Raw genomic sequence first — 57,671 nt, forward strand, 5'->3', positions numbered from 1 at the left:
CCACCTGATTTCCCACCAACGCAAGGATTTCCACCTCATTTGCACTTGCTGTTTTTCTTTCCAAAAACTCGCTTTCCTGTTCAGCATCCATAGAGGACTCATCCGGATAAGATAGAAGGAAATCTGTTTCTTCATGCGTAAGGTTAAAAACTTCCAGCGCTGCCTGCCCATCAGAAGCCACTCCACTTCTTAAAATTGCCGCCTGTCCATTTTTCATGATCAAATTTTTTCTGTATTGCATACCTGTTCCTTTCGTGTCATGTACTTTTTATCCATCATAACACAAAGAATAAAAGCATTGGTGAGTTCTCTATTTTATCAAGATCATCAATGCTTTTTCCTCGTTTTTTCTCCGTGAAATCTTACGATTTTCCTACAAATATTTTAGGTCTGTGGTAAGTCAGCCAATGATTTTGCCAGTTCTTCATCGGTCGGGATGTAATCGCCCATCTCGCCGTCATTGTATTTCTGGTATGCCACCATATCAAAGTAACCGGTTCCCGTCAAGCCAAAGACAATATTCTTTTCTTCTCCGGTCTCCTTGCAGCGCAGGGCTTCATCAATAGCAACCTTGATGGCGTGGCTGCTTTCCGGTGCCGGTAAAATACCCTCCACTCTGGCAAACTGCTCTGCTGCTTTAAAGACTTCAGTCTGCTCTACGGAACGGGCCTCCAACAATCCCTGATCGTATAATTCGGATACGATGGAACTCATGCCATGATAACGCAGGCCACCGGCATGGTTGGCAGACGGAATAAATTCACTTCCCAAGGTGTACATCTTTGCCAGCGGGGTAACCTTTCCGGTATCGCAGAAGTCATATGCATATTTACCTCTTGTCAGGCTCGGACAACTTGCCGGCTCCACTGCGATGATCTGGTAATCATTCTCGCCCCTTAACATTTCGCCCACAAATGGGGAGATCAGACCGCCCAGATTGGAACCGCCTCCGGCGCATCCGATGATAACATCTGCTTTGACGCCATATTTATCCAGAGCTGTTTTGGTCTCTAAACCAATGACAGACTGATGTAACAAAACCTGTGCCAAAACGGAGCCTAACACATATCGGTAACCTTCCTGCTTGGTCTCAGCCTCGACTGCTTCGGAAATAGCACATCCCAGACTTCCGGTCGTTCCCGGAAATTCTGCATTGATCTTTCTTCCGATCTCCGTTATCATGGAAGGGGAAGGTGTTACCGTCGCACCATAGGTTCTCATTACCTCCCGGCGGAATGGCTTTTGCTCATAAGAACATTTCACCATATAGACCTGACAATCCAGATCAAAATAAGAGCATGCCATGGAAAGTGCTGTTCCCCATTGTCCGGCTCCGGTCTCTGTCGTCACGCCCTTCAGACCCTGCTTCTTAGCATAATATGCCTGGGCTATGGCGGAGTTCAACTTGTGACTGCCGGATGTATTGTTGCCCTCAAACTTATAGTAAATATGTGCCGGTGTGCCAAGTTTTTCCTCCAGGCAATAGGCTCTTACTAAAGGCGATGGGCGGTACATTTTATAAAAATTCCGGATCTCTTCCGGGATATCAAAATACGCTGTCGTATCATCCAGTTCCTGCTTTGCCAGTTCCGTGCAGAATACCGCTTCCAGATCCTCAACGGTCATAGGCTGCAAGGTTGCAGGGTTTAAGAGTGGTGCAGGTTTCTTCTTCATATCTGCTCTAACGTTATACCATTGCTTTGGCATCTCCTGTTCATCCAGATAAATCTTGTAGGGAATTGTTGTCTTGTTCATGTTTCTTCCTTTCCTTGCTTTGCGAAATTTATTTACATGGAATGAGAGTGTGCGCTTACCTGATCTGATTAGCGGTCGTCAAATACACCATATAAATGCGTGTATTTTCCTCGTTGCCATAACAAAAAAACTCCCGTCCTAAATACATAGGACAGAAGTTATACTCCTGCGGTGCCACCTAATTTCATCCTGCTTCGGACAGAATACCCTCATTTATGTACCAACATACATAATCTGCTGTAACGTGCATCCCACGTCTCCCCTACTCGCCTGTGCTTTCAGTTCGCCCTCTGCAGTCCATTCTAGCACCCTTTCACCACTGTTATCCCACCACCAACAGTTCTCTGTGCACTTCCAAATGCTATACTCGTCTGCATCATCGGTTTTAATATAGTGACAGGATAATACATTAGTGCGGTAAAGTCAAGAGGTTTCTAAAAAAATATCTCCCCACCATACGGTAGGGAGATAAATTACATATGAATCCGCAATTACTTATTAGCAATAGCTGCCTGTGCAGATAGGTAAAAATATGGGGGTTTTTAATGAAATGAGCATTGTCCTCATTCTCTCCCCTATGTACCGAGGAAATCTTTTCGATTTCCTCCAATTTGATAATGCAGTTTTTCTTTCTGCCTTCCGCTGTAAAGGTCGCTTTCACATCTGCTGTCCCATTCAGATTAACATACCAATCAAATGTAGTATCCGATGTTGGTGTTATCAAATATACAAACTGATTGACAACATCGTGGCTGATAGTGCTACCACTAAAATCAACAAGGCTGTTCAGAGCAGAACGGATACCCTCTATATCCAATCCTTTCGGATTGCTTTTTTCCTGTGGAATTTCATCAAGTGCTTTTTGAAGTTTCTTGATTTCTTCATCGACAGGACTTCTCATTGCTTGATACTCGTCTTTGGAAATCTCTCCATCAGCTCTCATAGCAATCAAGTTAGTCATTCTGCTATTTGCCTTATCCAATTTCGCCTGTATCGTTACCGTATCGGATTGAGTTTCGTTAGATTTTTCTTCCTTATAATAACACTTAATAAGGTCTAACGCAATCAGTACAGACTCTTTTCTCTCTGTCCAGAGATGCTCTAACAGAGCTTTTGCCATAAAATCAAGTTTCCAATCGGTTATCATTCTGCTGTCACAATATCCCTCAGTGTCTAAACCGATTTCAGCTCTTTTCCGTTTAATTCCGTTGTTAAGCTGATTGTAGCATTGATAACCGTAAGAGGTTTTTCCGTCCAATTTCGTATGCCATTTGTTTTTACGATATGATGAGCCGCAGGAGCAACGCAGCTTGTTGACCCATATATCTCGTGAATCACGCTTACTATGTGTGTTTTTTCCTGCCGATACACATACAGGTTTTACTCTGCTTTCCCTTATTGCCTGTGCTTTATCCCATATCTCTTGAGAAATAATAGCAGGGAAATCTCCCTCAACATATTCATAAGTGGACATATCAAGATTGTTAATTCGCTTCTGCTCTAAAAAATTATTGCTTCTGGATTTGTTGTAACACTTTGTTCCTGTGTAGGTGGCATTTTTAATCGCTCTCATAATATTTGAAACGCTCCACTTTATAAGTCCAGAAGCTGTTTTCCTTTTTCGCTCCGTCAAAATCTTTGCGATTTTCATCGAGCCATAACCTTGCAGATACAAATCATATATCATTCTGACTGTTTCTGCCTGTTCCTCATTGATAACATAGGTATCTCCAACACGGTCATATCCTAAAATATTACCGTTTCCATAGAGAACACCATTATCACGGCTGATTTTCTGACCTGCTTTTACACGCTCGGAAGTCTTGCGACTTTCTTCCTGTGCCAATGTTGCCATAAGAGATAGCCGCAGTTCTCCATCTCCGTCCATTGTCCAAATATTATCGTCGATAAAAAACACCTCAACGCCTATGCCTTTCAACTCTCTTGTAACAACAAGGGTATCCACAACATTTCGTGCAAAACGGCATACCTCTCTGGTAACAATTAAATCAAATTTACCTTGCTTAGCATCTTCAATCATTTTCAAAAAGGCAGGACGTTTTTTTGCCTGTGTTCCCGTGATACCCTCATCAATATATCGTTCACAAACCGTCCAGTTCGGATGATATTTTACTTGGTCATCATACCATTGTAACTGATTTTCCAATGCAGATAACTGTGCTTCGTGTTCTGTTGATACACGACCATAAATAGCAACATTTCTGGCTCTATTTCTATCAAACTGAGCATAATCTGTGAGCTTAAATCGGTAATTATATTCATTTACTGCTGTATTCATAAAGCATACCTCCATTTCTGTGCTGATTACATTCTACCTATTATCAAGCCGCTTGTGAAATGTGCGAATTGTTGTGCTTCACGATATTTGTATATGTGGCTTGATTTATTTTCCCTTTTTCAAGAAGTATCTCAATGAGTTTCAGAGCTGCGGTATATTTATCTACTTTAATATTATCCATTTTGACCTCCTTTCAGAGAAACACTAATGGCAAGAGCCTTGTCAACTCTTGCTTTTCATGTTGGCGGCAATCCGCTTGTAGCCTGCAAGGTTTCCCGCATATATCGGGCTTCTTAAAATGCCCCTTACGCTGTTCTCGCTCCAAATATAACGGTTCTCCTCATTCTCCTCAAAATACCTCTCATAGCCTGTTGCCCCCTGCTCCGCCGCATAAGCGGCGGGGCGTAAGATATGCTGTTTGTTGATGTGCTTGCGGATTTTGGCGATTCCGTTGCCCGCTAACGCAAGGTCAAATATTTCCCTTACCACATGGGCAACTTTGTCATCTATCAGCAGATGGTTGTGGTCGGCGGGGTCTTTGACGTAACCGTATGGTGCTGTCGTCCCCATGAATTTCCCCTGCTGAAACCTCGCTCGGTACGCCGATTTTATCTTGACCGACACATCGGCGGAATACATTTCGTTTAGGATGTTGCGGAAAGGCGTGATGTCCATAGCGGATTTATTGAGCGTGTCCACGCCGTCATTGACCGCTATATACCTCACATTATGCTCTGGGAAAAACACTTCCAGATACAGTCCGCAATCAAGATAGTTCCTCCCCAGACGAGATAAATCTTTCGTGATAACGCAGTTTATCAGACCGCTTTCAATGTCCTTAATCATGTTCTGGAAACTTGGTCTTTGGAAATTTGTACCAGAGTAACCGTCGTCCACATACGTTTTTGCTAAGTGCCATCCCTGCTTTTTCACATAATCCGTGAGGATGGATTTCTGTGTCGCAATGCTCGCACTCTCGTTATCCGTGCCATCGTCTTTTGACAAGCGGCAGTACATGCCGACTTCATAAATCTTGTTCTCCATTCTTATTCCTGCCATACTGTAAAACCTCCATATCTGTCCTATCTGTTTTCATGTTCCATTGCGTACATTCTAAGCGGACAGCCCCTCATTGTCGAAGGTGTCGCCCTCGGCAATCTTCTTCCGAATATCCTCGGAAATAATCGGGATAAACGCTTCTGTGACTGTCTGCGTGCCGACATATTCACGGCTGATTATCATCTGAACTGGTGCTTTCGGCACGATACGCTTTCTCTTTTTATCTGCTTTCTTATCCTCGCCCATACTTAAATCTTCCTTTCCAGACAGGGCAGGAGAACGTCTGGAAACGCCCCGCCCTGTCAATCAGATACCATCAATCCCCGCTGTTTACTTCTTTCTGTAATGCTTCAAGGAGTGCTGCTGCTTCATCAGCGTTCAACGTGATACCCTTTCCGCACTTCTCACGGTTCGGGGAAAAGCTGCGGATGTCATATTTCGGCTCTCTTCCGTTCCATGAGATAAGATTGATTTCTTTTGTGTAGCCGCTGTCGCCCTTAGACAATACGGCGATTTCCTTTACAATCTCATACTGGATTTCTTTCATTCTTCATACCTCAATTTTCTGCATTTACCTCCCGAAAAGAGAAGATTAGCGGCTGTCCCTGCCCCGTTTCCTCTGCAATTCACGCTCCAAAAGTTTAATGATGGTTTCCTCCATCTGCTTCGGCGTTGTGTTCTTCGGAAAATACTTTTTCAGCTTGCTTGTGTTGATTTTCAAGGTTTCTTTCTGGTTTCCCTTTTCCTCCGTCATAATTGCAAATATCGTATCCATGTCAAGCCGCCCGCTCTGGCTTAGGCTTTTCATCCGCTGTGCCTGTGAGAGTGAGGGCGTTGCTTCTTCGCTCTCCATCGTGGCAAAGAGGTTTTCCTGCTCGTCTTTCTTCAAAAAGGACAGTTCCACCGCAGGCGTGAGGGCGATTTTCCCCTCGTCCACCATCCGCAAAATCGGCGGTATCAGTTCCGTCAAACGGATAAATCTTTGTACGGTCATCCTGCCTACGCCGAAGCCCTGTGCCACCTTGTCGTCCGTCCGCAACTTCGTCACAACTTGTGACGAGGTTAAGTCTGTGCGGAAACCCTGCCGCTTCATGGCTTCGGATTTCATCTTGTAGGCAAACGCCCGCTCTGATGGCAGGATATTCTCACGCTGTAAATTACTGTCTACAAGGGTGATGATGGCTCGGTCACGGTCTAAGGGCAGGACAAACGCAGGCACGGTATTTATCCCTGCAAGTTCAGACGCACGGACACGCCGCTGCCCTGCAATCACTTCATAGCCGTTCCCGTCCTCTTTCGGGCGTGTGATTATCGGCGTGACAATGCCAAATTCCTTGATGCTTTCCGCTAATTCTGACAGCGTTTCATCCTCTGCCACATGAAACGGATTGTCGGGAAACGGGTACAAGTCTTTGGTCTTTAACACCTTAAAATCCTGTTTCTACATTCACATATCTACCTTTCTTTCGCTCTGCTTTTATGGTTTTTCTGCAATTCTTCCAACACTTCGGGCGGTATCTTTGAGAGCAGCCGCCCCATCTGCTCGTTGGTTCTCTGCAACTCAAATATCTTCTGGTTCGCTTTCTGCACCTTTAGTTCCTGCTCATACTTTTCATCACGCATACGCCCCGCATAGTCTGATTCCTGCCCGATTTGCTCCTTTAGGCTATTGATATAGGCACTCTGCTTACTGATTTCCTTTGAGAATTTCTCCACGTCTGGGAGCCATGCCGCAATCAGTTCCAGAGCCTTGTCACGCTTCTTCCCTGCATTAAAGGCGTTGATGTCGGACAGTGCAGACACAATTTCCTCATACTGTTTATCAAGCCTGCCGCCCAACTTATAGAGCCATGTGGGGACATGTTTCCGCTTCGTTTCCATTGAGGACTGACCTCTTTCAAGCTGATTCCACCGTGAGGACATCCGCTCATGGTAGGCGGTCTGCCATTCGGACAGGCTCTTTTGATTGCCTAAAATTGTTTTGGCAGACAGCTTATTGTCTGGTGTAATCGGCACAAAACAGAGGTGCATATGCGGCGTTCTCTCGTCCATGTGGACGACTGCGGAGAGGATATTTTTCTCCCCGACACGCTCTGAAATGAAATCCAGAGCCATCGTAAAATACGCTTTCTGTTCTTTGGGCGGCAGGCTGTTCATAAATTCTGGCGAAGCCGTGATAAGCGTTTCCACCATCATCACGCTATCTTTCCTCGTCCTGCACCCTGCTTCGGCTACCATGCGGTTAATCTCTTTCTTGTAGGTGTACCTCGGCGGATTCACAAGATGGTAGTTATCTTTCGAGCGTTCCATATCTATATCTGGATTGCTTTTATAGGCTTCTTTTTTACGCTCGTTGTGGCGTTCGCAAGCCGCAACGCCGCCCGCTTTGCGTTTCTGGAAACGCAGGATTGCATAGGGCATAATTCATCATCTTCCTTTCTTCGGCGGGTAAACTGCCCTTTGGGTGACAGCGGTGACGGCGGTGACAGCAGTTTTGGGATACCCCCTACCGACTGCCTCAACTGTCACCCTTATTCCCTGCATGACGGTCATGTCGATGATGACGGTGTTTTTGGAATACCCCCTCGCAAGAGCCGTCACCGTCATGCTGCCATTCTTTTATCCGAAGCGTGGAGCGTAGGATAAGCAGGGCGTAAGACCTGCCATAAGGGAGTCCAGAGGGAACGTCTGGCACACGACTTTGCAGGGCAAAGTGTAGTGTGTTACACCCTGTAAACGCAGTCGGAAAAATCGGAAGGATTTTTCTGACCGCAGGGGTGGTTTTACACGCCGAAAAGGGCGGGTAAATCCTACGCCTGCACTTTGCGTTTACGGGGTGTTCTCCCGCAGGGATGACAGCGGCAGGGTATCCTAAAATCACTGTCACCGCCGTCACCGCTGTCACCCGCAGCAGAGTCGCCAGCTTTACACGGCTTTAAGCGTCAATGACAGTAACAGGGGGTATCCCAATATCGCTGTCACCACCGTCACCGCTGTCACCCGCCCGCTTTGCAAGCGAAATCTGCCTGCCGTGTTTTTTGCGGCTGTACTGATAAACGATATGGTTCTCATTTAAAAATGTGGTGCGGTATTCATTGAGCCATTTCGTAATCACCGTGGGTATGGTTTCCGTTTCCCTCATAGCGGCTAACAGCTCCGTTGCCGTGCCTGCCCATTCTTCCTTATCCCTCATAAAATCCACCAACCGAAAAAGGACGTCTGGTATCGTTTCTTTCGCAAGCTGCTCCTGCGTTTTTCTCTCCACAAGTTCCCAACTGCAATCACGGAAACGCAGCGTGTATTCCTGATAGGGCGTGTCCCTGCCCGTCACATACAGCTTGGCGGTGTCGGATGCCCGTTTCTCCTTTTCCAGAACAAAGGTAGCGTCCGCACTCCCCGTTAAGCCTGTCGTCCCAGACACCTTGTTGAACACATCGCTGTCATTCTGCTTTCGGATGTGGTGTACGACAATGACCGCCAATGAATGCCTGTCGGCAAAGTCTTTGATTAGTGAGATGTCCCCATAGTCGCTTGCGTAGGCATTGTCTTTTGAAGCTGTACGGACTTTCTGCAAAGTGTCAATGACAATAAGCCTGCTGTTTGGGTAATCTTTCAGATAATCTTCAAGCTGCACGATAAGACCGTCTGACAGCTTGCAGCTTGCCACGGCAAAGTGAAGCCGCCTGCTCGCTTCGTTCGTCAATCGGAACAGCCTGTCCTGTATACGGCAGAACGTGTCCTCAAGGCAGAGGTAAAGCACGTCGCCTCCATTGTCGGCATATCCCACAAGGGAAGTCCCTGCGACACGCATAAACATAGCTTCAGCATGAGCCAGCTCTTTCCTATCTTCTGTGAGCCGCAGAACAGCGACAAGCCTGTGGGGATAAGGCTGTCCACCACAAAGGACGGCTTCTCAAGCGGTTCATAAAGGAGCGTTTCGGCGTTGACTGTCTGTAACTTCTGCATGGCTTTCCTCCTTTCGGGCGGTGTTTTTGTTTTCGTTGCACATAGGCGTTGACCTCCTTAAAAATAGATTTACTCCCACGAAGAAAAAGTGAGAGTATGTAATGCCGCCAATCCCACACAAATAAAAAACAGATTTCTTTTTCGGGCGGTGTCGGTCACGGTTGGAGATACTTCCTCATTTCCGCCTTTACTTTCTCCTTTGCAATCGCAACAGATTTCTGTATTGCCGAAGCGGTGCAATGCTCCATAGCGGCGATTTGGTAAAAATTGAACTCATACTCGTAGTAGAGCAGGAAACGCCGCCTTTGTATCTCTGGCAGTCCGTCAACCGCCTTACAGAGCAGTTCTGCCCGTTCTGCCTCAATCATTTGTTCCTCTATGCTCTTAGGCAGCTTCAACGCCCGCCTGTTCAGCGTTTCGTCCCATACTTCCGAAAACTCCCTGTGCCGCTCGTCCCATTGGAGGAGATTCCTGTTCCTGCGTTCCATCTGCCGAAACTCCATAAAGAACTGTTCCGACACTTCCAACTCGTGGGATTTGCCCTGCCCGTCCTTAAAGCTGATAAAATACCTTGTGCCGCTTTCCGTGGATTCCTCCCGAAGCGTGTACGCCTTAACTCTGTATGCCATCCCGCTTGCCTCCTGCAAAAAATAAGTGAGGGGATTTCCATCCCTCACCCAGTAGCCCGCAGGACGGCAGGCTGTTTTAGACGCTATAAAATTTTCGTAGCTTCTTCCGCAGATGGTCTAACCTCGCATAGATGGCACCAGTCGTCAAATGCACGAGCGGGGCAATCTCCTTTGTGGAATACCCCTGCATTTTCAGCAGGACGATTTTCAAGGTACGCCCGTCCACCGCGACTAATACTTGATAGAGATTTTCGCTCTCAATCTCGTCCAGTAACTCCGCAACCGTACCCACTTCCGTCTGCCGCTCCCTGTCTGCCATGTCCTCAAGGTATTCCGCAATGTCATTCGTCCATCGGTAAAACCGCCTGTTGGAATTGAAGTCTGCCCTGTCCGCAATGCGTATCTGCTCAATGGTCGCTTCATCAACGCCGCACTCACGCAGCAGCTTTTCCTCCGCTTCTTTCCAGATACGCCATTTCCTGTCCTCCCGTCCGTGGTTATATGCCATGCTTCTTTTCCTCCAATCAGAATTGATTGAGAGGGCAGAGAAAAACCCCCTCATTTTCCCAAAGGAAAAAACAAGGGGGCTGAACGCCTTAAATTTTAATTTTCTATTATCTTTCTTAGTTTTCTTAGGATTCTGGCTTTGCGTTTGTTCACAACGCTCTGGGTTATGCCGAACCTCGCCCCGACTTCACGCTCAGAAAGTCCGTCAAAAAAGATTGCCTGTATCAATTCCTGTTCACTATCCGACAGCAAAGGCAGGGCGGCTTTCAGCCTGTCCACCATAACCGCATTGACAACGGTTTCCGCAATGTCTGCCGCTTCATCAGCGATAAAGTCTAAAGGCTTCCCCTCGCTGTCCGTAAATCCATCCAGAGAAAGCAGGCTGTTCTTCGTATCTAATTTTTTCAGATAACGCCACCGTTCCTTATCTCGGTAGAAGTCCGTGTATTGCTCCCTCACGACTTCAAGCAGACAGCCTTGAATGGGGATAAACAGCTTGTCCATATAGGTCTGGTCGGATTCCCTGCGGCGGCAGAAATCCGTATAGGACAGTTCCACATATCTGCCGCTTTCCTTGATATATACCTTTCTCGGTGCGTATTTCACTGTAAGTACCTCCCATCTGAATTTTTGAAATGTTCAAAATCCAGATGGAGAGGTGGCGAACGACACCTAACACCACTAATAGCCCTATGGCACTTTCCAACAAAAATCGACAAAAGAAAAACCGCAAAGGCTCTGTGACCTTTACGGTTATAGGAAATAGTAATTCTATTGTATGGAGATTGTACTTCTACTTTCAAGGTGAGAAGTACCGTTGCACTGGCAGAAATTTTTTTAACTGGTTTCCTGCCGTTCTCTGATATGCTATGTATTGATAAATTTTGCTTCGTATGAGCAGATAGATAACTGCCCGAAAAAAGGACATAAAAAAATCCCTCCAAATTTAAAAACAAATTCAGAGGGTAATTTAGGGTATAACAAAATAACCCACCCGAATATCGTTTTTTTTATTTGGTGAGTTTGTTCTTTCAAATACGAAACAAATGCTCATGTACGGTAAAGTATCACAAGAAAATTATGTCGAATTGACAGCCGCCTCCGCTATACCGAATAAGGAAATAAAGAGTCCTCAAATTTTGCGCTACTAAATGAAGACGAGCGGAAGTAATCTCCCGCTCGTCAGTAAACTTAACTATGCCATATCAATCCCGCTTCTTTCCCGCCACCGGCACTAAGAACAGCGCGGGCAACAGCAGGAAAGCGGTACAGACCAGCCCCCAGGGTATGGACACCTGCTGGGCTACCAGCCCCACAATAGGCCCGCCGATGATCTGCCCGAAAGAGTCCAGCTGTCCGCTGGTGGAAAAGACTGTGGCGCGCATTTTCTCATCCACTTGGTCGTTCATCCAGGCGGCCAGCACAGGCTCCTTGATGGTGCGCATAAGCCCCGCCAGCAGGAACACCAACAACATGAACCAAAAGCTCCGCCCCACCGCGAAGAGAACCAGGAACAGGATATACCCGGCGCTGGTGGACATGACCACACTGGTTCGGCTGACAGTCCCTTTTTTCTCCATGCGGGCGATGAGCAACTGAGAAGCCAGAATACCTAAGCCGTTGCCGATAAGACTGATAACACCGAACCAAGTGACGCTGTTCAGCGGCCCGATAACGGGTATTACCGTGTCATCCAGAAAATGAGCGGTGGAGAGCCGGTCAAAGCCTTCACTGGCAAGTCCCCCGCATAGTGTGATTGCTAAGAGCGCCAGCAACACAGGTGCGCCTTTCACAAAGCCCAGGTTGAGCTTGAACAGGCAGACAAAGTCTTTAAGCAAGCCCTGCCGTTCCTCAATAGCAGGGGAGAAGTTGGTTTCTGGCATGATGCGAACCATCACCAGCCCCAACAACAAGCACAAACTGCCCCCCAAGATGAGAGGCATTTGCAGGTTTATGTTTCCCAGCAGTGTGCCCAGCACCACGCCCAGAACGCCGCCGATTTGCCCCATTTGACTGCCCCGCAGGAACACCTTGTCTATGGGTTTGTCCTCTTCCTCCGAGGCAATCCACGCCTCCAGAGCGCCGGTGATGAAGGTATCACCGCAACCCCAGACAACCTGGGCCAGCAGAACCGGCGCGAACCACGGTAGCGCACCCTCCATCAGAAAGCCCAGGCCGTAGAGGAACATTCCAATCAGCACCGAGCGCCGACGGCTATACAAATCCGCCACCACACCGGTGGGCATCTCGAACAGAAAGCAGGAGGTCTCCTGAACCGTCCCTACCAGGACAAGCTGGAAAGCATCCAGCTGCACCACCTCCAGGTGGTACACGATGGAAAGCACTGTGGACATAGAAACCGCCAGGGAACAGACAAATCGGAACAGCAGGTAGACAGAATATGCCTTTGAATTTTTAGCAAACATGAAGTTACATTCTCCTTTCAAATCTCATTTTATATGACTTTTGCAAGCTGTTAAGCTAACTTGTGGAACATATGCCGAACCTTATCTATACGGCTATTCGGGCGGCGGGGTTGGCAAATAAATTTACCAATAGCTGGCTGGTATCCTTTTAACTCTGTCAAGCAGACTCCCTGCCCATTTGTGAAATAAGTTAAATCGTTCCTGTATTCTTGAATACATCTAGCAGGGATTTCTCCTTTCAGAATGACCTCGTCATTCTTTATCTGAGTACTTACAATATCTGCACAATACCTTGGAGCATCATGATACGCCCGTGAGAGATATTCCTGCGGTGCATAAATTTCAAAGTGGAGATATGGCTCTAATAGTTCTGTCCCTGCTTTTTTTAAAGCCTGCTCCAATACGATAGGGGAAAGCAGCCGAAAGTCTGCGGGGGTACTTACAGGACTATAATACAATCCATATTCAAAACAGATTTTACAGTCTGTCACTTTCCATCCATACAGCCCCTGCTCGCAGCCATAAAGAACCCCCTCCATAACCGCATTTTGGAACGATTGATTTAAATATCCAAGTGAAACTCTGCTTTCATACTGCACTCCGCTTCCAATAGGGAGCGGCTCTATGGACAACCCGACAGAAGCCCAGAAAGGATTTGGCGGGACTTCTATGTGGATGGTATATTCTGCTTTTCTAAGCGGTCTTTCCATATATATAACAGTAGGCTCTTTTATTTCTGCCTCCACATGATATTTTTCCTCAAGGATGGCACAAATGACTTCCATCTGCACATTCCCCAAAAAAGATAACATAATCTCATGGGTAACAGTATCAATGTCAAAATGCAAAAGAGGGTCTGTATCAGCAATCTCTGCGAGGGCATTTAACAGGGCTTCCCTTTGCTCCGGCTTTTGCGGCTCTACCGTTGTCCGAAGTAATGGCATGGGATTATCAATCCGTGTTTTGTGAGGCAGGAGTTTTTCATTTCCCAGGATATCGTTCAGTTTCAAAGTATCATCAGCTAAAATAACAATTTCTCCCGGACAGGCATGGTCAGCCGGGACGATTTCACCGTTTGTCGGAACACACATCTCTGTGATTTTTATTTTCTCTTTTTCAGATATTCTAATAACATCCCTCAAATGCAATGTTCCGCTATATATACGCACATAAACAAAACGCCGCCTTTTCTCTGAATATTCAATCTTAAAAACCTGCCCGCATAGTTCAGATTGACCTTCAGGCGTTGATGAATAAAATTTACTGGCAATTACTTCTATAAGCTGCCGAATCCCCAGATTGTTTTTAGCGCTTCCGTGATAAACGGGAAATAACGTTCCGTTTTGGAATCTCCTGTTTTCTTCCTGTTCCAGTTCTGACATTTTAAACGGTTTCCCTGACATATATTTCTCTAATAGTTCATCGTTTCCCATAATTACCGCATCCCACTGTTCCATATCGTCATTGTCCGTTACATTTATATGGGGATGCTGCCCAACCTTTTGCTTCACTATAATTTCCGAAGAAAGCTTTGCTTTCATTTCCCGATATACCATTGGCAAATCAATCCCCTCTTGGTCAATTTTATTGATGAAAAAAATTGTCGGAATCTTCATTATCTGTAGTGCATGAAACAGTATACGGGTCTGTGCCTGTATGCCATCCTTTGCAGAAACTAATAATACTGCTCCGTCTAATACGGATAAAGAACGGTATACTTCCGCCAAAAAATCCATATGGCCTGGCGTATCTATAATGTTGACTTTTACATCCTCCCACTGAAAAGATGTCACTGCTGTCTGGATAGTGATTCCCCTTTGACGCTCCAAATTCATTGTATCTGTCCTTGTTGTGCCTTCATCTACGCTCCCTAGTTCTGCAATTGCACCACTGGTATACAATAAACTTTCCGTTAATGTTGTCTTTCCTGCGTCAACGTGAGCCAGAATGCCTAAGTTAATTATTTTCATGTGATTTTCCTCCTATCAACACCCAAAAAAGGGCATAAAAATACCCAGTGATAAATACTCCTATCACTGGGTAAATAACTCCAATAGCCCCAAAACACTTATATGTTTTCGGGCATATAAAATTACATGATAAAAGTATTCTTAAACTGGGTACAAAAAACTAAGCCCCATATTAAAAGTGAAACGAGACTGCTACTTTTTGTTCCCACTATCAAATTGACAGTTTATTTAAGAATACCTTGCCGCATATTTATTAACTCCTTGTATAATACTGAATCTAATTATATTCCTTAACCCTTTATTTGTCAAGCTGACAAACTAAAGCAGAAAAAGCGGCAGGATTTCCCCCTGCCACTAATCATCTGTTTATGCAAAAATAATTTCCTTTTCCACAATCTCCCTCGCACAAGCCCTTATGTTATTGAGGCATCCTGTCCATTCTAAGGCGTTTTCTGCCTTTAGCTGTTCCGTTATGCCCTGTGCCTGTTTCATACCCTCTATGAGCCTTTCAAAGCGTTCCTGTGCCTGTCTGTTGATGTCGGCAAGGTAGGCGTTTAGCCTGCCGCTTGTAAGAAGATTGGTGTATGTAACTTTACGGTACTGTTTTAGATAATCTAAATGCCGTTGCCCCCAGATGCCTATTGCCTGTTCTTCTTCGGCGGGTACAGTTAAGCACGGTATCAAATAATCCCCTTGCCTTTCGTATTTGCCGCCCAGTTCCTCAAATAATGATTTTGCCATTGTCTGTTACCTCCACATTCTTTTTTATTTTGAATGTCCGCAAAATCCGTCCTACATCGGAAGGACGCCACGGACAATCAAGGTTATGGATTGCTATGAGCCTGTCCTGCACATTCGTACCTGCTCCCATCTTAGGAGTAGAGCCGAACAGCACACGGACTTCGCCGCTTCTGACCTTGCCGAACAACTCTTTTTTCTGTGCATCGGTGGTCGCTTCATGAATAAAGCGTATCTGCTCCGCAGGAATATCACGGGCTATCAGCTGCTCCCTCATATCGTCATAAACATTGAAAGTACCATTACGGCACTGCATATGTTCCTATATTATAAACAGAATTTCAGGACTCTGCCAAGTACTTTATGCTCGAGGCATCTGCAGTATCTGTTCGAATGACCTTATATTTCAAATCCTATCCCTCCCGCAGCATCTGTCTTAAATCATCAAATGTTCCACTAATCGGTGCCACTCTATCAGTTCTTACAATACCTCTCTTTCTTCATAGTCACATTATATTCTAATTTGCATATCTTATATATCATTTCTGTATATAGAAAAAGTGTGCTTTACCGCACACTCTTTGCTATAAATATACTCTTAAATCACTACACAAATCAGTTTCCAAATTGATCAATTTCTTCGTGATTGCCTTTGCCCTATCATCCGCTGCCTTATACTGATTTAAATACCGACTCAAAGACTTCACTCCCATATTACATCCGTCCGTCATAAGTTCCGCAATGGTTTCATCCGATGTATTCATCGCAAGTCTCATATTCGTTTTGATCCAAGACATTCCTTGCGCCATTACGTTCGGCTCCTTAGTGATATGTATGAACATTTATTTTAGTTCAAAACTATAAAAATCTAGATATCCCTTACCCTTGTATTCAAAGTAAAGTGCACTATTCTTTTTTGGAACAGTTAAAGAGTCTTTTACACAGCAAAAATTCTTCTTGTCATTCACAACTATAGCGATCTTTCCTAGTATATTTTTCTTGTCAGCGTCATCGTATATGTAGAAATACCCATTAGCCTTTCCACGAATCTTTACAGAAATCGAATCCGGCTCATAGCTTTCAAAATCAAAATACCGAAATCCAGCAACAGCACCATCTTTCATATTCTGAATGTATTGGTTTGGATTGTCCTCGCGATCTAATCCGTCTTGCATAAAGGCTGGATGCTCTTTGTTTTGGACCAGTTTATGAGCAGACCAAGTCGGACCTTTCTTTGAATACAAATGACAGGCTATCCTTGCCTCATATTCACCAACTCCCATCAGAGGGCCGTCATTAAGACCGCAACTTGTAAGTTCGGCATATTCAAATTTTCCGTTTTTAAACTTTATCTCCTCTGCATACCCCTGTCTGGAAAACATATTTCTGGCAGTATGTCTATGTCCAAAAACATAATACCTGTCCTTTATCTTTTCTACACTACCATGATTATTTCCAATGTAATTCTTGGCTTCGTATCCCAATGGCTTAGCATAACTTTTTGTAGATGTAAAGCCAAGAGGACCCACATCACCATTAGAAGTTAACACACCACCATAAGTAAAATCTCCATCTGGTCTGTCAGATACAGCCCAACACAACTCGTGACTCTGCACGGATGAATAAATAAAATAGTATTTATCGTCAAATTTTCTAATGGAATTTGCCTCAAAAAACTCATGGTTCTCAAAGCCCGTGCCTGCAGAATCCATTATATTTGGTAATAATCTAACCGGTTCTTGTTTCATCGTAAGCATATCGGTCTCAAGTTCCACAAAATAAGAACTATCTCTGAAATGTCGCTTATACTCACTCTTGGCCATTTTTTCCATCATAGGTCCCTGACCTGCGTAAAGATATACTCTGCCATTGTCTACAAGAATACCCGGATCAAACGGCATAAAATCCTGCGGTCTTCTCCCCCAGTATTCACCATTTTTATCCTGCACACAACCTAAAAAATGATATTCTCCAGCCGGGCTATCACACACAGCCACACCAATTTTGTTGTCGTTTTCAAGACCATAGTAGAGATAATATTTTCCATCTACTCCTCTTGCCACATCCGGAGCATACATCACCTTATCTCCATTTGCATTGTCAATATCCTGCGTCTTTTTATATATAACTCCTTCATATCTCCAATCAGCCAAATTATCAACTGGAGTTGACCATGCCACATAGTCATTTTCACAAAATCTTTTGCCATTAAACTTGTCATGAGAACCATAAATATATAATCTGTCCCCAAAGACATGTGGTTCTCCATCCGGCACATATTCATAACTTGGTAAATATGGATTAAATGCTTGTTGTTTCATGTTTGTTCTCCTTCTTGTATCACTGTCTTGAAATTTCACTGTAGTGATTTCTTACATCTGCTGATGGTCTCCTGTAATACCTGCATATTACTCTCCTTCGTCATAGTCCTAGTATATCCTAATTTGCATATCGTATCAATCATTTCTGTATAAAAAAACAGCCCTGCATTGAGTGCAGGGCTGACTCTCAAAATCCTTATTTGAATTTGAATTTGAATTTTAAATTACTTATTAGCGATTGCTGCCTGTGCTGCTGCCAAACGTGCAATAGGTACACGGAATGGTGAGCAAGATACATAGTCAAGACCGATCTTGTGGCAGAACTCAACGGAAGAAGGATCTCCACCATGCTCTCCACAGATACCAACATGAAGTGCCGGGTTGACTGGCTTACCAAGTTTGATAGCAGTCTCCATCAACTTACCAACACCTGTCTGGTCTAACTTAGCAAATGGATCGTTCTCAAAGATCTTCTTGTCATAGTAAGCATCTAAGAACTTACCGGCATCATCACGAGAGAATCCAAATGTCATCTGTGTCAGATCGTTTGTACCAAAGCAGAAGAAGTCTGCTTCCTTAGCGATCTCGTCAGCAGTAAGTGCTGCTCTTGGGATCTCAATCATAGTACCAACTTCGTATTCTAATGTGACGCCTGCTGCTGCAATTTCAGCGTCTGCTGTCTCAACAACGACTTTCTTAACATACTTCAATTCTTCCACTTCACATACAAGTGGGATCATGATCTCAGGCTTAATGTTCCAGTCAGCATGCTCTTTCTGAACTTCGATTGCTGCACGGATAACAGCCTTTGTCTGCATCTTGGCGATTTCAGGATAAGTAACAGCAAGACGGCATCCTCTGTGACCCATCATTGGGTTGAACTCATGGAGTCCATCGATGATTGTCTTGATCTGCTCTACAGTCTTGCCCTGAGCATCTGCTAACTTCTTGATGTCTGCTTCTTCTGTAGGAACGAACTCATGAAGAGGTGGATCCAAGAAACGAATGGTAACCGGGCATCCTTCCAGGGCTTCGTAAAGAGCCTTGAAATCTCCCTGCTGATATGGAAGGATCTTCTCAAGTGCTGCTTCTCTTTCTTCTACAGTATCAGAACAGATCATCTCACGGAATGCTGCAATTCTGTCTTCTTCAAAGAACATATGCTCTGTACGGCAGAGTCCGATGCCTTCTGCTCCAAGTTCGCGTGCCTTCTTAGCATCTGCAGGAGTATCTGCATTTGTACGAACCTTTAACTTTCTATACTTGTCAGCCCAAGCCATTACACGACCGAACTCACCAGCGATGGTTGCATCAACTGTCTTGATCTCGCCATCGTAGATATTTCCTGTTGTACCATCGATAGAGATGTAATCTCCTTCGTGGAATTCCTTGCCTGCAAGTGTGAACTTCTTGTTCTCCTCGTCCATAGCGATATCGCCACAACCGGATACACAGCAGGTTCCCATACCACGGGCTACTACTGCTGCATGTGATGTCATACCACCACGAACAGTCAGGATACCCTGAGAAGCCTTCATACCTGTGATATCCTCTGGAGAAGTCTCAAGACGAACAAGTACGACCTTCTCGCCACGCTCGTTCCAAGCCTCAGCATCTTCTGCTGTAAAGACGATCTTACCACAAGCTGCTCCAGGAGATGCTCCTAAGCCCTTTCCAAGTGGTGTTGCAGCCTTAAGTGCTGCTGCATCAAACTGTGGATGAAGAAGTGTATCAAGGTTACGAGGATCGATCATTGCTACTGCTTCTTCTTCTGTCTTATGTCCTTCATCAACAAGATCACATGCGATCTTAAGAGCAGCTGGAGCTGTTCTCTTACCATTACGGCACTGCAGCATGTATAATTTCTTGTTTTCTACGGTAAATTCCATATCCTGCATGTCATGGTAGTGATTCTCAAGAGTCTCACATACCTGAATGAACTCTGCATATGCTTCTGGGAATTCCTGCTCCATCTGAGCGATCGGCATTGGTGTACGAACACCGGCAACTACGTCCTCGCCCTGAGCATTGATCAGGAACTCACCCATCAACTTCTTCTCACCTGTAGCAGGATCACGGGTAAATGCAACACCTGTACCGGACTCATCATTTAAGTTACCGAATACCATTGGCATTACGTTAACTGCTGTTCCCCAAGAATAAGGGATGTCGTTGTCACGACGATATACGTTTGCACGTGGGTTGTCCCAAGAACGGAATACAGCCTCGATTGCTAACTTCAACTGCTCTACAGGATCGGAAGGGAAGTCCTGTCCTAACTGGTTCTTGTACTCAGCCTTGAACTGCTCTGCTAATTCCTTGAGGTCAGCAGCGGTAAGTTCAACGTCATACTGAACGCCTCTTTCTTCCTTCATCTTGTCGATCAACTGCTCGAAATACTTCTTACCAACTTCCATAACAACGTCTGAGAACATCTGGATGAAACGTCTGTAAGAGTCATATACGAAACGCTCGAACTTCGGATCAGGGTTACCAGCGATCATTGCTGCTACTACCTCATCATTCAGTCCTAAGTTAAGAATTGTATCCATCATACCAGGCATAGATGCTCTAGCACCGGAACGAACGGAAACAAGAAGAGGGTTCTTCAGATCGCCGAATTTCTTTCCGTTGATCTCCTCCATTTTCTTAACGCCTTCCATAGCCTGTGCCATGATCTCGTCGTTGATCTTGCGTCCGTCCTCATAATACTGAGTACAAGCCTCCGTTGTGATTGTGAATCCCTGTGGTACCGGAAGACCGATATCAGTCATCTCTGCAAGGTTAGCACCTTTACCACCAAGAAGATTACGCATGGTCATGTCGCCTTCACTAAACATGTAGACCCATTTGTTTGCCATTTTCAATTTCCTCCTAAAAAATACTTTGTGTCCTTCAACTCATTCGTATCTGAATGCATATGGAACACACCACTCCATGTGCTAAGCCGCACATAATTGATTTTAGCATAATTTCCAATTTATTCAATATCAAATCCGTTTTATTCTGACAAATTTATCCAAGTATTTTTATCGGCATCTTTTCTTTCTTATCACTTTTCCATAAAAACTTTAAACAGACTGGTTCAATTGTCCTATGATCTGCTCAAACATATCCTTTTTACCCGCATCATAGGCAAGCATCTCGTTTGGCGACTGATTCAGGATAAAGGATGCCATAGGTCCATCCAACATACCCGGAAGGGCTGCATCCAGAATGGCTTTCGCTGCCGGATCTTTGACCATATCCCGGAATTTTGTGTTCATGTTGTATCTTCCCGCGATAAGCACCGTATTTGTATCATATACATAATGATATTGGCCGGAGCCAAGCACCAGTGCATCTTCCCTTTCCGGCAGATAAAGTGTAGCGGTCGTATTTACCGGCACCTTTACATCAACCTGAATCTGTCCATCCTTGCAGATTGTATAGACACAGATACTGCCATACATGGTCTCCAGTGAGGCTTGCACTTCTTCCAATCCTTTGGTCAGATAAGGTCTAATATCAAAAGACGCATAGCCTGCTGAGGTCGGCGTAATCCCGGCGACTTTCCGATAAAGCCAATCTCCTATGGAACCATACGTATAATGATTCAAAGAATTCATGCCCGATGTATCAAAAGTTCCATCCGGCAAAATAGAATTCCAGCGTTCCCAGATCGTCGTTGCCCCCATCTTCACTGCATAGAGCCAGCCCGGGTAATCCTCATTTAAAAGAAGTTCCGCCGCCAGATCATGAAGTCCATTTTCAGAAAGAGCATGGCACAGATATGCCGTTCCGACAAAGCCTGTCGTCAACTTGTTTTTATGCTGTTTGAGGTTTTTCTCCAGCGTCTGTATAATGCGCTCCTTTTTTGCTCCCGCGACCAAATCAAAATAAAGGAGCAGGGCACAGGCTGTCTGTGTCTCTGAAACCAAGCGTCCGGTTGCTGTTACATACTCTCTTAAGATGGCATCCGCGATAGCCTGATAGCGTCCATCGTATATCTTTGCATCCTCCTCTTTTCCAAGTATATGTGCCGTATCGCACACAATCTTGGTCGAATATGCATAAAAGACATTTGCCACCAGATTCTTATCCGTACCTCCCGACATCAGATGCAGGCTTTCATCACTGTCCAGGGCCAGCCAGTCACCTCTTTGGAAACCATGCATCCATAGGACTTCACCCCGACACTGTCCAAAGATCCAATCCACCCAGAGGCGCATATTCTCATATTGATCGGCAAGCACACCGGTATCCCCATAGGTCATATAAAGATTCCATGGGATTACGGTAGCACAGTCACTCCAGATGGAGGTTCCCATACTGCCCTTTACCACATTGGGTACGATCTGCGGAATGCCTGTTTTTGCATCCGATTCCAATGCCACATCACGCAGCCATTTTTTGAAAAAAAGTCCCGCATTAAAATTCTGCATGGCGGTCTTGCTGAAGATCATGGCATCCCCGGTCCAGCCCAGTCGTTCATCCCTTTGCGGGCAATCGGTCGGAATATCAAAAAAGTTGCTTCTCTGCCCCCATTCGATATTTTGGATCAGGCGGTTGACCAGACGGTTTGATGTTGTCATCGTCCCCGCTTTGTGCATATCACTATGCATGGCGCAGGCCGTAAAATACTTGGGATCCACACTGCTATCTACACCCTCAACGCAAATATAACGGAAACCGTGATAGGTAAAATGTGGCATGACTTTTTTCCCGACATCTCCCTCACCATATCGGTAAAGGTCCTCTGATCTTGCTGTCCGATAATTTTCATTGTAAAAATTGCCATCTTTGTCCAGGGCTTCGCCGTGTGTGATACGGATTTCTTTCTTCTCACCGGTAAGCAGAGAAAGCGGCGGTAATTCTACTTCCACCAACCCTGCCATATTCTGACCGAAATCAAACACCAACTCACCCTTTGGCGTAAGAATCTTCTGAACCACCGGGAAACGTTTGGTAATACGGATAGGCTCTGCCTCTTGCGAAAGCAAACGTTTCGGAATCGCATCTTTTTCCAAAAGCACTGCCTGACTGTCACCGGCATAATTTTCGGATAACGGCAAGGTCAGATCCAGTGTCTCACCCATATAGATTTCCGACGACCGGATCGCATTTTCTGATACCAGCCATGAGGCATCGGTTCCCATGACGTCCACCGAACCATCTTCGTATGTGATACGGATCATGGCGATACAGGCTGTCTTTTTTCCATAGAGATGATGCTCCCCTTCGCCGTTTAAGTAGCCTGCATACCAGCCATTGCCGACAACCAAAGACACTAGGGATTTCTCCTGTAACTCATCCGTCACATCGTAAGTCTGATATTGGACGCGGTTGCCATAAGACGTCCAGCCGGGAGCCAGATATGCATCCCCCATTTTTTTGCCGTCAATTTCCAGATCATAGACACCAAGTGCAGATGCATAGATTCTTGCCTGACGCAGTTTTTTCCCGTTCTGCAGACAGACCTCTTTGGAGAAAGTCTTAACGGACGGCAATTCCTCTTTCGTAGTGATCCATACACCTTCCCAATTGTCCTCTGCCATCAGTCCAGTCTCAAAAAAAGTAGTCGTTTCTGCAACGTTTCCATGGTTGTCCCAGACACAGATATTGACATCATAATGGCTAAAGGCCTCCAAGGCACTGCCTTCATAAGTCACAAACAGGGACTGTCCGTTTTCCACCCTACCGCTTGACCAGACCTCTTCTTCTGCTTTTGTCACCTTGATCTCATAGGCTTTCTGATAGGTGTTTTGCTCTTGACTTTCCAGTTTCCAGGAAAAACGTGGGCAGACATCTATGCCAATCGGTTCCTTCTGATATTCCACTGTCACATCATACACTCTCATATTTTTCTTCCTCATCTCTCTTTTTGAAAAAGAGACTTCGAAATCAAATCTCGAAGTCTCTATAATGAAGGGTTTTGTAAATTGCTAAATTATGCTTCTTTCTTCGCTTCCTGTTCTGCTTTCATGGCTACAATGTTCTTCTGTACTTCAACCATTCTTTCTTTGTCAAGATCATAGTACTTCATAGAAATAACATTAAAGATCCAGCCAATGACAGGCAGTCCAAATGCTAAGAACATGGTCATCCAGAATACTGCAGGTGTTGCCTTATCTCCCATCTGTGGCATCACGGTCTTATATCCGATCAGAGATACCATAAGAGCAGCAATGGTTGATGCCAGTGAAGAAATAATCTTATCGAGGAAGGAATACACACCGCCTACGGTACCCGGCATAAAATTGCCGGAACGCTCAAACTCATAATCACAAACATCAGCTCTCATAACACCACTTGCTGTAGAAAGGATCATCTTAAAACCGGTCAATCCAACATTAAGAACCAGATAAATGATCATTGGAACACCGAACTTACCAATGCTTGACATACCGGTTGGTCCTAAGATGGTACAGAATACAACCATCACAACAGACAAGCCGATACATGCCCATGACCAGACAGATGTTGCTTTCTTAGCTCCGAATTTTGCAACATACATACCGCCAATTGTCGCAAAGGCAATACCAATGATCGCCGTGATATTACCAAGCATAGTTGCTGCCTGATAGTTCGCGATCAGCACACCACTTAAGAGTGTCATAACGATAGACTGTCCGGCTGTGGTCTGTGCCAGTTTATCAGAAGCACCAGTAATGATCCACATCTGCATATTTCTGTTATCCTTGAGCAGATTCCACATATCCTTAAATCCGATCTTCTTTTCCTTACCATCATCACCAAAAGTCACACTGTTTAACACTTCCGGTTTGTCACATGGTGTCAGACCGATGCATGTCAGTAAGATAAATACAAGGGCTGCAAATACATACCACACACATGCTTCACGCAGACAGGCTACATTATACTGATTGTCATATTTTGGTAAAACTGCGAATGAAATAATGGTGTTAAATACCATTGGTACACAGTATGAATAAATGGTTCCGATCAGGTTCATGAAAGGACGCTGGGTTGGATCGTTGGTGATCAGGTTTCCGACAGCACCGGAAGACATATTCATCATGGTATAACCAATGATATATACCACATAGATACCGATGAACCAAGCCACACCGGCTGCGCCTGTGTACTTGCCACTCATCCAGTCATACATCATGAAGCATGCCAGTGCCATGACACACCAAGCTGCGATCAGGAAGAGTCGAATCTTTCCATGCTTTCCAGCCTTGATGCGGTCAAAAACAAATGCCACCAAAGGATCTGTGATACCATCAAAAATACGTGTTCCTGTAATAATGATTCCGGCAACCGCAACTGCGATACCATAACCGGCATTGGCTATGTAGGATGCGTACATCATCAAAAGATAAAAACACATACCTCCACCATTGGTTGCGACACCAAGTACCATAGATAATTTACTGGCGGTGCGGTATTCTACACCGTCTCTCACGCTTGCCGCGCTTAACTTTTTATTCCCCATTGTTCTCCTCCTTTGAGTTGTCTTTTTTCTGTATCTTTTTCACAATTTGACACATCTTCTGGCATTATCATATGACCTTTTTGCACATACTTTAATACTAAAATTTGCTTTTTTATTCTATTTTTAGTAAAGTATGGTTACGATAGAAAAAAGGAGATGAGAAGGCAATGGATATTTACGCATTATTCTCGGTCATTCCCCAACTGCATCTTATTACTTTCGACGCAGACCGGCGAATGATACGATCAAACGATAACATAGGTCCTATTTTTAGTGCTTTTTTAAGTACTGAGGAATATATGGAAATGATTTTTTCCCACGGGAAGAACCATGACACGCCTTTTGTTCTGGCAGCCTACATCGGCTTTGTCTGGGAAGCCATCTATGAAAAAAAAGATGGGAAACTGATGCGCGTACATGTGCTCGGTCCCATTTTTTACAGTCCTTATTCCGACAAAGCCATGGAACACTGCCTGCGCCAATATGAATCTTTGGGTATGTCTTTTTCCAGCAAACACAAACTTATTGCCCAGATGAAAGAACTCCCGGTTATGAAATACAGCCAGTTTGCCCACTATGGGATGATGCTGCATTATCTGGTCAATGGCCAGCGCATAACCATGAATGATTTTGACCATATGCAGGATACCTCCTTTCTCGACACAGACTCTCTGCCCATAGCGACTGCGGTTGCAGAAGACCGGGATGTGGTCTACGAAAATATTTATCATTTTGAAAACCTGCTGTTGAGCGAGGTTGCACAGGGTCAAGACAGCCTATATGCTGCGGAATTAAATGACATGGTAAAAAAAGGAAGTCTGGCATCCGTACCAACCGAATATGCCAATGTCGTGGAACCCTCCCGCAGCCGCAAGGACTCACTGCTCATCCTGAACGCTTTAGAATGCCATAAAGCCATAGAAGCCGGTGTACTGATCTCCACTGCCTACCGCACACAGGAAGCATTCATTGAGGAAATTGAAAACACGCACTCGCCACTTGGCATGAACCAGTTACACCAAGACATTCACCAGACCTACTGCGCACTGGTGCAAGATGCGATGGACGAGAAAAAGCAATACAGCCCTGTGATAAGAAAATGCATGACATATCTGAAAAACAACATCACAAGCGGTATAACGACTGCACAGTTGGCAGATCAGACCGGCTATGAGCCCTACTATCTGAACCGCCTTTTCAAGACAGAAGTCGGCATTTCTCCAAAGCAGTATTACCGCGATCTCAAGATACACTATGCCGCCAGAATGCTGCTGGAATCCGAAATATCCATCGCCGACGCCGCCGAGTATCTTCACTATTCTTCTTACACACATTTTTGTAGTGATTTTAAGGCTGTAATGAACTGCACACCAACGGACTATCGAAAATCTCATAAATAGATCAAAAAAGGTCTCTCCCTCTTGGGAAAGACCTTTTGCTGTATTATGGTTCAAATTACCATTCAAATTTCTTTGCGAAGTATGCATCCAGATCCTCGATCTTGATACGCTCCTGCTCCATGGTGTCACGGTCACGAACCGTAACGGCTCCATCTTCCTCAGAATCGAAATCGTAAGTAACACAGAATGGTGTTCCGATCTCGTCCTGACGACGATAACGCTTACCGATGTTTCCTCTGTCATCAAATTCACAGTTGTACTTCTTGGACAACTGGGCATATACGCTCTCAGCGCCCTCATTTAACTTCTTGGAAAGCGGAAGCACACCGATCTTGACCGGTGCGATTGCCGGATGGAAATGCAGTACGGTACGCATATCCGGCTTCTCCTCTGTTCCGATATTCTCCTCATCATAGGCAGCGCAAAGGAATGCCAAAAGCACACGGTCTGCACCAAGAGAAGGCTCGATAACATAAGGGATATAACGCTCGCCCTTGCTATCATCAAAGTAGGTCAGATCCTGACCGGATGTATTCTGATGCTGGGTCAGATCATAATCGGTACGATCTGCGATACCCCAGAGTTCACCCCATCCAAATGGGAATAAGAACTCGATATCGGTCGTTCCTTTGGAGTAGAAAGCAAGTTCTGCAGGATCATGATCACGCAGACGTAATTCTTCTTCTTTCATGCCAAGAGAAAGTAACCAGTCGCGGCAGAAGCCTCTCCAATACTGGAACCATTCCAGATCGGTTCCCGGCTCGCAGAAGAACTCCAGTTCCATCTGCTCAAACTCTCTGGTACGGAAGATAAAGTTACCCGGTGTGATCTCGTTACGGAAAGACTTACCGATCTGACCGATACCAAACGGTAACTTCTTTCTGGAAGTACGCTGCACATTCTTAAAGTTGACAAAGATACCCTGTGCTGTCTCCGGTCGGAGATATACGGTATTCTTTGCATCTTCGGTAACACCCATGAAAGACTTGAACATAAGGTTGAACTGACGGATGTCGGTAAAATCATGCTTACCGCAGGTAGGACATGGAACACTGTGTTCCTTGATAAATCCCATCATTTCCTCAGCCGTCCATCCATCTACGGATGTCTCTAAGGTAATATCATTTTCCTGCGCAAAATCTTCGATGATCTTGTCTGCGCGGAAACGCTCATGACACTCTCTACAATCCATCAAAGGATCGGAAAATCCGCCCAAGTGACCGGAAGCCACCCATGTCTGTGGATTCATGATGATCGCACTGTCAATACCTACATTGTACGGGCTTTCCTGTACGAACTTCTGCCACCATGCTTTTTTGATATTGTTCTTCAGTTCCACACCAAGATTTCCATAATCCCAACTGTTCGCAAGACCTCCATAGATCTCAGAACCCGGATATACAAATCCTCTTGCTTTACATAAAGCAACAATCTTGTCCATTGTCTTTTCCATAATCTGATCCTCTCATTTCTTGTTCTATTGTGTACAGGCAATCTCCTGTATAACACTCTACTTATAAATAATATAGGTCAACTGTGTTGCATCTTCATTGCCATCCGGCTGTTCGATTGAGACGGTACTCTTATCCACCATGGTCGTGCAGGCATCGGAAACATAAAGGATGGTGCCGTCTACCGTGACATTGATATTCTCTTTGATGATGGCCACCTTTAACTTCTTTTGGGAAGTAATGTCTAAAGTATCAACCGATGTCCCCTTTTCTCCGTCCGTAACACTGACAAAAGCATCTGAGAAATCAAAGCCCTGCTTGACTGCCGACTTGATCGTACCGGTATAAAGTCCATAGCCGGTAAACTTGCTGTAATCCTCTGCAGATGCATAGGTAGTCTTGGCATGAGCAAGGTCACTGTAAAACTTTATTTTGTCTAATTTGACGCTGTCTTTGCCATTGGTATCGTTGTATTCTTTGATCTCTTCCTTCATGTAAGTCTTTAACTCACTTCGGGAGTAATCCTCCGCAAAGTCTGTCAATTCTTCACAGATCACCTTGCCGTCATCTGAGATCGTAAGAGTACTTTGATCCGGTATCTTATCAAACCATCCGCTAAACTTGACAACCGCAACGATCGCAGCGATCACAAGGATAATGACGGCGATCAGGATCGCGATCCTGTGCTGGACGATCTTTTGGTTTCTCGCCTTTATCTTATTTTCTCTCGCATTTTGTGCTGCCTTGGCAGAATGCTTTTTCTTATTTTCCATGTATCAATGGTCCTCCTATTTGAAGCACTTAACAATCTGCACTATTATACTATGACACAATTATTTTTTCAACCGCCTTGTGCCACAGGAACGTCCCTGTGGCTCAGATAAAGTCCTCGCTCTTAAACTTATGTCCCACATAATGATTCCGATAGGATTGCAGTAAATTCAGAAACTCTGCCTCCACCGCCGGTGTCAGACGGAAGGTGTATAATTTTTCCACAGAAGTGGAAATGATATACTGCATGGCATAAAGGGTCGATCCGTCTATCGGATTGCCACCGGTCTTGCCCTGGCAGGACGCACAGACACAGCCCCGCAGCCGCATGGAAAAGAAGTCCAGATGCTCTTTGCTGCCACAGGATAAGCACTCAAAGACATTAGGATATTCCCCATTGATCGTCCAGGTCTTTAACTCGTAGATGCCCCGGATCAGCGCAAAAGAAAACTTACGGCTCTCAAGCGCCCGAAGTGTCTGGTACAAAAGCCGTAAGCGTTCTACTTCATCTGCATTTTCCTGTGCATAGTATTCCGCCATCTCCAGAAAATAGTAACCATAGCAGACCATATCAAAATCTTCTGCCAGTTCCCGGAAATAATTCTTGATGTCCGCACGCACCGCGGTATATGTACTCTTGCCCTGGTAGACCTCAAACTGACCAAAGGCAAAAGGATTGGCTGCCGCCAAAAGTTGGTTACCGGAACGACGTGCCCCTTTAGCAAAAGCTGTGATCTTGCCGCGCTCCCTGGTAAGTATCGTTATTCTCTTGTCGTACTCTCCCACAGGAATCGCCGAAAGAACCATCCCTGTCAGAACAATATTGAATCCCATGGGACTCTTCCTCCGCCATTTTACAATAAGCAAGGTAGTCACTTACCTTGCCGCTTGCCATAAATCTCTCCCACCATTCATCCATAGACGCACACCTCTTTTTCGCTTCTCTATTCTTTAGATTCTCCAGCAAAAAAGAAGATATACCAGATAAAAAATGGAATTAGATCTCGTCCTTACGATAACCAAAATTTTTGATCAGATAATCACTGTCGCGCCAGTCTTTCTTGACCTTGACCCAGAGTTTGAGATTGACCTTGGCATCCAGCATTTTTTCACACTCGTATCTGGCATTGCTTCCGATCTTTTTTAACATGGCCCCACCTTTGCCGATGATGATGCCCTTGTGTGAGTCTTTTTCACATATGATGGTTGCGTCAATATCATACATGCCATGCTTGCCCGAACGCCATTTCATCTGATCGATGGAAACCGCGATACCGTGTGGCACCTCCTCGGAAAGTGCATGGAGCGCCTTCTCACGGATGATCTCAGCTACGATCTGACGCTGAGGCTGGTCTGTTACCACGTCCTCATCATAATATGCCGGTCCGTAAGGCAGATACTTAAAGATCTGGTCTAAAAGGACATTGCAATTCTTTCCGCGTAAGGCAGAAAGCGGCACGATCTCAGCAAAATCATATAGTTTGCGATAAGCCTCGATCACGCCAAAGACCGCATCATGGTCTACCGTGTCAATCTTGTTGATCACAAGGATAACCGGGGTTTTGGTCTTTTGCAACTGCTCTACGATATGTCTGTCGCCGCCACCGATATAATCAGACGGCTCCACCAGCCAGAGAATCACATCCACATCCTGCATCGTGTGTTCTGCCACACTGACCATATATTCGCCAAGTTTATTGGATGCCTGATGGATGCCCGGCGTATCTAAGAATACAATCTGCCCCAGTTCCGGATCCGTATAAACCGTCTGGATGCGGTTGCGGGTCGTCTGCGGCTTGTTGGAAGTGATCGCAATCTTCTGTCCGATCAAATGGTTCATAAGGGTAGACTTTCCAACATTTGGTCGTCCGATAATGGTGACAAAACCTGATTTAAAATTATCTTGCATGTAATGCTCCTTACTCTTATTCGTATAAATTGTATAACTCGTCAAACATATCTGCGGCTGCCGTCAGCGTATCCTCATTTCCGACAACACAGAAATAATCCTGATCCATGGTTGCCTGTACCAGCGGTGCCAGCGCACGGATATCCTCTACTGTGGCATTCAAGACCTGGTCACGGTTGCGCTGCAAGTCTGCAAAAGTCACATCCCTTAGATAGCAGGACAGGGCTCTCGTGCCGCGCTGTGCCGGTGTCAGCGGCGTATCCATCTCACTGATCGTACCAATGATATATTTAGTCATATCTCGTTCATCCACATCAAAATCCCGGACATAGTCTGCCGTGTGCGCAAAGATCTCATTGGTCTTTTCCAGATTTGGATCACGATAAGATACAAAATAGGTATCCCCATTCATTCCAAAGGCACTGCGGCAGCCATAGGCGCCGCCCTTGACACGGACATTGATCCAGAAATAGTCATAGGAAAGGGCAACGCGCAGAATATTGAGTGCGCCGTTAAACTCATAGCCATCCTTGGTAAAATTACCGGCACGGCATACATACTGCACCTGAGAGGCATCCTTGAATCCCTCTTTTTTGCGAGTCAGTCTGATCTCCTGTGCCGCTTCCTTTTTACCGCCTGCAAAGAGATGCTCTGCAATGCCCGGCAGATAGGTCTCTACCTGGGTAAGTGCCTGATCGTCTCCGGTAGAACTTACCAAAAGATGATCCCTGGTAAAGACTTTCTTTACCAGTTCCTGACACTTGCTGCGGATCTCGTCTTTCTTTTCCTCGTAATGTTCGTCCAGATCCTTGACAAACTGATAATAGGCAATACCACTGATGGAATCCGTGATGAGTGCCGGCACGGAGAAGCATGACATAGCGCGTCCCGCCGCAAGTACATTGCCCGCACTGCTCATACGCATTTCCAGACGGGAACGCTGGGCAGCCACCAGTTCGCGGATACGGTTCTCATCCGAAAAGTCGGAATGTAAAATGATCTCCTCGATAAGTTTGATGGCATTTTCTACCTCGCCATATAAGAACTTGGCACGCACTTCACACATAAAGTGGGTCTTACCCTCCGCCGGATCATAGACATTCAAGGATGCCCCAATGCCACCGGTGTAGATATTGACTGCATTGGCAAGGTCTGCATAAGAATAATTCTCGGTATCCACAAGTCCGAGCATACGGCTCAAAAGAGACAGATACTTCCAATCCTCCTGCCCAATACCTGTCACATCAAAGACCAGATTCAGATAATGGATGCCATTGCTAAAGACTTTGTGATGCAGGACTTTGATACCGTCAACTTCTTTTTCGATCAGGTCGAGCGGACGTGCTTCCCTTTTCAGATCACTTCTCTTTAACATCGGCAGACACTCGAGAGCCTCCTTGGAGGACGGTTCCTGCTGATGTTCTTTTAAGCTCTTGGTCTGCTTGACCAAAGCATCCAGTGCCTCATCTGAAAGGCTTGCCTTATATTCTGCCAGTTCCTTTTTTAACTCTTCTTCTGCCTCTGTGGTCAGCCCCTTCTTTGGCTCAACCATAAGAACAGATGCATGGGTATTGGCAAGCAGATAGGTTTCGATCAATTTCTCAAAATAACCGGTATCCACCTTTTTGCGAAGTCCGTCTAAGACATCGATACCATGCATATGGACAAACGGCTGATCCTCGTCATACAGCCAACTATCCATGCACTGCAAGCCAAAGATCAGTCCCTTAGGAAAACTGCCAAAGTCTGCCTCGCGGAACTGGAACTGTGACGCATTGATACCTGCGAGGAGTGCCTTTTTATCAATACCATCGACTACCTGATGCAATAAAACTTCCTGAATGGCATCGACAAAAGCCTGCTTATCTTCCGGGTTGGCACCGCGCGCCATAACAGAAAACATAGGCTGCAGCATACCGGTATCAAAAGAACCGATGATATCTTTTCCGATCCCCTTTTCCAAAAGTGCTGTACGCACCGGCGCACCCGGAGAACTGAAAAGCGCATACTCCAAAACGTCAAATGCCTGGTATAATTCCTGGTCCAGCGCATCACTGATAACAAAGGTGTATGCCAGATAGGTTGCGTCTCTTTCATCCTCTGCTGAAGAAATCGGATAAGTCTTATCTACCGCGCGTGGGCGGGTAAAAGGTTCCTGCTTCTTGATCTCAGAATCCACTTCGATCTTGTCGTACTTCGACAGATATTCACGATCCAGATAATCCAGCCGCTCATCCATATCCATATTTCCATACAGATAGATATAAGAATTGCATGGATGGTAATATTTCTTATGAAATCCCAGAAAATCTTCGTAGGTCAGTTCCGGTATGACCTTTGGATCTCCACCCGACTCCACACTGTAGGTATTATCCGGGAACAAAGAATTTAAGATCTCGCGATTAACCACATCATCCGGGGAAGAAAAAGCCCCCTTCATTTCATTATAAACAACACCATTGATGGTCAGGTCGTCCTCTCGGCTTTCCAGTTCATAATGCCAGCCCTCCTGCATAAAGATCTCCGGGTCATGGTAGATGTTTGGATGAAAAACAGCATCCATATAAACATCCATCAGGTTTTTAAAATCCTGATCGTTGCAACTTGCCACCGGATAAACGGTCTTATCCGGGTAAGTCATGGCGTTCAAAAAGGTGTTCATGGAACCTTTGACAAGTTCTACAAAAGGATCCTTGAGCGGATATTTGTCAGAACCGCAAAGCACGGTATGTTCAATGATATGCGCTACACCGGTAGAGTCCTTTGGCGGTGTGCGAAAAGCAATGTAGAACACCTTATTGTCATCATCATTCTCAATCAAACTGATATGTGCCCCACTTTTCTTGTGGCGCAGCACATAGCCCTTGGAATTTAAGTCCCCCAGATTTTCTTCTTTGATCAACTCATACGCATTATGCATATTTGTCTTCCTCCCATACTCTTTTTCTATCTTGTGTGGAAATTCCACCTCTATTGCTTGATATTGACATCGACCTGCTGGAATGGAATGGAGATTTTCTCCGCGTCAAAGCGGATCTTGATGTCTTCCAACAACTGCCAGCGCACCGGCCAGTATTGATCGGTCGGCACCCAGAATCGAAGTCCCAGATCCACGGAACTTGCCCCCAATTCCTTGACAAAGACATTGACATCCTCCGGCAGGCGTCTATTTTCTGCCTCCACCAGTTCCATTAAGATATCCTTTGCCTTTTTGATGTCGGCATCATAACCAATCGGCACGACCAGATCCATCTGCCTGCGGTCGCTCTTGGTCGCATTGGTTAGACTCGTATTGGCAAGTGTACCGTTTGGAATAACAATGATCTTATTATCAATTGTGCGCAATTTTGTATAAAATACACTGATCTCAATGACCGTCCCCTCATTCTTATGTGTATCTTCAATGATATAATCTCCCACGCGGAAAGGATGCAAAACGAGAATCAAAAGACCACCCGCAAAGTTCGACAAACTTCCCTGTAAAGCAAGACCTGCCGTCACACCCAAAGATGCCACTGCGGCTGCAAGCGAGGATGCTGTAAGTCCAAACAAGCCCAAAATAATCACGATAATTACGATCCACAGGAAATATTTGAGCACCTGATCTGCGAACTGGCAAACCCCCTCTTCTGCATCCCGGCGATGCAAAGACTTTTGGAACATACGTCGCACCAGATTGATGATCTTACCACCAATGTAAGCGATAAGCAGTGCCAGCACCACACTCCAGAAAAAGCCCAGTACCGATGGAAGCACCGATTGCAGCCAACTTTTCATTACGCCTTCGTCCAAATTTTTAATCAGATTATCAGATAATACCTGTGACATTAAAATCATTTTGTATCCCCTTCTTTTGGTTAAAAATCATAAATTCTCATCTGTGTATTTTGAAAATACTTCCTCTGCCATGTTACAACAGTCTCGCTAAAACCACAAGGGAGAGCAACAAAAAAATGCTGCTCTCCTGCTTTCTTTTTCTATACCTATGTAGGATCAGAACCTTTATTTTACAACGCGCACACGAATCATATCCTCGATCGCATCCAGTTTCTCGACAACTTCCGGTGTCACCGGCGCATCAATATCAAGAAGTGCGTACGCAAAGTCTCCTCTGGTCTTGTTTGTCATATCAGAAACATTGATATTGGCATCGCCAAGAATGGTCGTGTACTGTGCGATCACGCCCTGACGATTATAGTGCAAAAGTGCGATACGTCCTGCCGTCTGGCAAATGCCCATCTGGCAATCCGGGTAATTGACGGAATGCGTGATATTACCGTTTTCCATGTAATCGGAAATCTCCTGCACTGCCATGATAGCACAATTATCCTCTGCCTCGGCGGTAGATGCCCCCAGATGTGGGATGACGATCACGCCATCCTGACCTGCTGTCGTCGGATTTGGGAAATCGGATACATACTTGCGGATCTTTCCTGCTGCAATACCGTCTAAAACTGCCTGCTCATCCACCAGCAGATCTCTTGCAAAGTTTAAGATGATGACATCCTTTTTCATCATCTGGATAGCAGACTTATTGATCATCTGTCTGGTCGAATCCAGAAGCGGCACATGGATGGTGATAAAATCACATTCCTTGTAGATGTCTTCCACAACATCGATATGCTTTACGGAACGGCTCAGATTCCAAGCCGCCTGCACAGAGATATATGGATCGTATCCATAGACATCCATGCCAAGATGGGTTGCCGCATTGGCAACCTTGACACCGATGGCGCCCAGACCGATCACACCCAGTTTCTTGCCTGCAAGTTCCGTACCTGCATATGCCTTTTTCTGCTTTTCTGCCATCTTTGCGATATCAGTCTCGCCACTCTGGGATTTGACCCATTCAATACCGCCGACAATATCGCGGGATGCCAAAAGCATACCGGCGAAAACAAGTTCCTTGACACCATTGGCATTTGCACCGGGTGTGTTAAATACGACGATACCTTCCTTGGCGCAGCGCTCCAGCGGAATGTTGTTGACACCAGCCCCCGCTCTTGCGATTGCCTGCAAATTGCTGCCAAACTCCATATCGTGCATGGCTGCACTTCTGACTAAGATAGCATCGGCAGTCTCCGCTGCCTCCACCTTTTTATAATCTGTTGAAAACTGATCCAATCCCACCTCGGCGATCGGATTCAGGCAATGATATGAAAACATAGGTCATCTCTCCTTTACGATTTATGCATTTTCTTCTTCAAACTTCTTCATGAAAGCAACCAGCGCCTCTACGCCCTCTTTTGGCATAGCATTGTAGATAGAGGCACGCATACCGCCAACCGTGCGGTGACCTTTCAGATTTTCAAAACCTGCTGCCTTTGCCTCGGCTACGAACTTGGCATCCAGATCTGCATCTCCGGTTACAAAAGGTACGTTCATCAGAGATCTGTCCTCCTTGCGGACGGTTCCCTTGAAGAGTTTGCTCTGGTCTAAGAAATCATAAAGGATCTTTGCCTTTTCTTCATTGCGTTCCTTCATGACAGAAAGACCGCCCATCTTCTTTAACCACTTGAATACCTTGCCACAGATGTAAATACCGTAGCATGGCGGTGTGTTGTATAAAGAATCTGCATCTGCCTGTGTCTTGTACTTGAGCATGGTAGGTGTTCCCGGAAGCACATCATCGCGGATCAGATCTTCACGGATGATCACAATGACCACGCCTGCCGGTCCGATGTTCTTTTGCACGCCACCATAGATCACGCCATACTTGCTCACGTCTACCGGCTCTGATAAGAAGCAGGAAGAAACATCAGCCACCAGGGTATGTCCCTTGGTATTTGGCAAAGTCTTATACTTTGTTCCGTAAATGGTGTTATTCTCACAGATGTACACATAATCCAGATCTTCAGGAATATCCAGATCCGAGCAATCCGGGATATAGGAGAATGTCTTGTCTGCCGATGATGCCAACTCCACTGCCTCGCCGTAGATCTTTGCTTCTGCAAAAGCCTTCTTTGCCCACTGTCCTGTCACAATGTAGCCTGCTTTGCGGTTTTTCATCAAATTCATCGGGATGGCTGCAAACTGCTGAGAAGCACCGCCCTGCAAGAACAGCACCTTATAATTGTCAGGAATCTGCATCAGATCACGCAGATCTGCCTCTGCCTCTTTGATGATATCGTCAAAGACCTTCGAGCGGTGCGACATTTCCATCACGGACATTCCACATCCTCTGTAATCCATCATCTCGTCTGCTGCTTCTTTCAGTACTTCTTCCGGAAGTACCGCAGGTCCTGCTGAAAAATTGTACACTCTGCTCATTTTTACATTCCTTTCTTTTCTATATCTTTGTCATCAAAACAATCACTGATCGGTGCACCCGGTGCGACCATTGGCCATACCTTGTCATCGCAGTTGATCACACAATCGATCACTACCGGTGTCTTCATATCCAGTGCTTTTGCAAAGACCTCTGTAAATTCCTCCTTGCTGGTCGCACGGAAACCGGTAGCCCCCATAGCTTCCGCCATTTTCACATAATCCACACCATCATTTAAGACGGTGGACGAATATCTCTTGTCATAGAATAAAGTCTGCCACTGGCGTACCATACCAAGTACATGGTTGTTGATGATGACCTCGATCAGCGGTAAGTTCTCACGCACCGCAGTCGCGACTTCATTCATATTCATACGAAAGCATCCGTCGCCTGCTACGTTGACGACCTGTTTATCCGGGTTTCCGATCTGTGCGCCGATGGCTGCACCAAGACCATAGCCCATGGTTCCCAGTCCGCCCGAAGTCAAAAGTCTGTGCGGCTTTGCATATTTATAATACTGTGCTGTCCACATCTGATGCTGTCCTACCTCGGTCACCATGATGGCATCGCCCTTTGTCTGACGATAGATCTCCTCAACCACAAATGGACCGGACAGTCCATCCGTGCAATAACTTGCCGGATACTTTTCTTTCAGATCCATCACATGCGCCATCCAGTCGCTGTGATCCTGCTTCTTTAACATTGGATTGATCCGTTTTAAGATCTCCTTGATATCCCCGATCACCTCTGCAGTCGCGATGACATTTTTGTTGATCTCTGCCGGATCTACATCAAACTGTAATAACTTGGCATTGCTTGCAAAAGTCTTTGGATTGCCAAGGACGCGGTCACTAAAACGCGATCCGACAGCGATCAAAAGATCACATTCGCTGACGCCCAGATTGGATGCCTTGGTACCATGCATGCCAAGCATACCGGTATAGGCAGGCTTGGTTCCGTCAAAAGCACCCTTACCCATCAGGGTATCACAGACCGGCGCATCTACAAGCGATACAAAGTCTGCTAATTCTTCTGCGGCATCGCTGATCACGGCTCCACCACCGACAAATATGTATGGTTTTTTTGCTGCCTCGATCAGGGCTACTGCTCTTTCTAAGGCTTCCTCTGTCAGATCCTTTGTCACACGCCCGACCGGTTCTGCCTCTTTAAAAGTATATTCACACTTGGCACCGGTCACATCCTTTGGAATATCCACAAGGACCGGTCCCGGTCTGCCTGTCTTTGCGATCATAAAAGCACGCCGCATGGTGTCGGCAAGTTTTGTCACATCTTTTACGATAAAGTTATGCTTTGTGATCGGCATGGTAATACCGGCAATATCCACTTCCTGAAAACTATCCTTTCCCAGAAGCGGTACGGTAACATTACAGGTAATGGCAACCATAGGCACTGAATCCATCTGTGCCGTTGCAATACCGGTGACAAGGTTCGTTGCCCCCGGTCCGCTCGTTGCCAGACAGACGCCCACCTTACCTGTACTTCTTGCATAGCCATCCGCTGCATGACTCGCTCCCTGCTCATGGGATGTCAGCACATGATGGATCTCATCACTGTGCTTATATAATTCATCATAAACATTTAAGATCGCACCGCCCGGATACCCGAAAACGGTGTCTACCTTTTGCTCCTTCAAGCACTCAATAACGATCTGTGCTCCTGTCAGTTCCATGATTCTTCCCCTTTTCTTTCGACTTATTCCGGCTGTTTTAGATAGCGCCCATGTTACCTGAGGTAACCTGTGCTGCATAACGTCTCAGATAGCCCTCTTTGATCTTTGGCTCTCTTGGCTGCCAAGCCGCTTTTCTCTTGGCAAGTTCTTCGTCAGAGACTTCCATATGGATCGTCATGTTTGGAATATCAATGGAAATAATATCGCCTTCTTCCACCAATGCGATCGGTCCGCCTACGGCTGCTTCCGGTGAAATATGTCCGATGGATGCACCTCTGGATGCACCGGAGAAACGTCCGTCTGTGATCAGGGCAACGGTAGAACCAAGTCCCATACCGGCGATCGCAGATGTCGGATTTAACATCTCACGCATACCAGGCCCCCCCTTTGGTCCTTCGTAACGGATGACTACCACATCGCCGTCAACGATCTTGCCGCCCTTGATGGCTGCAATAGCATCTTCTTCGCAGTCGAAGACTCTTGCCGGGCCGGAATGTACCAGCATTTCATCCACAACGGCAGAACGCTTTACAACACCGCCATCCGGTGCGATATTTCCCTTTAATACAGCAAGTCCGCCGGTCTTGGAATATGGATTGTCAACCGGACGGATGACTTCCGGATTTTTATTTACAGCATCTTTGATATTTTCTCCCACCGTCTTACCAGTCACGGTCATGCAGTCTGTGTTGAGAAGTCCGATATCTGCCAGTTCTTTCATAACAGCATAAACACCGCCCGCCTCGTTGAGATCTTCCATATAGGTAGGACCTGCCGGTGCCAGATGACAGAGGTTCGGGGTCTTTTCGCTGATCGGATTTGCATAGGAAATATCAAAGTCAAATCCAACTTCGTGTGCGATTGCCGGCAGATGCAGCATAGAGTTGGTAGAACAGCCAAGTGCCATATCCACCGTCAATGCGTTGATGATGGCTTCCTTTGTCATGATGTCTCTCGGACGGATGTCCTTGCGGTATATATCCATGACAGCCATACCTGCATGCTTGGCAAGTTTGATTCTCTCAGAATAAACAGCAGGGATCGTACCATTGCCACCAAGTCCCATACCAAGAGCCTCAGTCAGACAGTTCATAGAGTTAGCGGTATACATACCGGAGCAGGAACCGCAGGTCGGGCAGACCTTTTCTTCATATTCTTTGACATCATCCTCTGTCATAGTGCCTGCTTCATAAGCACCGACGGCTTCAAACATGGATGACAAAGAACGCTTCTGGCCCTTAACATGTCCTGCTAACATCGGACCACCGGAAACAAATACGGTCGGTACATTGACGCGGGCTGCTGCCATCAAAAGTCCCGGTACGTTTTTATCACAGTTTGGCACCATAACCAGGGCATCAAACTGATGGGCTAAAGCCATACACTCGGTAGAGTCGGCGATCAGATCTCTGGTCACCAGAGAATACTTCATGCCGGAATGCCCCATGGCAATACCATCACAGACTGCAATGGCTGGGAATACCACCGGCACACCGCCTGCTTCTGCCACGCCAAGTTTTACGGCGTTGACGATCTTATCCAGATTCATATGTCCCGGTACGATCTCGTTGTAGGAACTAACGATACCTACCATAGGTTTTTTCATTTCTTCTTCGGTGAAGCCTAAGGCATTGAATAGGCTTCGATGCGGTGCCTGCTGCATACCACTTTTCACATTGTCACTTCTCATCTTTTTATTTCTCCTTTACTTCTGTCTGACGCCGTATATCTTAGGTGCGATTGTTTGCTTTCTGACACGTTCTCACTCTGTAAAAAACGTAGCCTCACTAAATTCGCTATCGCTCATTAAGTGACGACGTTTTTTAAAGGTCAGAATGCAAACAATCACACCTTATCATACGGCTGGATATACTAAAAATGATACTTCTTCCTTTATCTACTCCACGATGTAGCGGCAGATCAGATCACCCATCTCGGCGGTTCCGACCTGTGTGATGCCTTCCATGGATTCGCCTTCGCGCGGCATGATGTCGATCGTGCGATAGCCATCATGAAGGGCAGCTTTGACTGCCTGTTCAATGGCATCTGCCTCGGTATCAAGATCAAAACTGTATCGGAGCATCATGGCTGCACTCAGTATGGTTGCGATCGGATTGGCAATGCCCTTTCCTGCAATATCCGGTGCAGATCCGCCGGACGGTTCGTAAAGACCGAACTTGGTCTCATTTAAACTTGCGGATGAAAGCATACCAATGGATCCTGTCACCATGCTGGCTTCATCGGATAAAATATCGCCAAACATGTTTTCCGTTAAGATCACATCAAACTGCTTTGGATCTTTGACTAACTGCATTGCGCAGTTATCAACCAGCATATGCTCATAAGTGACTTCCGGGTAATCCTTTGCCACTTCCTCTACGACCTTGCGCCACAAACGGGAAGAATCCAAAACATTTGCCTTGTCAACACTGGTTACCTTCTTACGACGCTTCATTGCAATATCAAAGCCACGCTTTGCGATACGTCTGATCTCGTTTTCGTTATATGTAAGCGAATCATGTGCTGTTAAGACACCGTCTACTTCCTCTGTGCTTCTCTGACCGAAATAAAGTCCTCCGGTCAGTTCACGCATGATCATCATGTCAAAACCATCCCCGATAATATCATCGCGGAGCGGACATGCTGCCTTTAACTCCTCATACAGATATGCCGGTCTTAAATTTGCAAATAAATTCAGGGATTTGCGCAATTTCAAAAGTCCGGCTTCCGGTCTGAGTTCCGGTGCCAGTTTATACCATGGAGAAGTCGCGGTATTGCCACCGATCGAGCCCATCAATACGGCATCCGATGCCTTTGCCGCTGCGATCGCTTCATCGGTCAACGGTACGCCGGTTGCGTCAATCGAGCAACCTCCCATCAAAATATCTTCATAATGAAACGTATGTCCGTAAACCTGACTGATACGATCCAAGACTTTCTTTGCTTCCGAAACAATTTCCGGTCCGATTCCGTCACCACTGATGACGCCTACTTTGTATTCCATATTATTTTATGTCCTCCTTATCCCGAGCACACCTCCTATATTGTGTGGCAAAAACAACACATTTCATAGAAGATTCTATACTTTACTATAATAAAGTATTTACATATGCATTTCAATAAGAAGATTGCATAAAAAATGGATTTTTATGCACAAAAAAACAGATACGAGAGTTACATTTTCTGTAACTTTCGTATCCGTCCTATTTCAAAAAACTGCTATTCCTGCGCTGCTTCCCGCATCGCCTGTGAGATCTGGTCTATCTTTTCCAGATTGCGGTTCATATCCTGTAAAGTCGCCATGCTGTGATCACTGAGTGATAAAGCATTGTCCGAAGATGCCGCTACTTCCTGTGATGTGGCAGATAAATTAGCAATGCTGTCCGCGATCTTTGTATTTGCTGTCAGTACCTGCTCCACGGAAGTCGTTACATGACTGACACTCTCATTGAGTTCCTGGGTATTGGTCTGGATGCTGTTTAACTTATCTCCTGTAGATAAGATCTTTTCATTCTGACGTTCTGCATAATCCGTCGATTTTGTCATGCTCTGCGTTGCCGCGCCGACTTCTGTCGTCAGTTTGCTGATGATGGCACCAATCTGCTCCGTTGCTTCTTTGGTCTCCTCGGAAAGTTTGCGGATCTCATCTGCCACAACGGCAAATCCCTTGCCTGCTTCTCCTGCTCTTGCCGCCTCGATCGACGCATTGAGTGCCAGAAGATTGGTCTGGGAAGAAATACCAAGAATGGTCTCTGTGATGGCATCTACTTCCTTGATGCGGTCGTTCAGATTGTTGGTAGAAACACTTGCTTCACGATTGACGGAAGCGATCACCTTTGCCTGTTCTTCCAATGCATTGACCAGATCAACGCCCTCTTCTACCGCCTGTGCGGTCGTCTGCGACAGGTCATTCATCCGGTGTGCCTGTTCTTCTACCTTTTCCAAAATATTCTGGATATCCATGGTCTGGGCTGTCTGCGACTCAATGGCTTCTGCTGTAAGCCTTGTACTGTCTGCGATCTCATTGACCGAAGTATGACTGCTATCCATACTCTCATTTAACATCCGGGAGACATCCATTGCCTGATCAAACTGCTCTGTCAGTTCCTCGGAATGTTCCATGATCTCTTTTGCAATATTTGCCTGTCTTGCCGTGCGCTCCTGAATTTCCTCATAGGTCTCTGTCTGATGTCTTTCCCATTGCGCGCAGACTAAGAGTTCTGATGCTGCAGCAACAACGATCGCTGCCAACTGATAGCCCACATCTTCCTGCATCCCACTCAAGCCGTAATGCATGGCATAAAAAATATCAAATGCGATATTGCTGGCAATGGCAAAAAAGGATCCTACCTTGACCAGTTTGACCTTGCGATACATGAGGACCAAGACCGCGATCGGAAATATAACTACATAGCGCATAAAAATACCGCCTGTAAACAATTCGATCACATAATAAAGGAAAACAGAATAACAACTGAAATGATAGAAAATATCCTGATACTTAAACTTTCGATAAGCAATCACCTGTACCACCATGGCTGCCACCCCTGCCAAAAGTGCGGCGATACCCTTGGCATCAAAGCTACATCTATCATGCCCGTAAAGGACGATATCAGGAGTGCTCCTGTGATGATCATTCCGACAATAAATCCCGTACGGTTCTTTTCTCCTAACTGCTTTTCCTGTAATGTCATGCTAACCCCTCTTTTTGACTCGTTTTATCCAAAAGTTTCATGCACATATCATACGATATTGCCTGTATTTTCGCAATATTTCGTAGGAAATTTATACGTGTATTTCCTCGTCACCACAACAAAAATGGGCAGTATCCGAAGATACCGCCCTATATAAGGAAAGGATTTAATGAAAAAACTTAGTTATTCTTGGCTTCTCCCTCCGGGAAGATGATCTTATTTACGAAGAAGAAGACCACCATGGAAACGCCGCCGTTTAAGACAGTCGTTCCGATATTGTAAAGCCAATCCGGTACAAAGAGTGCTGCCACAGCAACCCAGATACAGTTGATGGAATTGACGATACAGGTAACGATACAAAATGCGATTAGATACCACAAGCCCTGATACCAGATATTTCCCTTACTGCGGAATACAAAACTTCTCTGGATCGGGAAGTTGATACATTCGCCGAGCACCATGGCTACCATATAAGCGCAGAAATATGGCAGTCCTCCGTGCTGAGCATCATATCCGATAATATTCCACTTGAATGTCTCTCCAAACAGGGTAATATCAATCCCCGGAAATCCAAAATCAATATTTGGCAGTCCGGCAAATGCCAATGGCAAAAACAATAACATCAAATACTTTAATACTGTGATCAGATTGCTGACGATCACAAACAAACCACCCTCGCGGATCCATTTGGACGCTCCGGGATGTTTTTCGGCAAATCCTGCCCATGCGTTTTTTACTGCGTTCATACTCTACTCCTTTATCCCTTAAAAATTGCTGCCAGGAAATGCCCCAGACCGATCATACCTCTGCCGTTGACCATTTCCACCAGTCCATCGATCATGTCCTCATTCATGGCTCCGCCCGTCATCTTGGAAAGCCCACGGAAGGGCATATTGTAAATAAATAAAATGTTTAGGTTTGGTTTTCCTTTTTTCTCACTTGCCTTCTTGATGCTGCGTAAGATAAAGCAGATAAATCTGGCAAGATAAGACTTGGCATAATACATCTGGCAAATGGCATCATTTTTATCCAATTTACCGGAAGTATCCCACTTTGCCGGCGGCAGATCGCGTCCATACAGATAAGCATATTCCTGATCGGATACTGCCTTGACCTGACCGTTCGCATAGGAAGGCAGGCACTTCATATCGTATGGAAGGGGCGCACCGGAAGACTCTTTTTCTATCTCTGCGCGCAGGCGGATATCCTCTACACTGGCTCCAATGTAGATCTGATAAGCACCCCCTTCGACTTCCCAGCCATTCGTCTTTACATTGTAGTAACGGAAGGTCTTATCATCAAATGGGATGGTCACCTGCTGACTTTCCCCCTTTTTCAAAAATACTTTGACAAAGCCCTTTAATTCCTTTTTCGGTCCAAACAGATGGCTGCGCTCATGCCCGACATACATCTGGGCGATCTCTGCACCATCGCACTCGCCTGTATTGGTGATCGTAAAGGTCACGCCACCTCCATCGACCGTCAGATCACTGTAGGCAAACGTCGTATAACTGAGCCCAAAGCCGAATGGGAATCGCACCTTAACTCCAGCCGTGTCAAAATAGCGGTATCCCATGTAAAGTCCTTCACGGTATTCACTGCTGCGCTCGATAGCCGGATAGTAAGATGTACTAGCCACATCCTCCAGACTGTAAGCATAAGTCTCATTCAACTTTCCGCTAGGACAAGTCGCTCCGGTCAAGACATCCAGCATAGCGGATGCTCCCGCCTGTCCGCCCAGATAACCGTGCACGATCGCAGCCACCCGGTCTGCCCAAGGCATTTCCACCGAGATCCGGCAGATAGAACAACCACCACATTTTTGTTGACCGCCGATACCTTTTCGATCAATTCAATCTGTGCCTGTGGCATACGCATATGGGTCCGGTCCAGACCTTCCGATTCACTGATCTCATCCAGCCCCACACAAAGCAATACGATATCCGCACGTTTCGCCAGTTCCTTTGCTTCTTCTAAAAGTCTTGCGTCTGTCTTTTTGTTGCGCACATAGCCTCTGGCATAGTCCAGATAATTGACCGGATAATTCGCGATCAGATCCAGAATATTCTCCGGCTCCTTAGTCGGATTGACCAGAGATGATCCTGCGCCCTGGTAACGCGGTGTCTTGGCAAAATCTCCGATCACTGCGACCGTCTTGTCTTTGGCAAGCGGCAGGATCTTTCCCTCATTTTTCAAAAGGACAATGCTCTGTGCGGCTGCGCATCTGGCAAAATCATGATGCTTTTTGACATCAAAGCCCTTGCCCTCATGCTGTGCCGTCGCCTCATGTGTGGCAAAAACAACACGTAAAAGTTCATCTACGCGCTGATCCAGAATCTGCTCCTCCAGACGTCCCTCCTGCACAGCACGGACGATCTGCTTTGCCCCCATCTTTCCGGTGGAAGGCATTTCCAGATGAGAGCCCTGTCGCACGCCCTCGACGTGATCATTACTTCCGCCCCAATCCGATACGACCATGCCGTCATACTGCCACTCACCATACAGTATGTCGCCCAGCAGATGTTTGCTCTCATTTGCATAGGTGCCGTTGATCTGATTGTAGGCGGTCATAATGCCCTTTGCCCTGCCCTCTTTGACAGCGATCTCAAAGCCTGTCGTGTAAAGTTCGCGGAAGGTTCTCTCGTCTACCACAGAGTCCATCGCCATACGGCGTTCTTCCTGTGAATTAGCCGCAAAATGCTTCGGGCAGGCTGCTACTCCTTTGCTCTGGATGCCTCGGATATATGCCGCAGCCATCTTTCCTGCCAGATAAGGATCCTCTGCAAAATATTCAAAATTACGTCCACAGAGGGGGCTTCGCTTCATGTTCAGTCCCGGTCCAAGTACCATGTTCACACCAAGAGTTGCTGCCTCCTCGCCCAGACATTCGCCCAGTTTTTCGCCAAGCGATGTATCCCAACTGTTCGCCATAGTCGCCGCTGTCGGGAAACAGGTTGCCGGCAGGGAAGCATTGAGTCCCAGATGATCTCCTGCCCCCGCCTGCTTACGCAGTCCGTGCGGGCCATCGGATAAAAACATGGCTGGGATGCCCATTTTCTTATAATCCTTGGTACGCCAGGTGTCCTGTCCTGACATCATGGATGCCTTTTCCTCCAGCGTCATTTTGGAAATGATTTCCTGATACTGTAACATATCCTTCTTCCTCTCATCCTCTTTGTTGATGCTATCATAACATGTTTTTTTGTCCTTGCTATCTTTATGGCACAATCTGTATCTTTTGCGTCATAAATTGCAACTTTCTTTCCTAGTTAGAATAAAGCATTCCGCAGGCAATCGTTTGTACTTATGTTTTCAATTTTGTAAAAAGGGCATCGCCATAGAAAAGCGACACCCTTTTTTCAAACTTTCTAACTATTCTTCAAAAGACATCTGGCTTGGATTTGCATCATCCAGATAAGCCGTTCTCTCAGCACCATATTGGGCAAAGAAATCTTCTTTTTCTGTCATAACACCACCTGGTAATTCAATCGGGTATTCATCGATGCTATCTGTATCATACGACAAATTGTATCCTCCAACATCAGAATAACTATTGTAAACAATACGTGTTGCCTCTGACAACTTACATGCCGTTGCTCCGTCAGAAGAATCTCCCTTTTCATATGTACCATATGTCGTCACAGAGGTATGCCCAAGAAGCATATCATACGCAAATGTTGCCTCTGTCATCACCATCTCATATGTACCATCTTCCTTCAGGGTCAACTGATATTCATCATAATCGGTTCCGCCATAGGAATTTTCCTTATCTTCACCAAAAATGTATACACTACCCTTTGCCGCACCAGCATCAGATGCAGCGGAATTTCCTGCATTGCCGGAAGACTTGGATCCTCCAAGGAACTTAACACCCAGTCCACCGACCAAAAGACCAACGATCACTGCGACGATCACTAAAACAACAACTTTATTCTTCTTCACAATATCATCTCCTTCTTCTTCCTGCTTTGGCAGACTCTTTGCATATTTTGCCCAACGGATGCTGGTCAAGATGATCAAAAGTCCACAAATACCAAAGACAATAATATCTAAGATTATCAGTGCGATCTCCCATGGTGCCTTCTGGCTTGCCACCGTTCCGTCATCGGAAACGCTGTCCATGGCATTGGATGTACCAACTGCATAGATCACATTCTTTGCAGCGCGTGCCACATTGTTCATAACAGTCGCATTGGATGTCCAGTCTGTCGTACTTCCATCTTCCTCTGCGTAGGAATCCAGTGCCCAGTAACTCTTGTTGGTGTTCAGCCACAGGTCGGTTCCTGCCGCAAGACCGGATACGATATCCTGATAGAACATTGCCGGTACGGAAGCCTGGTCTGTGATGACCATACCTTCAAATCCCCATTCACCACGGAGTACATTGGTCATAAGTCCCTTGTGTGCGCCGACCCAACGGGCACCGATACGGTTCATACCAGCCATGGCTGCGTTGGTATTTCCGATCGTAACGGTATATTCAAATCCCTTTAAGTAAATTTCACGGATTGCCTGCTCATTTGCAAACATAGCACCGCCATAACGGTTGGTCTCCTGATCGTTCAAAGCAAAGTGCTTCATATAAGTGATAACGCCTTTTTCTCTTGCGCCCTTAACCTCATTTCCTGCCAACTGACCGGAAAGGAAGCCATCCTCTGAGAAGTATTCAAAGTTACGTCCGCTGTACGGAGAACGATGAATGTCAACACCCGGTGCATACCAGCCGGCAACGCCTGTGTTGATAGAGTCCTCGCCAAGGCTGAGTCCCATTTCATACAAAAGATCTGTATTCCAGGTACAAGCCATCACGGCTTCTACCGGATATGCCATAGCAGACTGTCCACCGACCAGTGTTCCGGAAATACCGGAGGTACCGTCTTTATCTGTGGTTGCCGGAAGTCCGATATCATCTGCCTGAATGGTTGCATAACCACCCTGACGTACCAGTTGCATTGCGCGGTCTGCGGATAATTCGCTGACAAGTTCTGACCAGATCTCATCATCATAAGATGCATCCTTTGCATCGGATACCTTTTTATCACTATCCTGCTCAAATTCCGGCATAGCACTGCCGTCATTTACCACGTCGTCGCTTCGATCCCATTGCAGATCAGAAAGCAAGGCATCACTTGCCGTCATGTTTCCATCTGCATAAGTGCTTGGGAATGATCCACTCCAGTCACTTCTGGTAAGATAAGCAAAGGAATCATCATAGTAACGGATATCGACATCTGCAAACTGGTTTGTGATGTCATTTCCTGTTTCCGTAGATTTCGCATAAGTTGTAGTATCCAGCGTATCTACAGTCGTCTTATAAGTCATATCCGCATTGCCGTCTGCATCCATACCATTTTCTGTGGTATAGCCCTTGGCTGCTAAGATATTATTGAGTGCCTCATGTGCATCGCTTGCTGCCGTAAAATAATAATCTCCGGCATCTACCACATAGGTCTTTGCATTTGCGGCATCATAGGCTTTCATGACTTCTTTATCCACCGATACGGTAACTGTCTGGTCTTTGCCCGGTTCGATGGAATCTGTCTTTGTAAATCCGACCAGTTCTACGGCTGATTTTTCAATACCGTTTTCCTTGTCATAGTCGGTATATGGCGACTGCATGTAGACTTCTACGACATCCTTGCCTGCCACATCCCCAGTATTCTTTACGGTCACACTGACTTCGTATGTATCGCCCTTATCCTCTACGGAATAATCAGACCACTTGAAGTCGGTGTAGGAAAGTCCATAGCCAAATGGGAACTGTACGGTAGAAGTGTAGTCATAATCGCCTGCATTTCCGCTTCCCATCACGGCATCTTCGTAACGTGTCTCATAATAACGATAGCCGACATAGATACCCTCAGAATAAACAGTATATTTGTTGCCATTTGTCACATCACTGTTGGTGATGGTAAAATCACCAATGTTTTCTATGGATGGCGCACTCTGGGAATCATAGGCATAGGTATCTGCTAAATGTCCTGAGAAGTTAGTCTTTCCGGCAAGTGCTTCTGCAACAGCCTTGATACCTTCCTGACCAACACCGCCGACCCATACACAAGCCTTGACATTCTTGTAGGCTTCGTCATTTAAAAAGCCCAGTTCCATGGCATTGTTGGCATTGACAAGCACAACAACATTATCAAAATTCTGACAAGCCATGGTCAGCATGTCTCTTTCATCCTGATCCAGTTCCAGATATTTGTAGCCGCTTGCCAGTGGCTCGGTTGGGATATCTGCACTCTCGCCGCCACTGCGTCCGATACAAACGATGGCTGCATCATTGTAATCCTTGAAACTGTCTTTCACATCATCTGTGTAGACGCTTGCCGGCACTTCGTTTACGGCAAACTCGCCTGCGCCGGTCTCATCCGGTACGCTCTTGCGGTAATCCTTACCGGCACCGCTGTCATAGAAATCCCATAAGGTTTCATTGACTTCAAAACCGGATGCTTCCATCGCCTTTTTCAAATTAAGAGCCTGGGAAGTATCAACCGAGCCGGAACCGGAACCGCCATAGACAAAGTCTACGGAATCCTGTCCCAGCAAAGATACCTTTGCGCCTTCTTTTAATGGCAATCCGTCCTCATTTTTCAAAAGAACCATGCCCTCTTCCTCAATGGTCTGGCAGACTTTTGCAGATTCATCTGTCGTAACCACATCGGAACCACTGGTGTAGACCGTAATCAGATCTTTATACAAAGATGCGTAATAATTGCCGATGGCAAGTGCAACGATCAATACACCACACACAACATAAGTCACTATGGACTTTGTTTTGCTAAATGGTTTTGTCTTCATTGTTTCCTCCTCCTTTTAAGCCTTTGGCTCAATCTTTCTATGCCTACCATAATAAAAAAAGCCAGCACCCTACAAGGGGTCTGCACATCTGACCGATTTCTGACATATTTGGCAGATTATCTATGTTCCGCTTCTTTATAAAGGCGCAAAAATTCCGCCGGCATAGGCAGGAGGATCTGCAGGGTAAACATATTATCGGCGACCGAGGTTGCCATGGAACCGCCGTATTTTTTAGCGATATGCCGCATACTCTTCATCCCAAAGCCGTGATAATCTTTGTTGCGCTTAGTCGTGATCGGCAGCCCGTCCGCAAAGGCTACCTTTTCCTCACAATAATTGTTGATCTGGATACTAAGGAAATCCCCGACCGCCCGGATGGTCAGGCTGATGATACGCTTGTCGGTATCCTGATACTTGCTGACATTTTCTATGGCATTATCCAGAGCGTTTCCCAGCAATGCATAAATATCCAGTGTCGACATAAAATCCAGATGACTGGCATCCACGATACAGGACAGGCGGATATCACGCCTGCCACAGATCAGGGTCTTCTCGGAAATAATGGTATTTACCACCTCATTTCCGGTCTCGACAACGGCATCATAGATACCGATGGCATCCTCCAGTTCCCGGATATAATCACTGCGCTCCCCTTCGCTGACATGCTCTAAGGCACGGATCTGGTGCTTGAGGTCATGGCACTTGTGATTGATGGTCTCGATATTTTCCCTGGAGAGTTCGTACTGGCGTTTTCTCTCATATAAGAGGTGCTCCACGATCTCCTTTTCCTGATTGATATTGCGGATCTGCAAGATCCCATGCTGCACCCAGAGAAGCAGGATACAGATCAGAAAATCTACCGTTGCCCCCTGATAATTTACATGATCATAGGTATTGGAATTGCTCACGAAAATTGCCTGACACATAAAGGTTGCCAGATAGACGATGCCAAACAACATCCCACAAAAGGCGATATTGCTTGGATTATCTTCAAAGAGCCGCCCACCACTATCCTTTAGTTTCTGATGAAAGACCTTGTAAAAAATAAAATAAAAGAGCGCTGTTGTAAAGATACACATAAGTCCGTAATCCCATAGTCTTTCCAACAAAATCTTGCAGACACCGCGCGCGATCACTTCATTGATGATGACATATTCAATGTGCTGCAGACTGTAGGCTCCCGCGCACAAGAACATGGCATCCGCCTTGCTCAGATCAAAACTGTAATAAATATAGAGGATGGTTCCCGCGGACAAAAGGACATACCACAAAATATTTACGGCATTGATCCAGATCCCCGATACCTGTTTGGTCAGATCCAATACATAGGTCACATAAATCCCTGCGGACAGACTAAAGACCAGCCAGCCCACCGGCAGCAGCCATTTCCCGGTCGTACGCTTCTTGGTAAAACAGGCGGCAAAGAGGATCTCTGCCAAAAGCAGTTCCCAGATAAAGCGGAGTTCTTCAAAGACATCCAGTGCAGAAATTTCCATCATGCCATACCTCCGATATATCTGGTCAAGGCATCCACAAAGGCTGTCTTTTTGTTGCGGCTGATCGGCAGTTGGTCAGACCCTACCGTAACCGTATTTCCATGGAGACAGGCTACCTTTGCAAGATTGACTAGGTAAGATTGGTTACAACGGACAAAATGATAGCGTTCCAGTTCTTCCTCAGCCTCTTTCATGGCGCCGCGTACTTCATAGACCTGCCCGGTCGTATGGTATTGCAGATAATGACGGATAACCTCGACATACAGGATGTCCTCGATCGCCACCGGCTGTATACCATCTGTCGTCTGCAGCATCATCTGCTTTTTCTCATGCCGCCCCATATAGCGCATTGCCTTTTTCATCTTGAGGGCAAACTCCTGATAGCCCAGCGGCTTGATGACATAATCGATTGCCTCGACCTCGTAGCCATGCAGGGCATACTGTGCCATATTGGTAATAAACATAAGCAGGACTTCCTTGTCATCCTGTCGGATCCTGCGCGCCAGAGAAATGCCGTCCATGCCCGGCATTTCCACATCCAGAAGGATCAGGTCTGCATCCTTTTGATAATGCTCCAAAAAATCCTCCGGACTTTCATAGACTTGTGCGATCACGCTGACCTTCTGCTCTTTTTCAAAAGTTTTCAGATAATCAGCGATCTCATCCCGCATCTTTTTTTCATCATCTACTACGACTACTCGCATACGTTTCTTCCTTTTCTTACACTGCAAAAGAGGTGCCGCTTTTGCGACACCTCTTATTCTATCATGGATTATTTTACTTTTGCAAATGCCTGATCCAGATCTGCGATAATATCATCGATATGCTCGGTACCGATAGACAAGCGGATCGTATTTGGCTTGATGCCCTGATCTGCTAATTCTTCCGCTGACAACTGTGAATGTGTTGTTGTTGCCGGATGGATCACAAGGCTCTTTACGTCTGCTACATTTGCAAGCAGTGAGAAGATCTCCAGATTGTCGATAAACTCATGTGCTTCCTTCTGTCCGCCCTTGATCTCGAAGGTAAAGATAGAACCGCCACCATTCGGGAAGTACTTCTCATAGAGATCATGCTGTGGATGATCCGGCAGAGAAGGATGGTTTACATGCTCAACCTGCGGATGCTTTGACAGATATTCAACCACTTTCTTGGTATTCTCTACATGACGCTCGATACGGAGTGACAATGTCTCTGTTCCCTGTAATAAAAGGAAAGCATTGAACGGAGAAATGGTTGCTCCTGTATCACGAAGCAGGATGGCTCTGATGTAAGTAACAAAAGCTGCCGGACCTGCTGCATCTACGAATGAGATACCATGGTAACTTGGGTTTGGCTCAGCGATCGGCGCATATTTGCCGCTTGCCTTCCAATCGAAAGTACCACCATCAACGATCACACCACCAAGGCTGGTGCCATGTCCTCCGATGAACTTGGTTGCGGAATGAACAACGATATCTGCACCATGCTCGATCGGACGAATCAGATAAGGTGTTCCGAAGGTATTGTCGATCGCAAGCGGAAGACCATGCTTGTGTGCGATCTCTGCGATAGCATCGATATCAGGAATATCTGAATTTGGATTTCCTAAGGTCTCGATAAAGATGGCTGTGGTATTGTCTTGGATAGCACCCTCTACTTCTGCAAGATTGTGAACATCTACGAAAGTTGTCTCAATGCCGTAAAGTTTCAGGGTATGTGCTAAAAGGTTGTAACTTCCACCATAGATGGTCTTCTGTGCTACGATATGGTCGCCTGCTTTAGCAAGTGCCTGGATCGTATAAGTGATGGCTGCTGCACCGGATGCAACGGCAAGACCTGCCACACCACCTTCCAGGGCTGCGATACGATCTTCAAATACACTCTGGGTTGAATTGGTAAGTCTTCCATAAATATTACCTGCATCTGCCAATCCGAAACGATCAGCGGCATGCTGTGAATTGCGGAATACATAAGATGTTGTCTGGTAGATCGGAACGGCTCTTGCATCGGTTGCCGGGTCTGCTTCTTCCTGTCCTACGTGTAACTGTAATGTCTCAAATCTGTATTTTCTTTCTTCACTCATTTTCATTTTCTCCTTTAAATCTGTTCTTGGTTTTTACTCGCTCTTTCTTATCTTATCTCTGCCTTGCGGCAACATCGCCAGGAACACATTCGAAAATGAACCAATTCATCAAAATAATTCATGATCTTTTCCTCTCCCTATATTCATACTAACTTACTAGGAATTGTGATGTTAGAATCATATCCTATAATTCCTAGTATGTCAATAGGTTTTAGGACTTTTTCAAAAAAACTTTAAATGACATAATTATTCGCCATCATTCCCTGTTCTTCCTCGACAAGGTCAGCCAGCGTCGTGTTGTCGATCACGCTGCTGATGGCGGCATCCAGTTTCTTCCAAAAATGCAGTGTCACGCAGTTGTCCGCACGATCACACTGATTGATGTCATCTGCCAAGCATGCGACCGGCACCATATCTCCTTCTGTCAGGCGCAGGATCTGACCCATTGTGTAATCTTTTGGATCACGTGTCAGGACGTAACCGCCCTGGGGTCCACGGATCGATCTGACAAAGCCTGCCTTATTTAAAATAGATACCACCTGTTCCAGATACTTGTCTGAAATCCCCTGTCTTCCAGATACATCCTTGATGCGTACCGGCTCACCAGTATTGTGGAGTGCCAGATCTAACATAAAACGAATGGCGTATCTGCCTTTTGTTGAAACTCTCATATGAACCTCTTTTTCTATCAATAAATCTAATGTCCTGCCGCAAGTGCGACAGGACAACAACATACAAACCGATGCGATTAGTCTGCGAATAACGGTGTAGACAAATATCTATCACCAGAATCCGGAAGAAGTACCACGATATTCTTCCCCTTGTTTTCTTCTCTCTTCGCCACAATCGTAGCTGCCTTTAGTGCTGCGCCGGAAGAGATTCCAACCAGAACGCCCTCCGTTACTGCAAACTTTTTACCCTCAATAAATGCATCCTCATTCTCGATTGGAATGATTTCATCATAAATGCTTGTATCCAAAGTATCTGGTATAAATCCTGCACCAATTCCCTGAATCTTGTGTGCGCCGGCCTTACCTGTGGAAAGAACTGCACTTGTTGCAGGCTCTACTGCGATCACCTTTACATTCGGATTCTGCTCCTTTAAGTAAGCACCAACACCGGAGATGGTTCCACCCGTACCAACACCGGCAATGAAGATATCCACAGCCCCATCTGTCTGTTTCCATATTTCCGGACCTGTTGTAGCTTTGTGCGCAGCCGGATTTGCCGGGTTCACAAATTGTCCTAACACAATCGAATCTGCAATCTCGTTCTTTAACGCTTCCGCTTTTTCAATGGCTCCCTTCATTCCCTTAGCGCCTTCGGTCAAAACAAGTTCTGCCCCATAGGCTTTTAAAAGATTACGACGCTCTACACTCATCGTATCCGGAAGGGTAATAATCGTGCGATATCCCCTTGCTGTCGCAACTGCGGCAAGTCCAATTCCTGTATTCCCGGAAGTAGGCTCAATAATGGTCGCGCCTTCCTTCAAAAGGCCTTTGTTCTCCGCATCCTGAATCATCGCAAGTGCCACACGATCCTTCACAGAGCCCGCCGGGTTTAAGTACTCCAACTTTGCTAGGATGGTTGCGTCCTTGACACCGACTGCCTCGGTGTAACGATTTAATTTCAAAATAGGTGTGTTACCGATCAATTCTACTGCACTGTTCTTAATGTCTGCCATTTGCTTTTCCTCCTACAAATCCTGTCTGCTCATATCCGCTGATGCAGGCAACTAAGTATCAACATGTTTCATTTCATCACAAAATTCACAATTCCTATATTCCTAGTCAAATAGTAGGTTTTCTATGATTTGTAGTTTAAAGGATAGGATTTTATTTGTCAATACCTTTCTTTACCTTATCTCTGGCTTCTTTATACTCCTGCCTGTCCATCGGATAGATATAGCCACAACTTTCACACATAATGCCGCGTTCCTTTTCAATATTTACAACCGGTATCCAAAATAAAGTGCCCTGGTTTAAGTGGCGGCACAAGGTCATATATGCATCGTGTCCACAGTTTTTGCAAATACCTCCTCCTCCATTTCCCTCAACTGGGCTTTGATGCGCTTCTTCTTGGTTCCAGCTGTGCCAAACATCAGTATTGCAACAAAGGCAAAAATACCAGCCGCCAGAAGATATACATCCCCTTCGCTGTCTCCAATGCCCAGCAAAGCAAAAAAAAGCCATCCAATGCCACGATTATGAAGTTGGCACTGGACGACTTTCGTCTTTTTCTTCGATTGTTCTTATCCCCTGTCTCATCTTCTGCCTCTACTTCTCTGCTAAACCAACGTCAACTTACCCAGTTTAGCGCCGTAAGCGATGCAAGACCACAATCTAAAGTTGAAGTTTACTCTGAATCAGTTTCTTTACAGCATCAAAACTCTCCTTGCTAATGACATGCTCAATACGACAGGCATCTTCCAAAGCAATTTCTTTCGGAACCCCCAGGGCCATGAGTCCCTGTGAGATCATTTCATGGCGTTCGTAAATCATCTCTGCAATCTCACGTCCTGCATCTGTAAGATAAATATATCCTGCATCTGTTACCGTAATCTGCTCCTTTTCACGCAGATTTTTCATTGCAATACTGACACTTGACTTTTTGAAATCCAGTTCATTTGCAATATCAACTGCTCGGACAACCGGTAATCTCTTACTAAGAATCAAAATGGTTTCCAAATAATTCTCAGCTGATTCATTAATAAATGTTCGCATACAATTCCAACCTCCTAAAATCTATGACTGACTCTGAGAGTAGCAAATAATCTTTTTCAAATGATTCTGATGTAAAAACTCTTTAGATATGACTATCATAACATATTTAGGATAGCAGGTGAAGTTATTTCTATGCTTCCTTTTACTCTGCTACTGTTTCATCTGCGATCGGCATGGCACCGTTATCCTCGTGTGCGATTTCCTCTAATGCCTCGCTTTCGGCCTCTGCATCCGCATTCTCCTCGCAGTCCTCATCATAAACTACGATCTCCCTGATCGCATGTTCATTTCCCTGCACCAGATAGGTATGCTCACTTCCGCAGTACGGACAGATCTTTCCGTGTTCTACCGTACCGTAAGTCTTTTCGCAGTCCTCACAGAAAGTAACTGCCGGGATCATCTCCACTTCCAACTGGCAATCCTTTAAGATCTCACTCTTGGTACACTTCCACTTCCAGCAGTCCTCCAGATAGGACGGAATGACGGTAGATACTTCTCCGATCTCTAAGACAACCTTGGCAACATGATTGACATGGTTTTCCACTGCCAGAGATTCTACTTTCTTTGCAATATGAAATACGATTCCTAATTCATGCATGTTCTTTTCCTCTTTAATCTCCATATTCCCCGGACAAGCGCAGTTTCTCATCCCCGCCTGCCTCGTAAGGCATCCGCATCTTGCAGACGCTGTACCAGTATAACATATCAGCCGCCTACTTGCATCCTTTTACGCAGGTAGACGCTGATTATCACCATATTTTTATTTCTGGTAAAAATTATTTGTTCTGCATTGCCTCTTTATGCGCCTTGATCGCAGCCTTTTCCTCTGCTGTCTTTGGTGCAAAGACAATCTTAACGGCACGCTTCAACTCATAAGGAATGATAGCCTTGAACTTGTCTTCTGCTGTCACCATGGTTGAGCACTCTGGGTGATCTCTGTGGAGTGTGATAGCATCAAATGCACACTTGGTCGTACATACACCACAACCGATACACTTGTTGGCATCTACGATCGTAGCACCACAGCCTAAGCAACGGGAAGTCTCGATCTTGACCTGTTCCTCGGTAAGTGCGATATGCGCATCCTTGAAGGACTTGTTGCCAAGTGTCTCGTCAAATCCTTCTGACTGACGGGAAGAATTGTCGTAACTCTCTACTAAGATATCATCCTTGTTGAGTTCGATGAATTCCCACTTGTTACGTCCGATGGTCATATGACCATTCTGCACATATCTATGTAAGGATTCAGATGCCCAGTGACCTGCTGCGATCGCATCGATTGCGAACTTCGG

44 protein-coding genes and 5 pseudogenes (2 of these 49 running past the window's edge) are annotated in these 57,671 nt (G+C 45.7%); 1 reads left to right on the forward strand and 48 read right to left on the reverse strand.

Annotated elements, in window-relative coordinates:
* The 23 genes and pseudogenes from DW996_RS10065 to DW996_RS10175 all read right to left on the reverse strand — a co-directional run.
* Nucleotides 1–241, reverse strand: the 5' portion of a protein-coding gene (locus DW996_RS10065) for a GNAT family N-acetyltransferase (protein ID WP_118535618.1). Its footprint begins 311 nt before the window's first position; 241 of the gene's 552 nt are visible here — the first part of the coding sequence; it begins with the start codon at nucleotides 239–241; its stop codon lies beyond the left edge, outside the window.
* Between the two features lie 143 nt (nucleotides 242–384).
* Nucleotides 385–1,755: a TrpB-like pyridoxal phosphate-dependent enzyme gene (locus tag DW996_RS10070; protein WP_118535620.1), complete on the reverse strand. Its 1,371-nt coding sequence runs from the start codon at nucleotides 1,753–1,755 to the stop codon at nucleotides 385–387.
* Between the two features lie 409 nt (nucleotides 1,756–2,164).
* Nucleotides 2,165–4,054 carry a recombinase family protein gene (locus DW996_RS10075; RefSeq protein ID WP_243098747.1) on the reverse strand — a complete coding sequence of 630 codons (1,890 nt, stop codon included), beginning with the start codon at nucleotides 4,052–4,054 and terminating at the stop codon, nucleotides 2,165–2,167.
* Nucleotides 4,055–4,097: 43 nt separating this feature from the next.
* A complete protein-coding gene (locus DW996_RS13025) occupies nucleotides 4,098–4,235 on the reverse strand; it encodes a hypothetical protein (protein WP_158575314.1) in 138 nt (45 codons plus the stop codon).
* Nucleotides 4,236–4,282: 47 nt separating this feature from the next.
* Nucleotides 4,283–5,113: pseudogene (locus DW996_RS10080) on the reverse strand (recombinase family protein); the annotation flags it as partial.
* Between the two features lie 54 nt (nucleotides 5,114–5,167).
* The gene (locus DW996_RS10085) at nucleotides 5,168–5,359 is read right to left on the reverse strand and encodes a hypothetical protein (RefSeq protein WP_002596259.1); all 192 of its coding nucleotides are present in this window, start codon (nucleotides 5,357–5,359) and stop codon (nucleotides 5,168–5,170) included.
* A 70-nt stretch (nucleotides 5,360–5,429) separates the two neighbouring features.
* Complete coding sequence (locus DW996_RS10090; protein WP_002596258.1) at nucleotides 5,430–5,660, reverse strand: YdbC family protein; 231 nt, start codon at nucleotides 5,658–5,660, stop codon at nucleotides 5,430–5,432.
* A gap of 45 nt (nucleotides 5,661–5,705) precedes the next feature.
* Entirely contained in the window at nucleotides 5,706–6,539 is an 834-nt protein-coding gene (locus DW996_RS10095) for a ParB/RepB/Spo0J family partition protein (protein ID WP_243098748.1), read from the reverse strand.
* A 29-nt stretch (nucleotides 6,540–6,568) separates the two neighbouring features.
* The gene (mobV, locus tag DW996_RS10100) at nucleotides 6,569–7,534 is read right to left on the reverse strand and encodes a MobV family relaxase (protein ID WP_002596256.1); all 966 of its coding nucleotides are present in this window, start codon (nucleotides 7,532–7,534) and stop codon (nucleotides 6,569–6,571) included.
* A 6-nt stretch (nucleotides 7,535–7,540) separates the two neighbouring features.
* Nucleotides 7,541–7,720: a hypothetical protein gene (locus DW996_RS10105; RefSeq protein WP_004613323.1), complete on the reverse strand. Its 180-nt coding sequence runs from the start codon at nucleotides 7,718–7,720 to the stop codon at nucleotides 7,541–7,543.
* Nucleotides 7,721–8,048: 328 nt separating this feature from the next.
* Nucleotides 8,049–9,079, reverse strand: a pseudogene (locus tag DW996_RS10115) (AAA family ATPase).
* Between the two features lie 155 nt (nucleotides 9,080–9,234).
* Nucleotides 9,235–9,708: an RNA polymerase sigma factor gene (locus tag DW996_RS10120; protein ID WP_002596254.1), complete on the reverse strand. Its 474-nt coding sequence runs from the start codon at nucleotides 9,706–9,708 to the stop codon at nucleotides 9,235–9,237.
* Between the two features lie 76 nt (nucleotides 9,709–9,784).
* A complete protein-coding gene (locus DW996_RS10125; protein ID WP_002596253.1) occupies nucleotides 9,785–10,216 on the reverse strand; it encodes a sigma-70 family RNA polymerase sigma factor in 432 nt (143 codons plus the stop codon).
* Between the two features lie 95 nt (nucleotides 10,217–10,311).
* Entirely contained in the window at nucleotides 10,312–10,821 is a 510-nt protein-coding gene (locus DW996_RS10130; RefSeq protein WP_002596252.1) for a sigma-70 family RNA polymerase sigma factor, read from the reverse strand.
* Between the two features lie 599 nt (nucleotides 10,822–11,420).
* A complete protein-coding gene (tet(40), locus tag DW996_RS10140) occupies nucleotides 11,421–12,641 on the reverse strand; it encodes a tetracycline efflux MFS transporter Tet(40) (RefSeq protein WP_109215034.1) in 1,221 nt (406 codons plus the stop codon).
* A gap of 50 nt (nucleotides 12,642–12,691) precedes the next feature.
* Nucleotides 12,692–14,611: a tetracycline resistance ribosomal protection protein Tet(O) gene (gene tet(O) / locus DW996_RS10145; protein WP_109215033.1), complete on the reverse strand. Its 1,920-nt coding sequence runs from the start codon at nucleotides 14,609–14,611 to the stop codon at nucleotides 12,692–12,694.
* Nucleotides 14,612–14,977: 366 nt separating this feature from the next.
* Nucleotides 14,978–15,352, reverse strand: a complete 375-nt coding sequence (locus DW996_RS10150) for a TnpV protein (protein WP_001129922.1) — start codon at nucleotides 15,350–15,352, stop codon at nucleotides 14,978–14,980.
* Nucleotides 15,333–15,653: pseudogene (locus tag DW996_RS13030) on the reverse strand (hypothetical protein); the annotation flags it as partial. The gene DW996_RS10150 and the pseudogene DW996_RS13030, both read right to left, overlap by 20 nt.
* Nucleotides 15,654–15,933: 280 nt before the next feature.
* Nucleotides 15,934–16,158 carry a hypothetical protein gene (locus tag DW996_RS10155; protein ID WP_186854601.1) on the reverse strand — a complete coding sequence of 75 codons (225 nt, stop codon included), beginning with the start codon at nucleotides 16,156–16,158 and terminating at the stop codon, nucleotides 15,934–15,936.
* 33 nt (nucleotides 16,159–16,191) lie between these two features.
* Entirely contained in the window at nucleotides 16,192–17,670 is a 1,479-nt protein-coding gene (locus DW996_RS10160) for a family 43 glycosylhydrolase (protein ID WP_118535624.1), read from the reverse strand.
* A 224-nt stretch (nucleotides 17,671–17,894) separates the two neighbouring features.
* Entirely contained in the window at nucleotides 17,895–20,531 is a 2,637-nt protein-coding gene (ppdK, locus tag DW996_RS10165; protein WP_118535626.1) for a pyruvate, phosphate dikinase, read from the reverse strand.
* Nucleotides 20,532–20,741: 210 nt separating this feature from the next.
* Nucleotides 20,742–23,510: an alpha-L-rhamnosidase gene (locus tag DW996_RS10170; RefSeq protein WP_118535628.1), complete on the reverse strand. Its 2,769-nt coding sequence runs from the start codon at nucleotides 23,508–23,510 to the stop codon at nucleotides 20,742–20,744.
* 89 nt (nucleotides 23,511–23,599) lie between these two features.
* A complete protein-coding gene (locus DW996_RS10175; RefSeq protein ID WP_118535630.1) occupies nucleotides 23,600–25,111 on the reverse strand; it encodes an MFS transporter in 1,512 nt (503 codons plus the stop codon).
* Between the two features lie 299 nt (nucleotides 25,112–25,410).
* On the opposite strand from DW996_RS10175, the gene DW996_RS10180 reads away from it, so the two are divergent.
* Nucleotides 25,411–26,511 carry a helix-turn-helix transcriptional regulator gene (locus DW996_RS10180; RefSeq protein WP_158575318.1) on the forward strand — a complete coding sequence of 367 codons (1,101 nt, stop codon included), beginning with the start codon at nucleotides 25,411–25,413 and terminating at the stop codon, nucleotides 26,509–26,511.
* Nucleotides 26,512–26,566: 55 nt separating this feature from the next.
* Here DW996_RS10180 and DW996_RS10185 read toward each other — a convergent pair whose 3' ends face one another.
* From DW996_RS10185 to DW996_RS10300, 25 genes and pseudogenes are all read right to left on the reverse strand, one after another.
* A complete protein-coding gene (locus DW996_RS10185) occupies nucleotides 26,567–27,964 on the reverse strand; it encodes a glycine--tRNA ligase (protein ID WP_118282124.1) in 1,398 nt (465 codons plus the stop codon).
* Nucleotides 27,965–28,021: 57 nt separating this feature from the next.
* The gene (locus tag DW996_RS10190) at nucleotides 28,022–28,735 is read right to left on the reverse strand and encodes a hypothetical protein (protein ID WP_118282127.1); all 714 of its coding nucleotides are present in this window, start codon (nucleotides 28,733–28,735) and stop codon (nucleotides 28,022–28,024) included.
* Between the two features lie 103 nt (nucleotides 28,736–28,838).
* Nucleotides 28,839–29,567, reverse strand: a complete 729-nt coding sequence (recO, locus tag DW996_RS10195) for a DNA repair protein RecO (protein ID WP_118282129.1) — start codon at nucleotides 29,565–29,567, stop codon at nucleotides 28,839–28,841.
* A 163-nt stretch (nucleotides 29,568–29,730) separates the two neighbouring features.
* Nucleotides 29,731–30,642, reverse strand: a complete 912-nt coding sequence (gene era, locus DW996_RS10200; protein WP_118282132.1) for a GTPase Era — start codon at nucleotides 30,640–30,642, stop codon at nucleotides 29,731–29,733.
* Between the two features lie 16 nt (nucleotides 30,643–30,658).
* Nucleotides 30,659–33,562 (reverse strand): insulinase family protein, encoded by a 2,904-nt coding sequence (locus tag DW996_RS10205; RefSeq protein WP_118535634.1) that lies wholly within the window; start codon nucleotides 33,560–33,562, stop codon nucleotides 30,659–30,661.
* 50 nt (nucleotides 33,563–33,612) lie between these two features.
* Nucleotides 33,613–34,479, reverse strand: coding sequence for a mechanosensitive ion channel family protein (locus DW996_RS10210; RefSeq protein WP_199642641.1), 867 nt, complete (start codon nucleotides 34,477–34,479; stop codon nucleotides 33,613–33,615).
* 165 nt (nucleotides 34,480–34,644) lie between these two features.
* On the reverse strand, nucleotides 34,645–35,808 hold the full coding sequence (locus DW996_RS10215; protein ID WP_118282137.1) for a phosphoglycerate dehydrogenase: 1,164 nt from the start codon (nucleotides 35,806–35,808) through the stop codon (nucleotides 34,645–34,647).
* A gap of 21 nt (nucleotides 35,809–35,829) precedes the next feature.
* Entirely contained in the window at nucleotides 35,830–36,912 is a 1,083-nt protein-coding gene (serC, locus tag DW996_RS10220) for a 3-phosphoserine/phosphohydroxythreonine transaminase (RefSeq protein ID WP_118282140.1), read from the reverse strand.
* Between the two features lie 2 nt (nucleotides 36,913–36,914).
* Nucleotides 36,915–38,600, reverse strand: coding sequence for a biosynthetic-type acetolactate synthase large subunit (gene ilvB, locus DW996_RS10225; protein ID WP_118282142.1), 1,686 nt, complete (start codon nucleotides 38,598–38,600; stop codon nucleotides 36,915–36,917).
* 37 nt (nucleotides 38,601–38,637) lie between these two features.
* Complete coding sequence (gene ilvD, locus DW996_RS10230) at nucleotides 38,638–40,290, reverse strand: dihydroxy-acid dehydratase (protein ID WP_118535636.1); 1,653 nt, start codon at nucleotides 40,288–40,290, stop codon at nucleotides 38,638–38,640.
* A gap of 207 nt (nucleotides 40,291–40,497) precedes the next feature.
* Complete coding sequence (gene leuB, locus DW996_RS10235; RefSeq protein WP_118282148.1) at nucleotides 40,498–41,604, reverse strand: 3-isopropylmalate dehydrogenase; 1,107 nt, start codon at nucleotides 41,602–41,604, stop codon at nucleotides 40,498–40,500.
* Between the two features lie 215 nt (nucleotides 41,605–41,819).
* Nucleotides 41,820–43,136 (reverse strand): methyl-accepting chemotaxis protein, encoded by a 1,317-nt coding sequence (locus DW996_RS10240; protein ID WP_118535638.1) that lies wholly within the window; start codon nucleotides 43,134–43,136, stop codon nucleotides 41,820–41,822.
* The gene (locus DW996_RS13035; RefSeq protein ID WP_158575319.1) at nucleotides 43,121–43,294 is read right to left on the reverse strand and encodes a hypothetical protein; all 174 of its coding nucleotides are present in this window, start codon (nucleotides 43,292–43,294) and stop codon (nucleotides 43,121–43,123) included. Before DW996_RS13035 ends, DW996_RS10240 begins: the two co-directional genes overlap by 16 nt.
* Before the next feature lie 179 nt (nucleotides 43,295–43,473).
* Nucleotides 43,474–44,040: a GtrA family protein gene (locus tag DW996_RS10245; RefSeq protein ID WP_118282153.1), complete on the reverse strand. Its 567-nt coding sequence runs from the start codon at nucleotides 44,038–44,040 to the stop codon at nucleotides 43,474–43,476.
* A gap of 11 nt (nucleotides 44,041–44,051) precedes the next feature.
* Nucleotides 44,052–46,447: pseudogene (locus DW996_RS14895) on the reverse strand (beta-glucosidase).
* A 219-nt stretch (nucleotides 46,448–46,666) separates the two neighbouring features.
* Nucleotides 46,667–50,095 carry a glycoside hydrolase family 3 N-terminal domain-containing protein gene (locus tag DW996_RS10255; protein WP_118282158.1) on the reverse strand — a complete coding sequence of 1,143 codons (3,429 nt, stop codon included), beginning with the start codon at nucleotides 50,093–50,095 and terminating at the stop codon, nucleotides 46,667–46,669.
* 116 nt (nucleotides 50,096–50,211) lie between these two features.
* Nucleotides 50,212–51,594 carry an ATP-binding protein gene (locus DW996_RS10260; protein WP_118535640.1) on the reverse strand — a complete coding sequence of 461 codons (1,383 nt, stop codon included), beginning with the start codon at nucleotides 51,592–51,594 and terminating at the stop codon, nucleotides 50,212–50,214.
* Nucleotides 51,591–52,295, reverse strand: coding sequence for a LytR/AlgR family response regulator transcription factor (locus DW996_RS10265; RefSeq protein ID WP_118535642.1), 705 nt, complete (start codon nucleotides 52,293–52,295; stop codon nucleotides 51,591–51,593). The genes DW996_RS10260 and DW996_RS10265 overlap by 4 nt, the downstream gene beginning before the upstream one ends.
* 68 nt (nucleotides 52,296–52,363) lie before the next feature.
* Complete coding sequence (locus DW996_RS10270; RefSeq protein WP_118535644.1) at nucleotides 52,364–53,656, reverse strand: O-acetylhomoserine aminocarboxypropyltransferase/cysteine synthase family protein; 1,293 nt, start codon at nucleotides 53,654–53,656, stop codon at nucleotides 52,364–52,366.
* A gap of 233 nt (nucleotides 53,657–53,889) precedes the next feature.
* Nucleotides 53,890–54,327 carry an RrF2 family transcriptional regulator gene (locus DW996_RS10275; protein ID WP_118282168.1) on the reverse strand — a complete coding sequence of 146 codons (438 nt, stop codon included), beginning with the start codon at nucleotides 54,325–54,327 and terminating at the stop codon, nucleotides 53,890–53,892.
* A 77-nt stretch (nucleotides 54,328–54,404) separates the two neighbouring features.
* Nucleotides 54,405–55,340 (reverse strand): cysteine synthase A, encoded by a 936-nt coding sequence (gene cysK / locus DW996_RS10280; protein WP_118535646.1) that lies wholly within the window; start codon nucleotides 55,338–55,340, stop codon nucleotides 54,405–54,407.
* Nucleotides 55,341–55,655: 315 nt separating this feature from the next.
* A complete protein-coding gene (locus DW996_RS13045) occupies nucleotides 55,656–55,832 on the reverse strand; it encodes a hypothetical protein (RefSeq protein ID WP_158575321.1) in 177 nt (58 codons plus the stop codon).
* Nucleotides 55,833–55,998: 166 nt separating this feature from the next.
* On the reverse strand, nucleotides 55,999–56,379 hold the full coding sequence (locus DW996_RS10290) for a metal-dependent transcriptional regulator (protein ID WP_118282179.1): 381 nt from the start codon (nucleotides 56,377–56,379) through the stop codon (nucleotides 55,999–56,001).
* A gap of 259 nt (nucleotides 56,380–56,638) precedes the next feature.
* Nucleotides 56,639–56,977: pseudogene (locus DW996_RS10295) on the reverse strand (hydrogenase maturation nickel metallochaperone HypA); the annotation flags it as partial.
* Nucleotides 56,978–57,155: 178 nt separating this feature from the next.
* Nucleotides 57,156–57,671, reverse strand: partial view of an FAD-dependent oxidoreductase gene (locus DW996_RS10300; protein WP_118282340.1) — the 3' portion only. The gene runs 2,358 nt beyond the window's last position; only the last 516 of its 2,874 coding nucleotides appear in the window; its start codon lies beyond the right edge, outside the window; the stop codon is at nucleotides 57,156–57,158.

Origin of the sequence: Roseburia sp. AM51-8, from assembly GCF_003478275.1 — a bacterium.
GTDB classification, from domain to species: Bacteria; Bacillota; Clostridia; order Lachnospirales; family Lachnospiraceae; genus Pararoseburia; species Pararoseburia lenta.

Coding starts and splice junctions, on each gene's coding strand:
- DW996_RS10070 (WP_118535620.1), bottom strand. CDS start 1,755: ATGAACAAGACAACAATTCCCTACAAGATTTATCTGGATGAACAGGAG.
- DW996_RS10075 (WP_243098747.1), bottom strand. CDS start 4,054: ATGAATACAGCAGTAAATGAATATAATTACCGATTTAAGCTCACAGAT.
- DW996_RS13025 (WP_158575314.1), bottom strand. CDS start 4,235: ATGGATAATATTAAAGTAGATAAATATACCGCAGCTCTGAAACTCATT.
- DW996_RS10085 (WP_002596259.1), bottom strand. CDS start 5,359: ATGGGCGAGGATAAGAAAGCAGATAAAAAGAGAAAGCGTATCGTGCCG.
- DW996_RS10090 (WP_002596258.1), bottom strand. CDS start 5,660: ATGAAAGAAATCCAGTATGAGATTGTAAAGGAAATCGCCGTATTGTCT.
- mobV (WP_002596256.1), bottom strand. CDS start 7,534: ATGCCCTATGCAATCCTGCGTTTCCAGAAACGCAAAGCGGGCGGCGTT.
- DW996_RS10105 (WP_004613323.1), bottom strand. CDS start 7,720: ATGACGGTGACGGCTCTTGCGAGGGGGTATTCCAAAAACACCGTCATC.
- DW996_RS10120 (WP_002596254.1), bottom strand. CDS start 9,708: ATGGCATACAGAGTTAAGGCGTACACGCTTCGGGAGGAATCCACGGAA.
- DW996_RS10125 (WP_002596253.1), bottom strand. CDS start 10,216: ATGGCATATAACCACGGACGGGAGGACAGGAAATGGCGTATCTGGAAA.
- DW996_RS10150 (WP_001129922.1), bottom strand. CDS start 15,352: ATGGCAAAATCATTATTTGAGGAACTGGGCGGCAAATACGAAAGGCAA.
- DW996_RS10155 (WP_186854601.1), bottom strand. CDS start 16,158: ATGGCGCAAGGAATGTCTTGGATCAAAACGAATATGAGACTTGCGATG.
- DW996_RS10160 (WP_118535624.1), bottom strand. CDS start 17,670: ATGAAACAACAAGCATTTAATCCATATTTACCAAGTTATGAATATGTG.
- ppdK (WP_118535626.1), bottom strand. CDS start 20,531: ATGGCAAACAAATGGGTCTACATGTTTAGTGAAGGCGACATGACCATG.
- DW996_RS10170 (WP_118535628.1), bottom strand. CDS start 23,510: ATGAGAGTGTATGATGTGACAGTGGAATATCAGAAGGAACCGATTGGC.
- DW996_RS10175 (WP_118535630.1), bottom strand. CDS start 25,111: ATGGGGAATAAAAAGTTAAGCGCGGCAAGCGTGAGAGACGGTGTAGAA.
- DW996_RS10180 (WP_158575318.1), top strand. CDS start 25,411: ATGGAAATGATTTTTTCCCACGGGAAGAACCATGACACGCCTTTTGTT.
- DW996_RS10185 (WP_118282124.1), bottom strand. CDS start 27,964: ATGGAAAAGACAATGGACAAGATTGTTGCTTTATGTAAAGCAAGAGGA.
- DW996_RS10190 (WP_118282127.1), bottom strand. CDS start 28,735: ATGGAAAATAAGAAAAAGCATTCTGCCAAGGCAGCACAAAATGCGAGA.
- recO (WP_118282129.1), bottom strand. CDS start 29,567: ATGGGATTCAATATTGTTCTGACAGGGATGGTTCTTTCGGCGATTCCT.
- era (WP_118282132.1), bottom strand. CDS start 30,642: ATGCAAGATAATTTTAAATCAGGTTTTGTCACCATTATCGGACGACCA.
- DW996_RS10205 (WP_118535634.1), bottom strand. CDS start 33,562: ATGCATAATGCGTATGAGTTGATCAAAGAAGAAAATCTGGGGGACTTA.
- DW996_RS10210 (WP_199642641.1), bottom strand. CDS start 34,479: ATGATTTTAATGTCACAGGTATTATCTGATAATCTGATTAAAAATTTG.
- DW996_RS10215 (WP_118282137.1), bottom strand. CDS start 35,808: ATGTTTTCATATCATTGCCTGAATCCGATCGCCGAGGTGGGATTGGAT.
- serC (WP_118282140.1), bottom strand. CDS start 36,912: ATGAGCAGAGTGTACAATTTTTCAGCAGGACCTGCGGTACTTCCGGAA.
- ilvB (WP_118282142.1), bottom strand. CDS start 38,600: ATGGAACTGACAGGAGCACAGATCGTTATTGAGTGCTTGAAGGAGCAA.
- ilvD (WP_118535636.1), bottom strand. CDS start 40,290: ATGAGAAGTGACAATGTGAAAAGTGGTATGCAGCAGGCACCGCATCGA.
- leuB (WP_118282148.1), bottom strand. CDS start 41,604: ATGGAATACAAAGTAGGCGTCATCAGTGGTGACGGAATCGGACCGGAA.
- DW996_RS10240 (WP_118535638.1), bottom strand. CDS start 43,136: ATGGTGGTACAGGTGATTGCTTATCGAAAGTTTAAGTATCAGGATATT.
- DW996_RS13035 (WP_158575319.1), bottom strand. CDS start 43,294: ATGACATTACAGGAAAAGCAGTTAGGAGAAAAGAACCGTACGGGATTT.
- DW996_RS10245 (WP_118282153.1), bottom strand. CDS start 44,040: ATGAACGCAGTAAAAAACGCATGGGCAGGATTTGCCGAAAAACATCCC.
- DW996_RS10255 (WP_118282158.1), bottom strand. CDS start 50,095: ATGAAGACAAAACCATTTAGCAAAACAAAGTCCATAGTGACTTATGTT.
- DW996_RS10260 (WP_118535640.1), bottom strand. CDS start 51,594: ATGATGGAAATTTCTGCACTGGATGTCTTTGAAGAACTCCGCTTTATC.
- DW996_RS10265 (WP_118535642.1), bottom strand. CDS start 52,295: ATGCGAGTAGTCGTAGTAGATGATGAAAAAAAGATGCGGGATGAGATC.
- DW996_RS10270 (WP_118535644.1), bottom strand. CDS start 53,656: ATGAGTGAAGAAAGAAAATACAGATTTGAGACATTACAGTTACACGTA.
- DW996_RS10275 (WP_118282168.1), bottom strand. CDS start 54,327: ATGAGAGTTTCAACAAAAGGCAGATACGCCATTCGTTTTATGTTAGAT.
- cysK (WP_118535646.1), bottom strand. CDS start 55,340: ATGGCAGACATTAAGAACAGTGCAGTAGAATTGATCGGTAACACACCT.
- DW996_RS10290 (WP_118282179.1), bottom strand. CDS start 56,379: ATGCGAACATTTATTAATGAATCAGCTGAGAATTATTTGGAAACCATT.